Source organism: Saccharothrix carnea, assembly GCF_003014735.1.
Taxonomy (GTDB): domain Bacteria; phylum Actinomycetota; class Actinomycetes; order Mycobacteriales; family Pseudonocardiaceae; genus Actinosynnema; species Actinosynnema carneum.
Genome location: NZ_PYAX01000014.1, coordinates 1 through 57,364, shown reverse-complemented (window position 1 = coordinate 57,364; position 57,364 = coordinate 1). Strand labels below are relative to the sequence as shown.

General features: G+C 71.8%; 56 protein-coding genes (1 of these 56 cut by a window edge). 49 read left to right on the top strand and 7 right to left on the bottom strand.

Annotated features, from left to right (window positions below):
* The 27 genes from B0I31_RS32000 to B0I31_RS31865 all read left to right on the top strand — a co-directional run.
* On the top strand, nt 1–1,539 hold the 3' portion of the coding sequence (locus B0I31_RS32000) for an ATP-binding protein (RefSeq protein WP_106619127.1). It extends 588 nt beyond the left edge of the window; 1,539 of the gene's 2,127 nt are visible here — the last part of the coding sequence; its start codon lies off the left edge, out of view; the stop codon is at nt 1,537–1,539.
* 97 nt (nt 1,540–1,636) lie between these two features.
* Complete coding sequence (locus B0I31_RS31995) at nt 1,637–2,863, top strand: cyclase family protein (protein WP_106619126.1); 1,227 nt, start codon at nt 1,637–1,639, stop codon at nt 2,861–2,863.
* A gap of 64 nt (nt 2,864–2,927) precedes the next feature.
* On the top strand, nt 2,928–3,407 hold the full coding sequence (locus B0I31_RS31990) for a DUF2975 domain-containing protein (RefSeq protein WP_106619125.1): 480 nt from the start codon (nt 2,928–2,930) through the stop codon (nt 3,405–3,407).
* Nucleotides 3,407–3,667, top strand: coding sequence for a helix-turn-helix domain-containing protein (locus B0I31_RS31985; RefSeq protein WP_106619124.1), 261 nt, complete (start codon nt 3,407–3,409; stop codon nt 3,665–3,667). Before B0I31_RS31990 ends, B0I31_RS31985 begins: the two co-directional genes overlap by 1 nt.
* Complete coding sequence (locus B0I31_RS31980) at nt 3,664–4,596, top strand: ABC transporter ATP-binding protein (RefSeq protein WP_106619123.1); 933 nt, start codon at nt 3,664–3,666, stop codon at nt 4,594–4,596. Before B0I31_RS31985 ends, B0I31_RS31980 begins: the two co-directional genes overlap by 4 nt.
* Complete coding sequence (locus B0I31_RS31975; protein ID WP_106619122.1) at nt 4,593–5,369, top strand: hypothetical protein; 777 nt, start codon at nt 4,593–4,595, stop codon at nt 5,367–5,369. Before B0I31_RS31980 ends, B0I31_RS31975 begins: the two co-directional genes overlap by 4 nt.
* 250 nt (nt 5,370–5,619) lie before the next feature.
* On the top strand, nt 5,620–5,970 hold the full coding sequence (locus B0I31_RS31970) for a YegP family protein (RefSeq protein WP_106619121.1): 351 nt from the start codon (nt 5,620–5,622) through the stop codon (nt 5,968–5,970).
* 163 nt (nt 5,971–6,133) lie between these two features.
* Complete coding sequence (gene pstC / locus B0I31_RS31965; RefSeq protein ID WP_106619120.1) at nt 6,134–7,144, top strand: phosphate ABC transporter permease subunit PstC; 1,011 nt, start codon at nt 6,134–6,136, stop codon at nt 7,142–7,144.
* A 1-nt stretch (nt 7,145) separates the two neighbouring features.
* Nucleotides 7,146–8,204, top strand: coding sequence for a phosphate ABC transporter permease PstA (pstA, locus tag B0I31_RS31960; protein WP_106619119.1), 1,059 nt, complete (start codon nt 7,146–7,148; stop codon nt 8,202–8,204).
* Nucleotides 8,205–8,212: 8 nt separating this feature from the next.
* Nucleotides 8,213–9,763 (top strand): phosphate ABC transporter substrate-binding protein PstS, encoded by a 1,551-nt coding sequence (gene pstS, locus B0I31_RS31955; RefSeq protein ID WP_219910893.1) that lies wholly within the window; start codon nt 8,213–8,215, stop codon nt 9,761–9,763.
* Nucleotides 9,760–12,126: a hypothetical protein gene (locus tag B0I31_RS31950; protein WP_106619117.1), complete on the top strand. Its 2,367-nt coding sequence runs from the start codon at nt 9,760–9,762 to the stop codon at nt 12,124–12,126. Before pstS ends, B0I31_RS31950 begins: the two co-directional genes overlap by 4 nt.
* A 237-nt stretch (nt 12,127–12,363) precedes the next feature.
* Nucleotides 12,364–13,347 carry a substrate-binding domain-containing protein gene (locus B0I31_RS31945; protein ID WP_245950588.1) on the top strand — a complete coding sequence of 328 codons (984 nt, stop codon included), beginning with the start codon at nt 12,364–12,366 and terminating at the stop codon, nt 13,345–13,347.
* Between the two features lie 33 nt (nt 13,348–13,380).
* Nucleotides 13,381–14,955: an Ig-like domain-containing protein gene (locus B0I31_RS31940; protein WP_106619116.1), complete on the top strand. Its 1,575-nt coding sequence runs from the start codon at nt 13,381–13,383 to the stop codon at nt 14,953–14,955.
* Nucleotides 14,956–15,011: 56 nt separating this feature from the next.
* Nucleotides 15,012–16,001 carry a WxL protein peptidoglycan domain-containing protein gene (locus B0I31_RS31935; protein WP_106619115.1) on the top strand — a complete coding sequence of 330 codons (990 nt, stop codon included), beginning with the start codon at nt 15,012–15,014 and terminating at the stop codon, nt 15,999–16,001.
* Entirely contained in the window at nt 15,988–16,683 is a 696-nt protein-coding gene (locus B0I31_RS31930) for a hypothetical protein (protein ID WP_106619114.1), read from the top strand. Before B0I31_RS31935 ends, B0I31_RS31930 begins: the two co-directional genes overlap by 14 nt.
* A gap of 29 nt (nt 16,684–16,712) precedes the next feature.
* A complete protein-coding gene (locus B0I31_RS41340; RefSeq protein ID WP_219910892.1) occupies nt 16,713–18,212 on the top strand; it encodes a hypothetical protein in 1,500 nt (499 codons plus the stop codon).
* Nucleotides 18,209–19,138 (top strand): sortase, encoded by a 930-nt coding sequence (locus B0I31_RS31915; protein ID WP_245950587.1) that lies wholly within the window; start codon nt 18,209–18,211, stop codon nt 19,136–19,138. The genes B0I31_RS41340 and B0I31_RS31915 overlap by 4 nt, the downstream gene beginning before the upstream one ends.
* 12 nt (nt 19,139–19,150) lie before the next feature.
* Nucleotides 19,151–19,948, top strand: coding sequence for a phosphate ABC transporter ATP-binding protein PstB (gene pstB / locus B0I31_RS31910; protein WP_106619112.1), 798 nt, complete (start codon nt 19,151–19,153; stop codon nt 19,946–19,948).
* Nucleotides 19,949–20,046: 98 nt separating this feature from the next.
* Nucleotides 20,047–20,874: an isocitrate lyase/PEP mutase family protein gene (locus tag B0I31_RS31905; protein ID WP_073891134.1), complete on the top strand. Its 828-nt coding sequence runs from the start codon at nt 20,047–20,049 to the stop codon at nt 20,872–20,874.
* 155 nt (nt 20,875–21,029) lie between these two features.
* Nucleotides 21,030–22,262: an MFS transporter gene (locus B0I31_RS31900; protein WP_106619111.1), complete on the top strand. Its 1,233-nt coding sequence runs from the start codon at nt 21,030–21,032 to the stop codon at nt 22,260–22,262.
* 311 nt (nt 22,263–22,573) lie between these two features.
* Nucleotides 22,574–23,920 carry an ATP-binding protein gene (locus B0I31_RS31895; RefSeq protein ID WP_146174026.1) on the top strand — a complete coding sequence of 449 codons (1,347 nt, stop codon included), beginning with the start codon at nt 22,574–22,576 and terminating at the stop codon, nt 23,918–23,920.
* A 309-nt stretch (nt 23,921–24,229) separates the two neighbouring features.
* Complete coding sequence (locus tag B0I31_RS31890) at nt 24,230–25,594, top strand: FAD-binding oxidoreductase (protein WP_106619109.1); 1,365 nt, start codon at nt 24,230–24,232, stop codon at nt 25,592–25,594.
* Between the two features lie 57 nt (nt 25,595–25,651).
* Nucleotides 25,652–26,803, top strand: a complete 1,152-nt coding sequence (locus tag B0I31_RS31885) for an acyl-CoA dehydrogenase family protein (RefSeq protein WP_106619108.1) — start codon at nt 25,652–25,654, stop codon at nt 26,801–26,803.
* A gap of 26 nt (nt 26,804–26,829) precedes the next feature.
* Entirely contained in the window at nt 26,830–28,080 is a 1,251-nt protein-coding gene (locus B0I31_RS31880; RefSeq protein ID WP_106619107.1) for an ATP-grasp domain-containing protein, read from the top strand.
* Nucleotides 28,081–28,085: 5 nt separating this feature from the next.
* The gene (locus B0I31_RS31875) at nt 28,086–28,580 is read left to right on the top strand and encodes a methylated-DNA--[protein]-cysteine S-methyltransferase (protein ID WP_219910891.1); all 495 of its coding nucleotides are present in this window, start codon (nt 28,086–28,088) and stop codon (nt 28,578–28,580) included.
* A 42-nt stretch (nt 28,581–28,622) separates the two neighbouring features.
* On the top strand, nt 28,623–29,096 hold the full coding sequence (locus B0I31_RS31870) for a YcxB family protein (RefSeq protein WP_146174025.1): 474 nt from the start codon (nt 28,623–28,625) through the stop codon (nt 29,094–29,096).
* An 86-nt stretch (nt 29,097–29,182) separates the two neighbouring features.
* A complete protein-coding gene (locus B0I31_RS31865) occupies nt 29,183–29,713 on the top strand; it encodes a serine hydrolase domain-containing protein (protein ID WP_219910890.1) in 531 nt (176 codons plus the stop codon).
* Nucleotides 29,714–29,909: 196 nt separating this feature from the next.
* On the opposite strand, the gene B0I31_RS42760 is transcribed toward B0I31_RS31865, so the two are convergent.
* From B0I31_RS42760 to B0I31_RS31840, 5 genes are all read right to left on the bottom strand, one after another.
* Complete coding sequence (locus B0I31_RS42760; protein WP_281262334.1) at nt 29,910–30,827, bottom strand: glycoside hydrolase family 11 protein; 918 nt, start codon at nt 30,825–30,827, stop codon at nt 29,910–29,912.
* A gap of 216 nt (nt 30,828–31,043) precedes the next feature.
* A complete protein-coding gene (locus B0I31_RS31855) occupies nt 31,044–33,101 on the bottom strand; it encodes a CotH kinase family protein (protein ID WP_245950586.1) in 2,058 nt (685 codons plus the stop codon).
* Complete coding sequence (locus B0I31_RS31850; protein WP_106619102.1) at nt 33,092–33,928, bottom strand: polyphosphate polymerase domain-containing protein; 837 nt, start codon at nt 33,926–33,928, stop codon at nt 33,092–33,094. Before B0I31_RS31850 ends, B0I31_RS31855 begins: the two co-directional genes overlap by 10 nt.
* Nucleotides 33,925–34,518: a DUF4956 domain-containing protein gene (locus B0I31_RS31845; protein WP_106619101.1), complete on the bottom strand. Its 594-nt coding sequence runs from the start codon at nt 34,516–34,518 to the stop codon at nt 33,925–33,927. Before B0I31_RS31845 ends, B0I31_RS31850 begins: the two co-directional genes overlap by 4 nt.
* A gap of 330 nt (nt 34,519–34,848) precedes the next feature.
* A complete protein-coding gene (locus tag B0I31_RS31840) occupies nt 34,849–35,415 on the bottom strand; it encodes a TetR/AcrR family transcriptional regulator (protein WP_106619100.1) in 567 nt (188 codons plus the stop codon).
* A gap of 82 nt (nt 35,416–35,497) precedes the next feature.
* On the opposite strand from B0I31_RS31840, the gene B0I31_RS31835 reads away from it, so the two are divergent.
* The 10 genes from B0I31_RS31835 (at nt 35,498) to B0I31_RS31790 (ending at nt 44,790) form a co-directional block, all read left to right on the top strand.
* On the top strand, nt 35,498–35,992 hold the full coding sequence (locus tag B0I31_RS31835; protein ID WP_106619099.1) for an FBP domain-containing protein: 495 nt from the start codon (nt 35,498–35,500) through the stop codon (nt 35,990–35,992).
* A gap of 101 nt (nt 35,993–36,093) precedes the next feature.
* Complete coding sequence (locus tag B0I31_RS31830; protein ID WP_106619216.1) at nt 36,094–36,795, top strand: dual OB domain-containing protein; 702 nt, start codon at nt 36,094–36,096, stop codon at nt 36,793–36,795.
* Nucleotides 36,792–37,406 carry a DUF488 domain-containing protein gene (locus tag B0I31_RS31825; RefSeq protein WP_106619098.1) on the top strand — a complete coding sequence of 205 codons (615 nt, stop codon included), beginning with the start codon at nt 36,792–36,794 and terminating at the stop codon, nt 37,404–37,406. Before B0I31_RS31830 ends, B0I31_RS31825 begins: the two co-directional genes overlap by 4 nt.
* Nucleotides 37,403–37,840: a DUF488 domain-containing protein gene (locus B0I31_RS31820; RefSeq protein ID WP_106619097.1), complete on the top strand. Its 438-nt coding sequence runs from the start codon at nt 37,403–37,405 to the stop codon at nt 37,838–37,840. The genes B0I31_RS31825 and B0I31_RS31820 overlap by 4 nt, the downstream gene beginning before the upstream one ends.
* Before the next feature lie 137 nt (nt 37,841–37,977).
* On the top strand, nt 37,978–39,426 hold the full coding sequence (locus tag B0I31_RS31815) for a DHA2 family efflux MFS transporter permease subunit (RefSeq protein ID WP_106619096.1): 1,449 nt from the start codon (nt 37,978–37,980) through the stop codon (nt 39,424–39,426).
* Between the two features lie 210 nt (nt 39,427–39,636).
* On the top strand, nt 39,637–41,208 hold the full coding sequence (locus B0I31_RS31810; RefSeq protein WP_106619095.1) for a right-handed parallel beta-helix repeat-containing protein: 1,572 nt from the start codon (nt 39,637–39,639) through the stop codon (nt 41,206–41,208).
* Between the two features lie 140 nt (nt 41,209–41,348).
* Nucleotides 41,349–41,741, top strand: a complete 393-nt coding sequence (locus B0I31_RS31805; protein ID WP_219910889.1) for a GntR family transcriptional regulator — start codon at nt 41,349–41,351, stop codon at nt 41,739–41,741.
* The gene (locus B0I31_RS31800) at nt 41,738–42,619 is read left to right on the top strand and encodes an ABC transporter ATP-binding protein (RefSeq protein WP_106619093.1); all 882 of its coding nucleotides are present in this window, start codon (nt 41,738–41,740) and stop codon (nt 42,617–42,619) included. Before B0I31_RS31805 ends, B0I31_RS31800 begins: the two co-directional genes overlap by 4 nt.
* Nucleotides 42,616–43,605, top strand: a complete 990-nt coding sequence (locus tag B0I31_RS31795; RefSeq protein ID WP_106619092.1) for an ABC transporter permease subunit — start codon at nt 42,616–42,618, stop codon at nt 43,603–43,605. The genes B0I31_RS31800 and B0I31_RS31795 overlap by 4 nt, the downstream gene beginning before the upstream one ends.
* 48 nt (nt 43,606–43,653) lie before the next feature.
* On the top strand, nt 43,654–44,790 hold the full coding sequence (locus B0I31_RS31790; protein ID WP_106619091.1) for an alpha/beta hydrolase family protein: 1,137 nt from the start codon (nt 43,654–43,656) through the stop codon (nt 44,788–44,790).
* Here the strand turns inward: B0I31_RS31790 and B0I31_RS31785 are convergent.
* Nucleotides 44,754–45,431: a GntR family transcriptional regulator gene (locus B0I31_RS31785; RefSeq protein ID WP_219910888.1), complete on the bottom strand. Its 678-nt coding sequence runs from the start codon at nt 45,429–45,431 to the stop codon at nt 44,754–44,756. The genes B0I31_RS31790 and B0I31_RS31785 overlap by 37 nt on opposite strands.
* A 46-nt stretch (nt 45,432–45,477) precedes the next feature.
* Between B0I31_RS31785 and B0I31_RS31780 the strand changes: the two genes are divergently transcribed.
* Genes B0I31_RS31780 through B0I31_RS31770 form a run of 3 tightly spaced genes read left to right on the top strand, consistent with a single transcriptional unit; the run spans nt 45,478 to nt 47,535 of the window.
* Nucleotides 45,478–45,894 carry a VOC family protein gene (locus tag B0I31_RS31780; protein WP_106619089.1) on the top strand — a complete coding sequence of 139 codons (417 nt, stop codon included), beginning with the start codon at nt 45,478–45,480 and terminating at the stop codon, nt 45,892–45,894.
* Nucleotides 45,891–46,568: an SDR family NAD(P)-dependent oxidoreductase gene (locus B0I31_RS31775; RefSeq protein ID WP_106619088.1), complete on the top strand. Its 678-nt coding sequence runs from the start codon at nt 45,891–45,893 to the stop codon at nt 46,566–46,568. The genes B0I31_RS31780 and B0I31_RS31775 overlap by 4 nt, the downstream gene beginning before the upstream one ends.
* A 10-nt stretch (nt 46,569–46,578) precedes the next feature.
* Complete coding sequence (locus B0I31_RS31770; protein ID WP_245950585.1) at nt 46,579–47,535, top strand: LLM class flavin-dependent oxidoreductase; 957 nt, start codon at nt 46,579–46,581, stop codon at nt 47,533–47,535.
* 3 nt (nt 47,536–47,538) lie between these two features.
* Here the strand turns inward: B0I31_RS31770 and B0I31_RS31765 are convergent, their stop codons facing one another.
* Entirely contained in the window at nt 47,539–48,351 is an 813-nt protein-coding gene (locus B0I31_RS31765; protein WP_106619086.1) for a helix-turn-helix domain-containing protein, read from the bottom strand.
* 127 nt (nt 48,352–48,478) lie between these two features.
* On the opposite strand from B0I31_RS31765, the gene B0I31_RS31760 reads away from it, so the two are divergent.
* From B0I31_RS31760 to B0I31_RS40900, 9 genes are all read left to right on the top strand, one after another.
* The gene (locus B0I31_RS31760) at nt 48,479–49,453 is read left to right on the top strand and encodes an aldo/keto reductase (protein ID WP_219910887.1); all 975 of its coding nucleotides are present in this window, start codon (nt 48,479–48,481) and stop codon (nt 49,451–49,453) included.
* A gap of 53 nt (nt 49,454–49,506) precedes the next feature.
* On the top strand, nt 49,507–50,793 hold the full coding sequence (locus tag B0I31_RS31755) for a sensor histidine kinase (RefSeq protein WP_106619085.1): 1,287 nt from the start codon (nt 49,507–49,509) through the stop codon (nt 50,791–50,793).
* Entirely contained in the window at nt 50,790–51,464 is a 675-nt protein-coding gene (locus B0I31_RS31750) for a response regulator (protein WP_106619084.1), read from the top strand. Before B0I31_RS31755 ends, B0I31_RS31750 begins: the two co-directional genes overlap by 4 nt.
* A gap of 173 nt (nt 51,465–51,637) precedes the next feature.
* A complete protein-coding gene (locus tag B0I31_RS31745; RefSeq protein WP_106619083.1) occupies nt 51,638–52,522 on the top strand; it encodes an ABC transporter ATP-binding protein in 885 nt (294 codons plus the stop codon).
* Nucleotides 52,522–53,631, top strand: a complete 1,110-nt coding sequence (locus tag B0I31_RS31740; protein ID WP_106619082.1) for an ABC transporter permease — start codon at nt 52,522–52,524, stop codon at nt 53,629–53,631. The genes B0I31_RS31745 and B0I31_RS31740 overlap by 1 nt, the downstream gene beginning before the upstream one ends.
* Before the next feature lie 59 nt (nt 53,632–53,690).
* Entirely contained in the window at nt 53,691–54,284 is a 594-nt protein-coding gene (locus tag B0I31_RS31735) for an RNA polymerase sigma factor (protein WP_106619081.1), read from the top strand.
* Nucleotides 54,277–55,347 carry a CU044_5270 family protein gene (locus B0I31_RS31730; protein WP_106619080.1) on the top strand — a complete coding sequence of 357 codons (1,071 nt, stop codon included), beginning with the start codon at nt 54,277–54,279 and terminating at the stop codon, nt 55,345–55,347. Before B0I31_RS31735 ends, B0I31_RS31730 begins: the two co-directional genes overlap by 8 nt.
* A gap of 129 nt (nt 55,348–55,476) precedes the next feature.
* Nucleotides 55,477–55,983, top strand: coding sequence for a SigE family RNA polymerase sigma factor (locus tag B0I31_RS31725; protein ID WP_106619079.1), 507 nt, complete (start codon nt 55,477–55,479; stop codon nt 55,981–55,983).
* Nucleotides 55,980–57,221: a hypothetical protein gene (locus tag B0I31_RS40900; RefSeq protein ID WP_181320605.1), complete on the top strand. Its 1,242-nt coding sequence runs from the start codon at nt 55,980–55,982 to the stop codon at nt 57,219–57,221. The genes B0I31_RS31725 and B0I31_RS40900 overlap by 4 nt, the downstream gene beginning before the upstream one ends.
* Nucleotides 57,222–57,364: the final 143 nt, after the last annotated feature.

Sequence of the window (57,364 nt, the reverse complement as noted above, 5' to 3'; positions counted from 1 at the left end):
GGGCTCCACGTCTCACCGGGTGCGACGCCGCTGACCGTGGACGTGATGACCGAGCGCGAGTCCGTCGACCTGATCCGCCGGATGATCGGACCGCGCCGCGCCGGGGACGAACCGGACGGGGTGGTTCGGCTGGCGCGCGTCTGCGCGGGCCTGCCCCTGGCGTTGCGGATCACCGGGAGTCGGCTCACGTCGCGCCCCGACCTGGGCGTCGGCGACGTCGTGGCCGAGATGACCGACGACCGGCTGGAGGTGTTGAGCGCGGCGGGGATCGGAACCTTCGGTGTGACGCACGTGTTCGACCGGTCCTTCCGCGTGCTCACGGCCGAGCAGGCCCGGCTGTTCCGACGCCTCGGCCTGCACCCGGGACTGGACATCGGGGTCCAGGCCGTCGCCGCGGTCGCCGGTGTGCCGGTCGACCTCGCCCGCCGCCTGCTCGACGACCTCGCCGAGGTCCACCTCGTCGAGCCGGTGGCTCGGGGCCGCTTCCGGTGCCACGACCTGCTGCGCGATTACGCCCTCGACCGCGCTCGGCGCCTCGACCCCGTCGCCGTCCGCGCCCACGCATCGGCGGCGTTGTTCGAGTGGTACGCCCACAACGCGGCGGCGGCGGATCGATTGGCGTTCCCGGCCTACGTGCACCGCGTCCCGGCTTTCGCCGGACCACCGGCCGCACGACCGGTCCCGACCACCCGGACCGACTCGCTGGAGTGGTTCGAGGCGGAGTCCGCGAACCTGGTCGCGTTGATCCGATCCGCGGCGACGACGCACAGCCGCTGGGTGGTTCGCCTGGTCCACGCCACCGAGACGTTCCTGTACCACCACGCGCGGTGGGACGAGTTGTTCGACGTCTGCGTGCGCGGGATCACCGCGGCGCGCCAGGACGGGGACCGTGCCGGCGAGGCGTGGTTCCTGATCCGGTCGGGCTGGGCGCGGCTCCAGGTCTCCGGCTGGGAGCGGGCCGCCGTCGACCTCCGCGCCGCGCTCGCCTTGGCCCGTGAGGTGGACGACCCGTACCTGATCGCCTACGCGCTCAACGACCTCGGCGACATCAGCCTGCGTCGGGGCCGGTACGCGGAGGCGCTGGCGCACCTGGGCCAGGCGCTGCCGTTGAGCCGGGGCACGGACGACGGGCGGCAGGAGGCGTTCGTCCGGACGAACTGCAGCAGGGCCCTCGCCGGGTTGGGCCGGTACGACCAAGCCCTCGACCACGCCGAGCGCGCCTTGGAGCTGCGCCGGCGAGCCGATGACCGGGAAGGGGCGGTCTTCACGCTGAACCAGCTGGCTCGCGTGTGGCAGGCGCTCGGTGACCACCGCAGAGCGATCGCCCTGTGCGACCAGGCGATCGGCATCGGGCCCGAGCACGCCTACCACCCGGACATCGCCGCCGCGCTCGACACCTCGGGTACGTCGGCGATGTACCTCGGCGACGTGGACCGGGCGAGGAAGTGCTGGTCCGCGGCACTGGGGATCCTGAGCGACTTCGGCGATCACCGGGCGGCCGAGCTGCGGACGAGACTCCGGGGCGTGGGTCACGCCTGATCGTCCTTTCGGGGCATTGAGGTGACACCCATTGCGGCGGGTGTCGGGGATCCGGTACTGGTCGGGGGTTGTCCCGTCGTGCCGAAGGAGCCGCCGCGTGCACCCCGACCTGCTGCGCAACTACCTCGTCCGGCACCGCCTCGGGCGGCGGGACGTGTTCAAGCTCGCCGGCGCGGCCGGTGCGGTCGGCCTGGTGGGGACGGCGAACGCGACGGCTCGGGCCGACGGCGGGCCGGACGACACGCCGTTCGACTACGCCGACCCGGCGAACCTGGCCGACTGGGCGCCCAGCCGGTACGGGGCCGACGACCAGCGCGGCGCGTTCAACGAGGTCACGCCGGTCAAGACCGCCGCCGCGCTCGGCCTGCTGCGCCGCCACCGCGAGGTGACCACGTACAACCTCGGCGAGCTGATGTGGAACGGCTTCCCGGCGTTCCGCACCGACCCGCGCCGCACCTACGAGCAGCGGCTCACCATCTGGGGCTACCCGCCGCCGCCGGGGTTCGCCGAGCAGGGCGGCATCCTGGTCGCGCTGGAACCGCTGGGCGCCAACCGGGTGAGCGTGCACGAGGAGCGGTTCGAGGCGGAGGTCTCGCCACGGCACCCCGAACCGCTCGCCGCGACCTACCAGATCGGCAGCCAGCTGGACAACCTCAACCACATCGGCGCGGCCGACCTGTTCTACAACGGGCTGCGCGGACCGGACATCGCCCGCGGCCACGGCACCGTCCGGCTCGGCGCCGAGCACATGGGCCCGCTGGTGACGCGGGGCGTGCTGCTGGACGTGCTGGGCGTGAAGCTCGCCCGCGACCGCGTCGAGGACCTGGCGGAGCCGGCGGGCAACGGACGGCCGCTGCTGCGCGAGAACTACCGCATCACCGTCGAGGACATCCGCGACGCCCTGGCGTTCGGCGGTGTCGACCGGATCGAACCCGGCGACGTCGTGCTGTTCCGCACCGGCTGGAACCAGCTGCTGGCCCGCCGCGACGCGGCCGACATCGCCCGCTGGGAGGGCGCCCGCGGGCTGCCCGGCATCTACCTGCGCGAGGCCCGGTGGCTGGCGCGGTTCCGGCCCGCGATCGTCGGCAGCGACACGTGGGCGCTGGAAGTGCTGGGCAACCCGGTCAACGACGACGGCACGGCGTTCCCCGTGCACCAGGAACTGCTGATGCGGCACGGCATCCGCATCGGCGAGTCCTACGTGGTCGACCGGCTCGCCGCCGACCGCGTGCACGAGTTCGTGTTCATCGTGACCCCGCAGTACGCCGAGGGCGCCACGGCGGGCAACACGCCACCGGCCGCGCTCGGCCACCCTCGTCGGTGAGAGGAGTGTCGCAAAACGACAGCTACCGATTGACTTTCGATAGGTAACACGTGAGACTCGATGCATGGTCACAACGCATCGAGCGGTCGCGGCGCTCCGGGTGTTCCTCGTGTTGATGTTCGGCGTCCTCGTCCTGTTCCAGGTCATGTCGTTGCCGGGGCAGTTCCGGCACATGGCCCAGGAGTCCCCGGACATGGCGTACCTGCGGTGGCCGCTGACCGCCGTGACGGTGTTCTGGGTGCTGTGCGTGCAGGTGGTGATCGTGTGCATCTGGAAGCTGCTCACCCTGGTCGAGAAGGACCGCATCTTCAGCGAGGCGTCCCTGAGGTGGGTGGACGCGATCGTGTGGGCCATCGGCGCGGGGTGGGTGGTGTTCGTGGTCGTGTTCCTCTTCGTCGGCTTCAACGCGGACGACCCCGGTGTGCCGCTGGAGATGTCCCTGATGGCGATCGGCATCGCCGTCGTGGGCCTGCTGATCGTGGTGATGCGCGCGTTGCTGCGCCAGGCCACCGCGCTGCGCTCCGACATGGAATCGGTGATCTGATGTCGATCATCGTGCGGATCGACGTCGAGCTGGCCAAGCGCAAGATGAGCGTCGGCGAGTTCGCCGAACGGGTCGGGCTCACGCCGTCGAACGTGGCGGTGCTGAAGAACGGCCGCGCCAAGGCCGTGCGGTTCAGCACGCTCGAGGCCATGTGCCGGGTGCTGGAGTGCCAGCCGGGCGACTTGCTCGAGTGGGTGGACGACGACCAGGACGGCACGGTCGTCACCTCGTCCAACGGCGACGGCGAGGTCGCCCGGTGATCGAGGTGCGCGGGCTGACCAGGAGATACGGTGACGTCCTGGCGGTAGACGACCTGAGCTTCACCGTCGAGCCGGGCAAGGTCACCGGTTTCCTCGGGCCGAACGGCGCGGGCAAGTCCACCACGATGCGGGTGGTGCTCGGCCTCGACCGGGCCACCTCGGGCACGGCGCTGGTCAACGGGCGGCCGTACGCGTCGTTCGGTGAACCGCTGCGGGAGGTCGGCGCGCTGCTCGACCCCGGCGCGGCGCACCCCGGCCGCACCGGGCGCAGCCACCTGCGCGTCGCCGCCCGCGCCAACGGCATCCCCCGCCGCCGGGTGGACGAGGTGATCGAGCGGGTCGGCCTCGGTCGCGCGGCCAGTCGGCGGATCAAGGGCTACTCGCTCGGCATGCGGCAACGGCTGGGCATCGCGACGGCGCTGATCGGCGACCCCGGCGTGCTGATGTTCGACGAGCCGATCAACGGGCTCGACCTCGACGGTGTCCGGTGGATCCGCGGCCTCCTGCGCCAACTCGCCGACGAGGGCCGCACCGTGCTGATCTCCAGCCACCTGCTCGGCGAGATGGAGCAGATCGCCGACCGGCTCGTCGTCATCGGCCGCGGCAGGCTGATCGCGGACGCGACGACCGAGCAGATCGTGAGCGGACTCGGGCAGGTCCGGGTGCGCGTCCGCAGCCCGCGGCCCGACGTGCTGCGGGCCCGGCTCCGCGAGCGCGGGTTCGAGGTGGAGCGCGTGGACGACCACGAGCTGCGGGTCGAGGGCAGCACGGCCGAGGAGGTCGGTGGGCTGGCCCACGCCCTGGACGTGCCGCTGCACCACCTCTCCGAGGTGCGCCAGTCGCTGGAGGACGCCTACGTGGAGCTGACCACCGGCAGTGTCGAGTACCAGGGCCGCGAGCCCGTGCTCACGGCGGAGGAGGCGCGATGAGGGCGGTGACCCGGGACGTCCCGGTCGTCCGCGTGTTCGCCCGCGCGTGCGCCGCCGAGTGGACGCGGCTGTGGACGGTGAAGGCGACGTGGTGGTTCCTGGCCGCCGCGACCGTGACGATGGTGGGCATCGCGACCATCGCGGGCCTGGAAGCGGCGGCGGACCCCGATCCGCCGCGCGGCCGGTCGGCCTGGGCGGCGGCGGCCGTGACCGGGCTGCCGGGCCAGTTCGCGCTCCTGGCGCTCGCGCTCACCGCCGTGACGTCCGACTACGCGACCGGCGGCATCGTGCCGAGCCTGCAGTGGACGCCGCGGCGCGCTGTCCTGTTCCTGTCCCGGACGGCAGTGGTGGTGGTCGTGGCCACGGTGCTCGGCGTGCTGCTGGCGTCGGCCGCGACGGTGGCGTCGTTCGTCACGGCGCAGCCCCTGCTGACCCTGGCGGGCGCCTCGGACGTGCTGCCGGACGTCGCGTTCGTCTTCGCCGCCGGGTCGGCCTTCGCGCTCGGCCTGGGCTTCCTGCTGCGCAACACCGCGGCCACGTTGGTCACCGTGTTCCTGCTGATGCTCGTCCTGCCGCTGATGCTGCCGAACTTCGGCCACGAGTGGCTGTCCTGGGTGGCCGATCGCCTGCCCGGCTCCGGCGCGGCATTCCTGCTGATCGGGGAGGTGCCCGGGATGAGCCGGACGTCCTCGGTGGTCACCCTGCTCTGCTGGGCCGCGGCCACCCTGCTGCTGGGTTGGCTGCGCCTGTCCCGCGACGACGCCAACCGGTGACCTCGACCCGGTGCCCGCGATAGGCGCGGGCACCGGGTCGTGTCGTTTTCGCATTTGCCCGATCATTGTCCGTGACCGGCCTGGGGTGGAATTGTGACCGGACAATTTCCGTGGGTGACCGGGTGGCGGTTGGCCGTCCGGCGTGAGGGTGATGGTCACCCGCCGGCCGCCGGTTCTTGACCTGTTGTCAACCTGGGAAACCAAGCATTCGAAGTGGCGTCGGGGCCGTAAGAATGATGGGGGAAACCCGGTGGCCGCTGCTCGCTTCCAGCTCTACAGACCCGCCGGTTCCGGTGTGAGGTGGCGGTTCCTCTCCGCCAACAACCGGAGCCTCGGCCAGTCCGCGCTGGTCTTCCCGACCGTCGAAGCGTGCCTCAAGTCGGTCGATGACCTGCGTGAACACCTCATCGACAGCACCACGGCGATGTCCCGCGACGAGAAGCTGTGGTCGTGGCGACTGCGGCTGGAGGGCTGCGTGCTCGCGGTGTCCAGCCGCAGTTATCACCGGCGCGTCCAAGCGCAGTACGCGTGCCGCAGTTTCGTCGAACTCGTCGCGCACGCGCCGACTGTCGGTCGCTATCCGGTGGAGCAGATGTGGTGACGGAATCCGGGTGTTCACCGCGCTGCCGTTCGGCCTATTCGCCCCCTGATCGTTTCCCGCGTTCGTCCGTTGTTAATGCCGACATCCGGGCCGCGAAAACTCGACGGGTTGTGCTTGCGCGGACTCGGGCGAGCACGGCCCGCGGACCCCGGAGCTCCCGAAGATGACCGCAACGCTCAGCGCACCACCCGCGGAACGCGCCGACGGCCCACGTCGGCGCGTCGGGCCGCCCGGCGGGATCGACCGGCTGTTCCGGCTGGTCCTGCGGTTCGCCGGGCTCGCGGTGCTGGTCGTGATGGCCACCGTCGGCTTGTTCCTGGCCACGCGTGGCGCGGCGGCGATCTCCGAGGCGGGCCTGGACTTCTTCACCACGCAGACGTGGGAGCCGGACTCGCTGGACTTCGGCATCGCCGCGGTCCTCGTCGGCACGGTGCTGATCGCGTCCGTGGCGCTGGTGATCGCGTTCCCGCTGGCGCTCGGCGTGGCGCTCTACATCTCCGAGTACGCGCCGCCGCGGCTCCGGCGGGCGCTGACGAGCATGGTCGACCTGATGGCCGCGGTGCCCAGCGTGGTCTACGGGCTGTTCGGCTCGACGTTCCTGCAGTGGCAGGGCGTGGACGTGCCGCGGTGGCTGTCGATCCAGTTCGGCTGGATCCCGTTCCTCGACGTCGAGGGCGCCGACCCGGACAACCCGCTGTCCACCGACGCCGCCTACGTCACCTCGACGTTCTGGGCGGGACTGGTGGTCGGGTTCATGGTGATGCCGTTCATCTGCTCGGTGATGCGCGAGTCGTTCACCCAGGCGCCGCAAGGGGAACGCGAGGGCGCCCACGCGCTCGGCGCCACCAAGTGGGGCGTGATCCGCAGCGTGGTGCTGCCGTTCGGTCGCAGCGGCATGATCGGCGGCACGATGCTCGGCCTCGGCCGGGCGCTCGGCGAGACCATCGCGGTGGCCATGATCATCGCGCCGGTCTTCGCCATCCACACCCAGATCCTCGGCAGCGGCGGCAACTCCGTGTCCGCGCTCATCGCCCAGCGGTGGGGCGCGGCCAGCCCGTTCGGCCTGTCCGCGCTGATGGCGGCGGGCCTGGCGCTGTTCGTGCTGACGCTGCTGGTCAACTTCGCCGCCTCCGCGGTCATCGCGCGCAGCCGGTCCGGCCAGGGGAGCGACTGAGATGACCGCACCGGAAGTGCGCCGGGTGACCGGCGGCGCGCGGCGCACCGACCTGGCGTCGGCGCTGGGCGCGGCGTCGGCCGCGATCGCGTTGACGGGCCTGCTGTTCGACCAGATCGCGCCGTTCAGCGGCGCGGTCGCGTTCGTCGCGATCGCGTTCCCCCTGTTCCTCGGCCTGTACGCGCTGCTGATCTCGCTGCACGACGACGCGCTGGCCGTGCGCGACCGGCTCGCCTCCGCGGTCGTGCACAGCCTGGCGCTGGTGGCGCTCGGCGCGCTGGTGTTCATCGTGGCGTACCCGATCGTCATGGGCGCGGAAGCGCTGGGGCACCTCAACTTCTTCACCGACGACATGGCGGCGGCGGGCACGCTCGACCCGTTGGAGCTCGGCGGGGTGCTGCACGCCGCGGTCGGCACGCTGGAGCAGATCACCATCGCGCTGGTCATCACCGTGCCGCTGGGCCTGGCCTGCGCCGTGTTCCTCAACGAGACCAGGGGTTTGTTCACCCGGCTCGTCCGCACGGTGGTCGAGGCGATGACCGCGCTGCCGTCCATCGTGGCGGGCCTGTTCATCTACGCCTCGCTGATCCTCGTGCTCGGCTTCGAGCGCTCCGGCTTCGCCGCGGGCTGCGCGATCAGCGTGATGATGCTGCCGATCATGATCCGGGCGGCGGACGTGGTGCTGCGGCTGGTGCCCAGCTCGCTCAAGGAAGCTTCGCTGGCGCTGGGCTCGGGCCAGCTGCGCACGGTGTGGCACGTGGTGCTGCCGACCGCGCGGTCCGGCCTGACCACCAGCGTGCTGCTGGCCACCGCGCGCGGTGTCGGCGAGACCTCGCCCGTGCTGATCACCGCCGGCTTCACCCCCTACCTGAACTGGAACCCGTTCGTGGACTCCCAGGTGTCGCTGCCGCTGGCGACCTTCCAGATGGTCATGTCTTCGGAGGAAACCATGAAGCAGCGCGGTTTCGGCGCCGCCGCCGTGCTGATGGCCCTGGTGCTGGTGCTGTTCGTGCTCGCCCGAGTGGTCGGTGGCCGCGGCCCCGGCGGGCGGTCGAGATGAGGAGAGTCATGATCACCCGGCCTTTGAGCCTCGTGGCCGTCGTCGGCCTGGTGCTGGCCCTCGCCGCGCCCGCGCGGGCGGCGCAGGCGTACACGCCGATCAGCGGCAGCGGCTCCACGTGGAGCAGCAACGCGCTCGACCAGTGGAAGACCAACGTCGCCCAGTACGGCATGCGGATCAGCTTCAGCGGCACCGGCTCCAGCGACGGCCGCAACCAGTTCAAGGCGGGCCAGGTCGACTTCGCCGTGTCGGAGATCCCGTACGGCCTGACCGACGGCGGGGTGCGCGACGTGCCGCCGAAGGAGGGCACGTACGCCTACATGCCGATCGTCGCCGGTGGCACGTCGTTGATGTACAACCTCAAGATCGGCGGCAAGCGGGTCACCAACCTGCGGCTGTCCGGCGAGGTCGTGACCAAGATCTTCACCGGGGTGATCACGTCCTGGGCCGACCCGGCGATCGCCCGCGACAACCCCGGCCTCAAGCTGCCCGACCGCAAGGTCACCCCGGTGGTCCGCGCCGATGGCTCCGGCACGACCGCCCAGTTCACGTCGTGGATGGCGAGTCAGCACCCCGGGCTGTGGGACGACTTCTGCCGCCGCGCCAAGCGCGCCACGCCGTGCGGCTTCACGTCCAACTACCCGACGATCCCTCCGGTGGTCGGCCAGCACTACTCGACCGGCGTGGCGAACTACGTGCGGCAGGAGGGCACCGAGGGCTCGATCACCTACGTCGAGTACTCCTACGCCCGCGCCGCGCAGTTCCCGGTGGCCAAGCTGCTCAACGCCAAGGGCTACTACGTCGAGCCGAAGGCCTCGGCGGTGGCGGTGGCGTTGCTGGCGGCGAAGGTCAACCCGGACCTGACCCAGGACCTCAGCCAGGTCTACGGCAACCAGGACGCGCGCAGCTACCCGATGTCCAGCTACAGCTACATGATCCTGCCGACCGTGACGACCGGGAAGTTCACCGAGGACAAGGGTCGGACGCTGTCCGACTTCGCCTACTACTTCCTGTGCGAGGGGCAGAAGCAGGCCGACCTGCTCGGGTACTCGCCGCTGCCGATCAACCTGGTGCGGGCCGGGATGGACCAGGTGGCGAAGATCCCCGGCACGACCAAGCAGAGCAAGGACCTCGGCAAGTGCAACAACCCGACCTTCTCCGCGGACGGGACGAACACCCTGGCGGTCACCGCGGAGCAGCCGAAGGACTGCGACAAGCAGGGACCGGTGCAGTGCGAGGACGCCACCGGCGGCGCCAAGGAACCGACCAAGACCACCACCGGCGGCGGTGACGCCCCGGTCGCGGAAGAGGAAGCCGCCGTGGTCGAGGAGCAGGCGCCCGGTGAGGAAGCGGCGGCCGAGGACGCGGCGGCCGACGAGTCCAGCTCCGGCGTGGCGCGGCGGGCACGGGAAGAGGCCTACGCGACGCCCGTCTCGGTGGACCTGCGTGACGACAACACCGCGCTGCTGGTCGCGGTGGCCGCGGTGCTGATCGCCGCGCTCGTGGTGGGACCGCCGCTGGTCGCCCGGCGGCTGCGCAGACGGGAAGGCGACAGATGACCACCCTCCGGTTGCTGCTGGCCGCACTGCTCGTGACCTCGGGGATCGCCCTGGTCCCGGCGGCGCCGGTCGACGCGCAGACGTCGTCGTCCGCGGTCACCAAGTCCGGGCACGGTGAGTTCGAGGACCTGCGGATCACCGTGTCGCACACGAAGGACCTGATCAACCAGACGGTCCGGTTGACCTGGACCGGTGGCCGCGAGACCGGCCCGGTCGGTCGGTTCGCCACCAACTACCTGCAGGTCATGCAGTGCTGGGGCGACGACCCGGCCGGCCCGACCCGCGAGCAGTGCCAGTTCGGCGGCCTGGAGGGGCAGAACGGCCTCGGCCTCGGCAACTTCACCAAGAGCAGGCAGATCGCCTACAGCGACCCGGCGGACCCGGACGAGACGGTGCCGGTGCCCACCAGCGGCGCGGAGTACGCCGAGTTCCACGCCTCGAACGGCAAGCGGACCAAGTCGTTCGGCACGTACTTCGACGCGGGCACCACCAACGAGGTGCCGTTCGCCAAGACCCGCCCGGACGGCACCGGCGAGTTGGACTTCGAGGTGCAGACCGCGCTGGAGGCGTTCGGCCTCGGCTGCGGCGAGGTGCGCACCTCCGGCCCGGACGCGGGCAAGCCCCGGCACTGCTGGCTGGTCGTCGTGCCGCGCGGCGACACCGAGGTCAACGGCCGCAAGCCCGGCGTGGACCACACCAGCAACAACCTGGACTCCTCGCCGCTGAGCGCCGGCAACTGGCGCGCCGCCATCCCGTTCAAGCTCGACTTCCGCGCGGTCGGCGCGGCCTGCCCGATCGGCGCGGCGGAGCGCTCGCTGGCCGGGCACGAGTTCGTGGCCGACGCGGTCGGCCGCTGGCAGCCCGCGCTGTGCGCCGACGGCGGCACGGTGTTCGGCTACACCAGGGTGTCCGACCGGATCAGCCGCGAACGGCTCGCCGCCCCGACACCGGGCATGGTGTTCCTGAGCGAGCCCCAGCCGTCCACGCCGCAGCGCCCGGTGGTCTATGCGCCGATCGCGGTGTCCGGGCTCGCGATCGCGTTCATCATGGAACGGCAGTCCCGCGGCCCCGCGGTTGAGCCGGAGGACGTCTGGCGGCTCGACGGGCAGCCCCTCACCGAGCTGAGGCTGACGCCGAGGCTCGTGGCCAAGCTGCTCACCCAGTCCTACCGCGACGCCGTGCCGGGCAACCAGCCCTACCTCGCGACCAACGCGCGCCGGCTCAACGAGGACCCGGAGTTCCTCGCGCTGAACGAGCAGTTCCAGACCTACGGCGCGCTGATGAACACGCTGGACGTGCTCGTACCGTCAGTCGACTTCGACCTGACCGCCGCGCTGTGGACGTGGATCGACGCCGACCCGGACGCCCGCGCGTTCCTCGACGGCGAGCCGGACCCGGCGGGCATGGTGGTCAACCAGCACTACCGCGGGCTGGACCTGCCGGTGCAGAACTTCCCCAAGCAGGACCTGAGCTGCAAGCCGCTGCCGTTCCCGCTCGGGCCGGACTGCGCGCTCACCGCCCGGCCGCTGGCCGCCGACCTGCACGAGGCCGGCCGGGCGATCAGCCGCGGCGACACCCTCGGCCGGTCGCCGAGCGGCCTGCCCGACCAGGCGGACCCGACCAAGCCGGGCTACACCCGCGTGCCGCGCCAGCCCGCCGGCGAACGCAGCCTGCTGGCCGTGGTCGACACCGCGACCGCCGCCCGGTACGGCCTGCCGACCGCCAAGCTGCGCAACGCCGCCGGCAACTTCGTCGCGCCAGACGACGCGGGCCTGCGCGCGGCGGTGGGCCAGTTGACCCCCACCGACGTTCAGGGCGTCGGCCGGACCAACCCGACCACGAAGGCCGCCGACGCGTACCCGCTGCCCGCCGTCACCTACGCGGCCGCCGTGCCTTCGGAGATGACCGCGGCCGAGGGCGCCGAGTACGCCGGGTTCCTCCGGTACGCCACCGGGACGGGCCAGCAGCGCGGCGAGGGCGTCGGCCGGCTGCCGCTGGGCTACCTGCCGCTGCCGGACGGGATGCGCCGGCAGGCCGCCGACGCGGCCGGGGTGGTCGAGCGCGACGCGGGCAAGCCGATCGTGCTGCCGACGCCGGGTGGGGAAACCGCCGCCGCACCGCCCGCGGCGAACCGTCCCCGTGCGACGACCCGCGCGGTCGCGCCGCCCGCGCCCGCGAAGCCACCTGTCGAGGCGGCCGTGCCGTCCACGAAGTCCACCCCGGTCGCGCAGGTCGAGGACACGCCCGCGAACCCGGTCGGCTGGTGGTTGCGGCACCTGCTCGCGGGACTGCTCGTGGCGGGCGGCCTGGCCACCGGCGCGGGACCGCTGGTGCAGCGGTTCGGCGGCCGGGGCGGCTCGTGACGGGCGGCGTTCGTCCGCAGTTCACCGCGGGGTGAGCGGGCGGACACCCGCCGACCGACACACCTGACGAGGGCCTCGGGCCACGAGGAGGAGGTGAGGCCGACCGCCCGGCCGTGCCGGAGTTGCCGCTCCAGCACGAACCGGACGGACGAGAACAGACACCGGTGCGCGTGACCGCACCGATCGACGAGTGGACACGCAGTCCGCTCGACCTCTGCGCAGAAAAGGATAACCGCAGTGAGCAAGCGCATGCTCGGCGCGGCGGCTGCCGCCGTCGCCGCCGTCGCCCTCGTGGCGTCCCCGGCCCAGGCCGACCCGGTCGGCACGCCGGCCTACCGCGACATCGCCATCGTCGGCTCGGACACCACCCAGACGGTGATGAACGGCCTGTCCGACGCGGTGCTCGTCAACGGCACCAAGGTCATGGGCTCCTACGACGCCCGCGGCTCGGACAACATCACCACCAAGGCGACCGGCTGCACCATCCCGAGACCGGCCTCCTCCGGTGCCGGCGTGACCGCGCTGGTCACGTCGGTCGAGGCGGGCGACAACTGCGTGCAGGCCGCGCGTTCGTCGTCGAACAACGCCTCGTCCTACGCGGGCAAGAACCTGACCTACATCCCGTTCGCGGTGGACGCCATGACCTACGCCGTCCGCAGCGACAGCACGGTCAGCAAGAAGCTCACCACGGCGCAGCTGAAGTCGATCTACAACTGCACCGCGCCGGGCGTCGGCACCAACTTCAAGCCGCTGCTGCCGCAGTTCGGCTCGGGCAGCCGCGACTTCTTCCTCAAGCAGCTGGGCCTCACCAACACGGCCAACTACACCACGCAGTTCCCGTGCGTGGTCGACGTGGACGTCAACGGCCAGCCGATCCAGGAGCACGTCGGCACCTACCTGACCGACACCAAGCACATCCTGCCGTACTCGATCGCCGTGTACGTCTCGCAGATCTACGGCAACGCGCCGGCCGCGCAGGGCAAGGCCGTGCTGGCCACGTTCAACGGCGTGCCGCCGTCGGTGCTCAACACCGCGTCGACGTTCAAGCGCGACGTCTACAACGTGGTGCCCACCACCAAGCTCGGCGAGGCGCTCTACGACCAGGTCTTCACCGGCGGTGACTCGCTCATCTGCGCGAAGACCGACGTCATCACGCAGTACGGCTTCGGCGTCAACCCGAACTGCGGCAGCACCCAGCTCGTCACCCCGCCCGCGCCGTAGTCGGCCGGCACCACCATCTCCGGAAGGTCAACTGTGCGCGGAAACACCGTCATCCGTCGCCTCGCAGGCGGCGCCATCGCGCTCGCGGCCCTGGCCGCGGCCACCCTCGGCACGGCGGGCGTCGCCCTGGCCGCCCCTCCCACGGGCGACCTGGGCACGCTCACCGTCAGCAAGCAGTCCGGCTCCGACGTCGAGGCGCCGTCCTACACCACGTCGGCGGGCTGCACCTCCGACTCGGACGGCTACAACCTGTTCGTCTACGGCCCCGGCGGCTTCGAGAACGGCCTGATCGGCACCACGCCGACCGACGTCGGCTTCTCCAGCTCCGCCCCGATCACCGTGCTGCAGGGCCTGTCCTTCAAGGACATCGCGGTCGACAACAGCACCACGGTCGTGCCCGGCACGTACACCATCGCGGTGAACTGCGTCGACCTGTTCACCGGCGAGACCAAGGGCACCTTCACCCGTGAGCTGTACTTCACCAGCGCGACCGCGTGGAGCACCACGGACCCGAACGCGCCGGTGACGACCAGCACCGCGCTGGCCGTGTCGCCGAACGCCCCGGTCACCGCGGGCACCCCGGTCACGCTCACCGCCACCGTGTCCCCGGCCTCGGCCACCGGCACGGTGCAGTTCAAGGACGGCGCGGCCGACCTCGGCGCGGCCGTCGCGGTGAACAACGGCGTCGCCTCCCTGACCACCTCGGACCTCCCGGCGGGCACCCGCTCGCTGACCGCGGTGTTCACCGGTTCCGCCGCGAACATCTCCGGCTCCACCTCGCCGGCGGTGTCCTACCAGGTCAACGCCCCGGTGGCGACGCCGACCACGACCGCCCTCGCGGTCACCCCGAGCGGCACGGCGGCGCAGTACTCGTCCGTGACGCTGAGCGCCACCGTGGCCCCGGCCACCGCGGCGGGCACCGTGCAGTTCCTCGACGGTGCGAACAACCTGGGCAACCCGGTCGCGGTCTCCGGCGGCACCGCCACCCTGACCGCGGCGACGCTGGCCGTGGGCGCGCACAGCTTCTCCGCGCGCTTCGTGCCCGCCAACGCCGCCGCGTTCGAGACCTCGGTCTCGGCCGGTGTGGCGCTGGAGATCACGCCGTTCGCGGGTGTCTCGGCCTCGGAGACCATCACCACCGAGGTGCTCGCCGGTGAGCTGCTGATCAGCGTGGCGAACCAGAACGTGGTCCTGCCCTCGCCGGTCATGGCCGCCGATGGCTCGCTGCTGACCACGGCCGGTGCGCTCAACCCGATCACGGTCACCGACACCCGTGCCGGCAACCCGGGCTGGAACGTCTCCGGCCAGGTGACGGACTTCGCCAGCGGCACCAACGCCATCAACGGCGCCAACCTCGGTTGGTCGCCGAAGGTCGTCGACAAGTCGCCGGTGCAGAACATCACCGCCGGCCCGACGGTCGAGCCGGCCGACGCCGTCGTGCCGGGTCAGGGTGCGGGCCTCGGCCTGTCCACCGCCCGGACGCTGGCCACGGCCGCCGCCCTGGGCGGCAACGGCACCGCGAACCTCGGCGCCGACCTGGCGCTGAAGGTGCCGACCTCGACGCTCGCGGGCACCTACACCGCGACGCTGACCCTCACCGCCATCTGATCGACGGGGCAGGCCGTCACGCACGGCCTGCCCCACCCTCCACTAAGGACTTCGCTATGACGCGGACCTGGCGTCGTGTGGCGCTTTCGGGCTTGCTGGCCCTGGTCTTCTCGGGCTTGGCCACGCCCGCGGCCTCGGCCGCGCCCGCCACGTTCGGCGTGCGGCCGGCGACCGCGCAGGCGCCGGACACGCGCAGCGCGTTCACCTACAGCGCCACGCCCGGAGCCGTGGTGCGCGACCACGTGGCCGTGTCGAACGTGGCCAACGACCCGGTGACGCTGCGGGTGTACGCCAGCGACGCGTTCAACACCCCTGACGGGGGCTTCGACCTGCTCGCCGCCGGCCGGGAGCCGGTCGACGTGGGCAAGTGGTCGGTGCTGGAGCGCGGGGAGGTGCTGGTGGCGCCCCGGTCCACGGTGATCGTGCCGTTCACGCTGACCGTGCCCGCCAACGCCACGCCCGGTGACCACACCGGCGGCATCGTCGCGTCCCTGACCACCGAGGCGTCCGGCGCGGACGGCCAGCGCGTGGCCGTGGAGCAGCGCGTGGGCGCCCGCGTGCACCTGCGGGTGTCCGGCGACCTGCGGCCCTCGTTGAGCATCGAGGACCTCACCGCGTCCTACGACGGGTCGTTCTTCGGGCGCGGCGACACGACGGTCGGCTACGTCGTGCGCAACACCGGGAACGTGCGGCTGGGCGGCAAGCAGAGCGTGCGCGTGGAGACGCCGTGGGGTGCCGGCACCGACGCGCCCGGCCTGGCCGACCTGCCGGAGCTGTTGCCCGGCAACACGTTCCGCGTGACGACCACCGTGCCGGGCGTGCTGCCCGCCGGGTGGCTGGACGCGCTGGTGCGCGTGGAGCCGGTCGCGCCGCAGGGCACCGAGGCGCCCGCCGCCGTGGACGCGAGCGTGACGACCGCCGCCGTGCCGTGGCTGCTGGTGGTCGTGCTGCTGCTGGTGCTCGCCTACGTCGTGTTCCGCCGCGTCCGCCGGGCCCGCCGCCCGGTCGGGCAGCCACAGCCGGAGGTCGAACGTGTCCCCGCTTAGAGTCTTCGCGCTCCTAGCGCTGCTGCTGGCGTTCGCGCCGGGCACCGCGCACGCCGCGCCGCTCGGCGGCCTGGTCGTGACGCCGGGGGAGAGCCGTGACGCGGCGCCGGTCCGGCTGGCCACGTCGGCGGGCTGCCCCCGTGAGGCGACCGGGTACGCGGCGACCATGCACGGTGCCGGGCTGCCCGCCGAAGGGCTGGTGATCGTGGCCAACGGTGACGTGGGGCTGACGCACGACCGGCCGTTCGAGGTGCCGGTGGCGTTGACGTTCCAGGACCTGGCGGCGGACCACGACGTCACCTTCAGCGGGCCGTACGAGCTGCGGCTGCACTGCATCGACGCGTTCACCCAGCAGGTGTACGGCGACTTCACCGGCACGGTGGACTTCGTCGAGCCCGCCCGGTACGTGGCGGTCGGTGCGGCGAAGGGCCCGCAGCAGCCGACCGCACCGCTGATCGTGCCCGCGCCCGACCCGGGGCTCGCGCCGCCGCCGTCCTCGGACGTGCCCGCGGAGCAGCCGACCGGCCAACCCGCCGACCAGCCCGCCGCCGAGGCCGCCGCCCAAGGCACACCCACCGGTTCCGGTGGCGGGCAACCACTCCTGTACGTCGCGATCGGCGTCGTCGGCGCGCTCGCGCTGGTCGGGGCGGGGTCCTACCTCCGCCGCCGCAGGACCCGCTGACCCACCCAACACAACGGAGGAACCCGCTCATGCGCAAGCGCCAACTGGTGGCGGCAGCCGCGGCCGTGCTCGCCGCGGTCAGCGCCGCGGTGATCGTCACCGCGACGACCGGACAGGCCGAGCCCCCGGTCGCGACGCTGGGCACCCTGGCCGTCGACCCGGAGACCGGCCGCGACACCACCGCCCCGGTGTTCACCACGTCCGCCGGCTGCCCGACCGACTCCGACGGCTACAACCTGTTCGTCTACGGACCGGGCGGCTTCGAGAACGGCCTGATCGGCACCACGCCGACCGACGTCGGCTTCTCCACCGTCGCCGGGTTCCCGGTCCTGCAAGGCCTGTCGTTCAAGGACATCGCGGTCGACAACAGCACGACGGTCGCTCCCGGCGAGTACACCGTCGTGGTGAACTGCGTGGACCTGTTCACCACCGAGAGCAAGGGCACGTTCACCCGGAAGCTGTTCTTCACCGACGCCACGACGTACCGGTCGACGGACCCGAACGCCACCACGACGACCGAACCGACGACGACCACCACGACCACGACGACGACGACGACCGAGCCGACCACCACCACGACGGAGCCGACCACTACAACGGATCCGACGACCACGACCGAGCCCACCACGACGACCACGGATCCGACGACCACCACCACGGATCCGACGACCACCACCACGGATCCCACGACCACGACGGATCCGACGACCACGACTGAGCCGACGACGACCACCACGGATCCGACGACTACGACGGAGCCGACGACCACCACGACGACGGAGCCGACCACCACGACGGATCCGACGACGACCACGACCGACTCCACCACCACGACGACGACCACGACGACCACCGAGCCGACCACGACGACGACCACCACGAGCCCCGGTGGCGACTTCACCCTCACGGTCAGCCCGAGCAGCGGTTCGGACCTCGACGCCCCCACCTACACCACCTCGACCGGCTGCGGTGAGAACGACTCCAGCGAGATCCGGATGACGATCTCCGGGCCGGGCGTGTTCCAGGCCGGCCTGACCGCCGCGCCGCCGACCGCGGTCGGCTTCTCCAAGGTCAGCCCGATCGCGGTGCTGCAGTACCTGTCGTTCAAGGACATCGCGGAGGAGCAGCCGGGCGGCGCGGTCCTCGCGGGCGACTACCGGGTCGAGGCCTACTGCGTGGACGCGTTCGGCCAGGTCCTGCGCACCTTCGCCACCGGGTTGCGGTTCACCGGTCCGACCGCGTGGGAGGCCGTGGGCGGCGTCGGCCCCACCACGACCACCACGACCACGACCGACGCCACGACCACCACGACCGGCAGCGGCACGGTGACCGACACGAGCACCACCACGGCCACCGACACCACGACCGGCACGACCACCGAAACCACGACCCCGGCCGCCGGCGCGCAGAACACCGGTCTGGCGAGCACCGGCGCCTCGACCGGCCTGCCGCTGTTCCTGGGCGGGCTGCTGGTGCTGGCGGGTGGCCTGGCCCTGGTCGTGGCGCGCAAGCGGCGGGTCCGGCGGTGACCGCCCCACCGGCGCCACCGGCGTCGAAGTCGGTGCCGCGGCCGTCCGCACCGGAGGCGCCGGTGGCGCCGGTGGTGGCACCACCGTCGACCCCGGACCTGATCGCCCAGATGCTGGTCATCCTCGGCGCCCTGCTGCTGTGCTTCGTGCTGCAGTTCGCCGCGATCGGCATCCTCAAGCACGACCGCGACCAGAGCCGCGCGTACGACGAGCTGCGCGGCCTGCTGGCCAACGCCACCGCGCCGGTCGCGGCGGTGGACGAGGGCGGCAGGCTGATCGGGACCGGCACGCCCGTCGCCCTGCTGGAGATCCCCCGCCTCGGCGTGCGCGAGGTGGTGGGCGAGGGCACGTCGTCGGACGCGCTGAAGTCCGGTCCCGGGCACCTGCGCGACTCGCCGCTGCCCGGCCAGGCCGGCGCGTCGGTGATCTTCGGCAGGCGCGCGGGCTACGGCGGCCCGTTCGCGCACATCGGCGAGCTCGGCCAGGGCGACCGGATCACCGTCACCACGGGCCAGGGCGTGCACGTCTACCAGGTGCAGGGCGTGCGCCGGGCCGGTGACCCCTACCGGCACAAGCCCGCCGCGGGCAAGGGCGGGCTGACGCTGGTCACCGCGGACGGCTCGTTCTTCCTGCCGTCCGACGTGCTGCGCGTGGACGCCAAGCTGGTCAGCGACGTGCGCCCCACGTCGGGCGCCTTGCCCTCGTTCGCGGTGCCCGAGCACGAGCGGCCCATGGCCGGTGACGCGGGCGCGCTCGTGCCGGTGGCGCTGTGGGCGCTGATCGTGGTCGTGGCCGCGTTCGGCGTCGTGTACCTGTACCAGCGGCTCGGCCGCTGGCACGCGTGGGTGGTCGGGGTGCCGCTGCTCGGCGCGCTGGGCGTGACCCTCGCCGACCAGACCGCCGCCCTGCTGCCCAACCTGATCTGAACGGAGACGGTGATGACGCTCACGATGCCCCCGGCCCTGGCCGACCTGGAGGCGCGGTCGATCTCGGCCTGGTTCGGCGAGCGCAAGGTGCTCGACCGGGTGTCGCTGGTGATGCCCGCGGGCACGGTCACCGCGCTGATCGGCCCGTCCGGCTGCGGCAAGTCGACGTTCCTGCGCATCCTCAACCGGATGCACGAGCTGATCCCCGGCGCGTCGCTGGCGGGCGAGGTGCTGCTGTCCGGGCAGGACGTTTACGACCCGGCGCGCAAGCTCACCGACGCGCGCAAGCGGATCGGCATGGTGTTCCAGAAGCCGAACCCGTTCCCCGCGATGTCGATCTACGACAACGTGGTGGCCGGCCTGAAGCTGACCGGCGTGCGCGCCCGGCGGGCGGAGAAGGACGCGCTGGTCGAGGAGTGCCTGACCAAGGCGGGCCTGTGGCCGGAGGTGCGCGACCGGCTCAAGCAGCCCGGTGGCGCGCTGTCCGGCGGCCAGCAGCAGCGGCTGTGCATCGCGCGGTCGCTGGCGGTGCGGCCGGACGTGCTGCTCATGGACGAGCCGTGCTCGGCGCTGGACCCGACGTCGACCCGGCGGATCGAGCAGACCATCGCCGAACTGGCCCACGAGGTGACGATCGTGATCGTCACGCACAACATGCAGCAGGCGGCACGGGTGTCGCAGCAGTGCGCGTTCTTCCTGGCCGAGCAGGGTACGCCGGGGGTGATCGTGGAGGCCGGGCCGACCAAGAGGATCTTCGAATCCCCCTCGGACACCCGCACGTCGGACTACGTCCACGGCCGGTTCGGCTGACGTCCGCCGGGGCGGCTCGACCCGCACCGGATCGCCACCCGGCGCTGTTACGATTCGCCGCCCCAGACACTCGCGGTCATCGGAAAGGTGACATCTGCATGCACAGCAACAAGCCCAAGGCGGACTTACTGCGCGACCTCCACGCGGACGGGGTGCTCGTGCTCCCCAACGCCTGGGACGCGGGCAGCGCCGCCCTGATCGCGCGCGCCGGAGCGAAGGCGGTCGCCACCACCAGCGGTGGTGTGTCGTGGGCGCTGGGCCGCCCGGACGGGCAGAACCTGTCCCGTGACGAGATGGTCGAGCAGGTGCGCCTGATCGCCGCCGCCGTGGACGTGCCCGTCACCGCCGACGTCGAGGGCGGCTACGGCCACGCGCCCGAGGACGTCGCGGCGACCGTCGAAGCCGTGATCGGCGCGGGCGCCGTCGGCGTGAACATCGAGGACTCCAAGGGTTTCGGCGTCCCGCTGTTCACCGCCGAGGAGCAGGCCGCCCGGTTGCGGGCGGCACGGGAGGCGGCGGAGCGCGCCGGGCTGCCCGAGCTGGTGGTCAACATCCGCACCGACGTGTTCCTGTTCCAGGTCGGCGAGCCCGAGGGCCGGCTGGACGACGTGCTGGCCCGTGCCGCGGTCTACGCCGAGGCGGGCGCGGACGTGCTGTTCGTGCCCGGCCTGGTCGACCTCGACGTGCTGAAGGCGCTGGTCGCGGCCTCGCCGCTGCCGGTCAACGTGATGGCGGGCCCCGGCGCGCCGACCGTGGCCGAGTTCGAGGCGGTCGGCGTCCGGCGGGTCAGCCTCGGCACCGCGGTCACCCAGGCCGCGTACTCGGTCGCGCACCGCGCCGCCGAGGAGGCCCTGACCAAGGGCACGTACACCGAGCTGGACGGCGCGCTGGACTTCGGCGCCGTCAACGGTGTGTTCACCCGCTGAGTGGTTCCCGCCGACCTCGATTGATCGTGAGGTCAGATCAACCCTGTCGGACAACGTCCGGCTCCGGTGGACTGGACCTCGGCCGGGGCGCCCGTGACGGGTGCCCCGGCCGAGGACGATTCGTAATCGGTTGGCGACGGACGGGGAAAATCGCAGTGACCACGAAGGAAGCGGGTGCGGCGGGCGGCGTTCTCGCGAGCGTCCGCGCGACGCCACGGCCGGTCCGCTACCTGCTCGCCGGCGTGCTCGTCAACCAGCTCGGCGCGTTCGCGCAGACGTTCCTGGTGCTGTACCTGACGGCGCGCCAGTTCTCCATCGGCCAGGCCGGTATCGCGCTCACCTGCTACAGCGCGGGCGCGGTGCTCGGCACGCTGCTCGGCGGGGAGCTGACCCACCGGCTCGGGCCGCGCGCCACGATCGTCAGCGCCATGACGGCGTCGGCGGCGGTGCTGGCGGTCATGCCGATGCTGAGCACGCCGGGGCTGTTCGGCGTGCTGCTGGTCGCCATCGGCGCGGCGGGCCTGGCCACCCAGTGCTACCGGCCCGCGGCGGCCGTGCTGCTCAGCGAGCTGATGCCGGCCGAGCACCGGGTCATGGCGTTCTCCATGATGCGCATCGCGCTCAACGGCGGCGCGGCCCTCGCGCCGCTCATCGCGGCGGGCCTGATCCTGGTCGACTGGGACCTGCTGTTCTACTTCGACGCCGTGTCGGCGCTGGCGTACGCGGTGGTGGCGCGGCTGACCCTGCCCGCCATGGCCGCGCCGCGCGACGACGACGAGGCCGAGTCGGGCGACCAGAAGCGGTCGGCGTACGCGGTGATGCTGCGCGACGGCCGGTACCTGGCGTTCCTCGCGTCGGTGCTGCTCGGCACGCTCATCTACGTGCAGTACGTGGTGGCGTTGCCGCTGAAGATCACCAGCGAGGGCCACCCGGCCGCGCTGTACAGCATCGTGCTCACCACGGCGTCGATCATCCTGGTCGTGTCCGAGTTGAAGATCACCTCGTACGTGAAGAACTGGGTGCCGTGGGCGGCCGGCGCGGTCGGCACGGCGGTGATGGGCCTGGGCGCGGCGGGGTACGGGCTCGGCTCGCACGCGGTGGTGATCGTGGTCAGCACGGCGGTGTTCGTGCTCGGCGTGATGATCAGCGGGCCGACGATGTTCGCGCACCCGGCGAAGTTCCCCGCCTCGGTGCGCGGCCGGTACGTCGGCACGCACCAGGCCACGTTCGGCCTCGGTTCGGCGTTGGGCCCCACGCTCGGCGTGCTGGCCTGGGGCGCGTTCGGCAACGGCGTGTGGCTGCTGTGCGGGGTGCTCGGGCTGATCGGCGGCTGGTTCGCGCTGGTGGGCATGAGGGAGGGCAAGAACCCGGTGACCGAAACGGTGTGACCGAAACAGTGTGATGGAATCGGTGTGACCGACCACACGCATTGCGGACGACGGCCCGGCAGGCGACGCCTGTCGGGCCGGTCGTCGTTCCGGGGTCTTTTTCCCGGATTTTCCGGGTCACCGATAATAAGGTTGCAACTCGCCGCGCACGCGTCGCGACGTTGGGTTACAAATGCCTCGTGGTCCGAACGTTACGGTTCCTCGCTTTGAGGTCATATTCAATCCCTATGGTCCTCCGATCGGCGGTAGCGGGAGGTCGACCCCTTATTCATGCTTGGCCCGCCACATGGAGAGAAAGGGATCCGCTGGGGATGGGTAGACCGGAAAAACCTGTCGACGCCTCGTCCGGAGCGGTCGCGACCTTCGCGAGCGAGTTGCGACGACTGCGCGCTCGGGCGGGCAACCCCACGTACCGGGACATGGGTCGGGCGGCCTTGTACTCCTCGTCGGTGCTGTCCAGCGCGGCCAGCGGCCACCGCATGCCGACGTTGCAGGTGACGCTGGCGTTCGTGGCCGCGTGCGGCGGCGACCGCGAGCAGTGGCGACGTCGGTGGCTGGAGGTGTCCAGCGGACTGGACCCCGAAGCCGCGGGCACGTCGGTGCGCCCGGAACCGGTGACCGCGCGGTCGTGCGTGCCGCGACCGGCGCAGCTGCCGATGAGACCGCGCCGCTTCGTCGGCCGGGCCGACGAACTGCGCCTGCTCGCCGCCGACCCGGCCACCCCCGTGGTGATCAGCGGACCGGCGGGTGTCGGCAAGACCGAGCTGGCGCTGCACCACGCCCACCGCCTGGCCGCCGACGCGGTGGACGGCGGGCTCTACGTCGACCTCGGGCCGCTGGAGCCGGGGGAGCGGGGCGCGCGGACCGTGCTGGACGGGTTCCTGCGCGCGTTGGGCGTGCCCGTCGAGAACCTGCCGGACACCGTCGACCAGCAGGCGGGCTTATACCGATCCCTGATCGCCGAACGCAGGCTCGTCGTGCTGCTGGACAACGTTCGCGACGAGCGGCAGGTCCGCCCGCTGCTGGTGGAGAGCCCGCACAGCACCACGATCGTCGTCGGCCGGTCGGCGCTGCTCGGCCTGCGCGGCGTGCGCAGGCTGCGGCTGGCCGTGCCGCCGCGGGTGGAGGCCATCGCGATGCTCGCGGGCGGAGTGCCGGACCCGGTCGCCGCCGAGCCCGAGGTGTGCGACCGGCTCGCCCGGCTGTGCGGCGACCTGCCGCTGGCGCTGGACATCGCCGCGCGCAAGCTCGCGGCCAGGCCGGACGTGCCGGTGAGCCTGGTGCTCGCGCGGCTGAGCGAGCCCGGTGCGTTGCTGGACTGGCTGCGCGTCGGCGACCTGTCGGTGCGCGACTCCTACCAGTCCACCTACCTGGGCCTCGGTGAGGCGGCGAAGGCGCTGCTGCACCAGGTGGCGCACCAGCCGGCGGCCGAGCCGGTGCTGCTCGGTGCGTTCATCGACGACGAACCGGTGTACGAGTTGGCCGACGCGGGGTTGCTGCGCGGTGCCGGCAGGCCGGGGGCGTACCGGTTGGATCCGCTGGGCCGCGCGTTCGTGCTCGACCTGCGTGCGACCGGGCACACGGTGCGCCGGTCGACCCGCCAGGAATTGATTGTCACGGCCGGACGCCACTACCGATCAACTGTGCAGTCGGCTTGACTGTGGTCGTGACGGGCTGCTGCGTTAATTCGCGCGGGAGTTCGCGGGAATAGCTGGTAAATCCGGGTCGCGTGCACGGGGGGCGCGGGGCGGGGGTTGGTGGTTCCTTCCGGCTCGATTTGACATGGGGCCCTTGCGGGCACTCCAGGCAGGCCAAAGCCGGCAGGCCCGGCGGGGAAGAGCGTCCCGCCGGGCCTGCTGGCTTCGACCAGCCTGAAGCACCCGAACCCATGTCGAATCGGGCCTCGGTGGGCGGGCGGCGGGTCCGTTGTGAGTACGAGAGTTCCGGCCTGGGGGAGGTGCGCTGAAGTGGGTGGATCGGTCGACTTCTCGACGCTCGCGGAGTTGGTGGACGGGTACGTGCGGTTGCCGGGAGATCCCGGGTTCGTGGCGGCCAGTCGTCCGTTCAACAAGCGGTTTGCCGATGTGCGGCCGTTGGCCGTGTTGTCGGTGGCTGGTGCGGATGATGTGGGGCGGGCGATCGTTTGGGCGCGGGACAACGGGGTGCCGGTGGTGGCCAGGGGTGGTGGGCACAGTTATGCGGGCTACTCGGTGAACGCCGGGCTCGTGTTGGATTTGCGGGGGTTGGACGAGGTTCGGGTGGATCCGTCCAGCGAGTTGGTGACGGTGGGTGGCGGGACGCGGATGTCGACGCTCTACGCCGGGTTGGAGCGGTACGACTTGGCGTTTCCGGCGGGTAATGCGGATGACGTGGCCATCGGTGGGTTGGTGCTGGGTGGTGGTGTGGCGGCGGTGTCGCGGTCGTTCGGCCTCACCTGTGACTCGTTGGTGGAGACCGAGGTCGTGTTGGCCGATGGGACGATGGTCACGTGCAATGAGACCAGCAACGCCGATCTGTTCTGGGCGTGTCGGGGTGGTGGCGGCGGTAACTTCGGGGTGAACACGTCGTTCACGTTCCAGGCGCGGCCGGTGTTGACCAGTTCGACGTGCCTGTTGTTGTGGCACCGCGAACACGCGCGGGACGTGTTGGGGTGCATGCAGGAGATCATGGAACGGGCGCCGGACGAGTTCGCGGCCCGCATCGGCGTCGCGCGTGCCGGTGCCGAGGAGGCGGTCGTCTCGGTCGTCGGGTGGCACCTGGGCCCGGCCGAGGAGTTGCGGGAGTTGTTGCGGCCCGCGCTGGCGGTGGCCGAGCCGTTCCGGGTCGACATCGCCGACCGGACCTACTGGGAGGCCAAGGACTACCTGCACCACAACACGGAGGGTGGCGCGTTCGCCGTGCGCACGCGGTCCACGGCCAAGCCGTTGCCGGACGCGGGGGTGGCCACCATCGTGGACGCGGTCGACGCGTGGCCGGGAAGCAGCAACGCCGACGGTGCGGGGGTCGCGCTGTTCACGTGGGGTGGTGCGATCAACCGGGTGCCGGTCACCGAGACCGCGTTCCCGCACCGCGACGTGCTCTTCCTGATCTCGATGGACACGTCGTGGCACACCGAGGACGGGCCCGCCGTGGTGCGCGCGAACCTCGACTGGCTCGCCGGGCTGCACGAGCGGATGGGCGAGTTCGCGGCGGACGCGGCGTACGTCAACTTCACCGATCCCGACCTGGACGACTGGCGGTCGGCCTACCACGGGCCGAACCACGCCCGGTTGGTCGAGGTGAAGCGCCGGTACGACCCCGACCGCGTCTTCCGCTTCCCCCAGGCGATCTAGGACCGACCGGTGTCGACAAGCAGGTCGACCACCTCGGACAACCGCTCAGGAGTGACCATGGCCGTGCCCGAGACGGGCGAGGAGATCCTCGCCCGCGCCCAGGAGCTGGCACCGAGGCTGCGCGAGCGGTCCGAGGAGATCGAGAGCCTGCGGCGCCTGCCCGAGGACGTCGTGGCGCTGATGCGTGACGCGGGCGTGTTCCGGATGGGCTTCGGCCGTGACCGGGGTGGCCCCGAGATGACCTCGGAGCAGCAGACCAGGGTCGTCGAGGCGCTGGCGTACGGTGACGCGTCCGCCGGGTGGTGCGCCATGATCGGCATGGACACCGGCCTGTACGCCCGGTTCCTGGATCCGGCCGTGGCCAAGGGGATGTTCCCCAGCATCGACATGGTGACCGCGGGCCTGCTGTTCCCGACCGGCCGGGCGGAGATCGTGCCCGGCGGCTACCGGCTGACCGGCCGCTGGCAGTTCGGCAGCGGCATCACGCACGCCGACTGGGTGGTGTCCGGCGCGATGCTGTTCCGCGACGGCGAGCCGGACGGCGTGCCGCAGAACTCGATGCTGATGATGGTGCCGCGGGAGCGGGTCGAGGTGGTCGACACCTGGCACACCACGGGCCTGGCGGGCAGCGGCAGCTGCGACTACACGATCACCGACGTGTTCGTGCCCGCGGAGCACACGTTGCTGTTCAGCGAGGTGCACGGACCCGCCGGGCCGCTGGCGCAGGCCGAGGTGCACAGGCGCAACATGCCGGGTGTGCCGCTCGGGGTGGCCCGCGCCGCGCTGGACTTCGTCCGCGAGACCGCCGTCGCCAAGGGGCGGGTGGACGACTACCGCACCCAGGTCGCCCTGGCCGAGTGCGAGGCGGACTTCACCGCCACCCGCGCGGGCGTGTACGAGAGCCTGCGGCGCCAGTGGGACGTGCTGTCGGCCGGCGGCACCATGAACGACCTCACGCCGCACGAGCGGGCCGCGCTGCCGCTGTCCCGGCTGCACGCGTTCCGCACCGCCCGGTCCATCGTGACCAGGCTGTACGACCTGGTGCAGACCGCGTCGATCTACCGGCCGTCACCGCTGGACCGGTGGCTGCGCGACACTACGACCATGTGCCAGCACGTCGTCGCCCAGGACCGGATCCTGCAGACCGCCGGCGCGTACCTGCTCGGCGGCGCGCCCGCTTTCCCGCTCGCGCTCGGCATCACCCGATGAGCACGACCAACCTTGGAGAGGACACCATGACCGCGCGACCGGTGATCATCGTCGGCTTCCTGGCGCCGCTGCCCACCCGCCCCGAGTTCGAGGACGCCTCGATGGTGCTCGTCGACGAGCCGGACGTCATCCGCAACCGGGACGTGGCCGGGAAGATGGCGGGCGCGCCCATGCTGCGCGAACTCGTGCCGTGGGAGTACCAGGTGGCGGGCGCGGCGGACGAGTTCTACAACACCTACCCCGACCTCGACCCGGCCTACGTCGTGCCGCTGGTCGAGTACGCCACGCCGTTCGCGGCCCGGCTCGCCGAGCGCTACGGGCTGCCCGGCGCGACCAGCGGTGCGGCGCAGCTGTTGCGGGACAAGGAGTTGCTGCGCCGCGTCACCCGGGCCGCGGGTGTCGACAACCCCGCGTCGACGGCGGTGGACACGCCGGACGACGTGCGCGCGTTCATGGCCGCCAACCCCGGCCGCGTCGTGCTCAAGCCCGCGAACCGGCAGGCGTCGCTGGGCACGAAGGTGCTGCACGACGTGGCCGAGGTCGACCAGGCGTGGCAGGAGTGCCTGGCCGGCCAGGACGAGGGCATCCTGGTGCCCGAGCGGGAGATCCCGCTGCGGATGCTGGTCGAGACGTTCGTCAGCGGCGCGGAGTACAGCGTCGAGATGCTGGTCCGCGACGGCGTGCCGCTGTTCACCAACGTCACCGGCAAGACCCTGTTCCCCGGTCCGCGCCCGATCGAGCTGGGCCACCTCGTGCCCGCCGACCTGCCCGAGGACACGTCCGCGCTGCTCGCCGAACGCACCGGGGCGGTGTTGCGGGCGGTCGGCTTCGGCACCGGCATCGTGCACTGCGAGTGGATCCTGGCGGACGGCACGCCTTACCTGGTCGAGTGCGCGGGCCGGTTCCCCGGCGACGGCATCACGTGGCTGATCGACGAGGCCTACGGGTTCCCGCTGGCCGAGCGCTACTACACGATCATGCGCGGCGAGGAGCCGCCCGCACTGCCCGGCAAGGCCGAACGCGCGGCGGCCGTGCGGTTCCTGCGGGCCGAGCCGGGCGAGGTCGTGGCGGTCGAGGGCCTGGAGGAGGCCAAGGCCATGCCCGGCGTGCTTTCCGCGTCGGTGTCGGCGGCACCCGGCGAGGAGGTGCGGGAGCTGCGCAGCTCGTGGGACCGGGCCGGTTCGGTGACGGTCGTGGCGGACACCCCGGCCGAGGCGGCGGTGCTCGCGGAGAAGGCAGCCGGGGCGATCAAGGTGCAGGTGCGCGCGGCAGAATGACCGGCATGCCAACCCCAGTCGCCGTGCACACGGTGATCGACAGCCCGATCGGTGAGATCACGCTGGTCGCGCGAGACGGCGTGCTCGCGGGCCTGTACATGGCCGAACACCGCCACCGACCGGCGCTGTCGACCTTCGGCGCGCGCGACGCGGCGCCGTTCGGCGAGGTGGTCGCCCAGCTGGAGGAGTACTTCGCGGGCAAGCGGACGGAGTTCGACCTGCCGCTGTCGATGGCGGGCACCCCGTTCCAGCGGACCGTGTGGGACGCCCTGAAGGACATCCCGCACGGCGAGACGGTGTCGTACGGCGAGCTGGCGGCCCAGATCGGCCGGCCCACCGCGTCCCGCGCGGTCGGGCTGGCCAACGGGAAGAACCCGATCAGCATCATCGTGCCGTGCCACCGGGTCGTCGGCTCGACCGGCAGCCTCACCGGGTACGGCGGCGGGATCGAGCGCAAGCGGATGCTGCTGGGCTTCGAACGCGGTGACCTGCTCTGGTGAAACTCGTCCACCCGTGTCGGTGCGTCCGACTACCATCCGCGCGTGGAAATCTCGATGGCGGTTCCCTATGACGAGCAGCGCCTGCGTCGCTCGCTCAAGTTCGTGCTGCGCCGCAACGTCAAGAGGCTGCGCGTCATCGGCCTGATCATGGCGGCTCTCGGCGCGGTGCTGATGCTCGTGACCGGACCCACGATCACGACGATCCTCCTGGTCGTCCTCGGCCTGGTCTACGCCGTCGCGATGGAGCCGTTGCTGCTGTGGCAGAGCCTGCGCGCGCTGAACCCGGCCACCCGGCAGGACTACCGGCTGACCGTGGACGAGGCCGGGATCACCATGAAGGCGGACGCGTACGAGCAGCGGTTGGCGTGGTCGACGATCCAACGGGTCGACGAACAGCCCGACGCGTGGTTCCTCATGATCACCAAGGCGCAGGCCCTCGGCATCTACAAGAATCTGATGACCGCGGAGCAGCGGTCGCAGTTCGTCGCCATCCTCGCCCAGCGCCAACCCGCCTGACCTGGACCGGGTCCGTCCCGGTCGAGGAGTTCCGCCGCGGCCGTGCGCACGGCTTCGTCCTCGGTGAACGTCCGCCGGCCGCCGTTGTGGGCCAGCCTGCGGGGGTTGTCCAGCACCGCACGCGCGAGAGCGGGCGGTCCTACGGCGATGCGATCACGCACCGCGTCCTGCGCCCGCTCGGGCTGCGGGGAACGTCACTGCCGGGCACGCGGGTGGAGATCCCCGGTCCGCACGCCCGCGCCTACCTCAGGTTCGAGGACGAGGTCTTCGACGTCACCGAGTACGACCCGTCCTTCATCGGGGCGGCCGGCGAGATGATCTCCACCACGGCGGACCTGAACCGCTTCGTGGACGCGCTGCTGGACGGCCGCCTGCTGCACCCGGCCCAACTGCGGGAGATGCTGGGCACGGTCGATGGAAGAGGGCTGGGGCTGGTCACCTACGAGGTGTCGTGCGGAGCACGGGTGTGGGGCCACAACGGGCGTCTCACGGGCTACTCCAGCACGGTGGTGAGCAGCGAGGACACCCGCACGAGGATGACCTTCGCGGTGAGCTGGGCCTGGGACTTCGGGTCGGTCACCGGCCGCGAGGCGCTGCTTGAGGAGGTCTACTGCTGACTCGGTGACCGGACGAGGGACCCCGTCTGAACCGGAGCGCCTGCGCCACCATCACGAGGCCGTGGTCCGGTGGTCGATGATCCGCATCACCGGCCGCCGGTTCACCCAACCCCGGTAGCTCGGAAACGGTCACCGAGGGCGGGCAGCGGGACGGCGCGGCGGCGAGGGGTGCCGCCGCGCCGGTTCGCCGGGTGGGTCAGCTCGCCGCGCAGGAGACGGAGGGCCAGGTCCAGTTGCCGTTGGCCTGGATGGTCGCGCCCCAGTTGTTGCCGCTGCCGTTCGGTCGTGCGGTCAGGGTTTGGGCGTTCGGGTAGCTCGCGCTGATGTTCCAGGTGGACAGGACCTTCGCGGGCGACGGGACGTTCATCGTCACGGTCCAGTTGGACGAGCCGCTGACCGAGACGTTGAGGTTGTAGCGGTCGCTCCACCGGTCACCCGCGGACAGGGTGGCGGTGCAGCCGCCGGTGCCCGGGTTGGGCGGGTTGCCGGTGGAGGTGCCGTCGACGGTGATGTTGGAGCTGCCGCTGCTCTGGTAGCCCTCGGTCGCCATGATCATGTAGTAGTGGCTGCCCAGGTTCATCCCCTGGCGGGCCCACGCGTCGAAGTGGTTGCCGGACGTGATGCTGCCGCCCGTCTTCTTCGACTGCCGAACGCTCCAGTACTGGTCGAAAGTGCGCGTGCCGTCGATGGACGGCGCATTGGTCCGGGTGGTCTTGTAGATGTCGTAAGTACCGCCGTCGGTGGTGACCGTGCCCTTGTACTGGCCGGTCGGCCGGTAAGTGCCCCAGTTGTCGACGATGTAGTACTCGACCAGCGGGTTGCGGGTCCAGCCGTAAAGCGTCAGATAGGCGTTGCCGGACGGGTTGAAGCTGCCCGAGTAGTTCACCGTCCGGCGCCCGCCGGTGGCCCAGCCCTTGCCCGCGACGAAGTTGCCGGTGTTGCGCCACGACGTGCTGTAATTGCCGCCGGACCCGAGCTCCATGGAGACCGTGCCCTGGCTGTCGGTCCAGAACGAGTAGAAGTACCCGTTGTTGGTGCCTTCTTGATTGGTGGTCACGGCCGCGTGCGCGTTCGACGCCACGATCGCCATGAGCAGGAAAGTGATCGCCGTCAACGGGAGCAATCTCCCGCCTCTGATCTTGCCGGCCATCGGCGAATTCCTTTCAGCAGCGTTGCTGATCGACGGGAAATAGCATCAAGTCGACTGTCTGAACCTGTCAACAGGTTGCGAAACTTTCCGGTCGAATACGCCGGGCCGGAACGGGTTCACCGAAACGGCCGCGTGCCCGGCACCGCGGGGGTGGTGCCGGGCACGCGCGTCCGCCGGGCCTCAGCCCGCGGTGCAGGTGAGCACCGGCGCGCCGGGCGACCCGGTGGACGACCCGAGGAACCCGAACGTGGCACTGGCGCCCGCGCCGACCGAGCCGTTGTGCGCGGCGTTGCGGGCGGTGACCGTGGAGCCCTGGCTGGTGACGGTCGCGTTCCACGCCTGCGTGACCGTCTCACCGTTGGCGTAGGTCCACGACACGGTCCAGTTGCTGATGGCCGACGTGCCGGCGGTGACGCGGACCTCGCCCTGGAACCCGCCCTGCCACTGGTTGACCACCGTGTACGTCGCCGAACACCGTGCCCCGACAGGCGGAGTGGTGGTGGTTGTTGTTGTCGTCGTGGTGGACGTCGGTGTGGTCGAACCTCCCCAGCCGGAGGCGGAGTCGAGCCACGTGATGCGGCGCTGCATCCAGTCCCGCATCGCCTGCACCTGGCCCTGCCACGTGGGCGCGGTCGGGGTGCGGAAGAAGCCGACTGTGGCCGAGCTCAGGTTCGGCCAGCGCTGGAAGTTGCGTTGAGCGCCGTTGGTCAGCGGCCGGGACAGCGCGTCGATCCGACCGGCCAGCGCGGAATCGGAGAGCAGGCCGCGCCGCAACGACTGCCAGCGCGACTTGGTCTGGTTGACGAACGCCGGGTCGCGCAGGAGCTGGGTGTACCAGTCGTTGGCCAGCGGCTGCCGGGTCTGCTGGTGCTGCCAGCCGGAGACCTGGTCGTTCTGGAAGTACCCGCCAACGCCGAACGTGAGGTCGAAGTCCCACAGCGGCCCGGCGAAGATCTTGCTGTCCCGGTCCTTGTAGAAGTGCGCGCTGCGGATGTAGGCGTCCATGCCGCGGCTCAACTCGTTGAGGATCATGTGGTCGATGAACGACGGCACGTCGACGTACTTCTGGTACCCGGTGGTCGGGTCGGCGAAGTTCGGTGCCCGCAGCACGTCGTGGAACTCCTGGACGTGCCCGCGCAACCAGTCGCGCTGCTGGGTGTTCAGCGGGTCGGGGTCGGCCACCTCCAGGTAGTTCCAGCAGGTGTTCGCCGGCCCGGTGCACGGCAGCGTCGGCTCCTCGGCGGCCATCCACTCGAACTTGAAGATGTACCCGCCCTGGATCGTCGGCAGCGTCGTGTCGTCCTCGTCCAGGCCCTTGAGGTCGAGCCGGTTCTTCGAGTTCTTGATCGTCTCGACCATCATGTAGACGCCCATGTAGTCGGCCGAGCCGACCGCGCTCGCGTCGGTGTTGAGGTAGAACTCGACGAACTTGTAGCGCGGCGCCTTGAGCCCCATCTCGCGGCCGAGGTCGTAGATGAACGCCTCGCGGATCAGGGACTTGTCGGTGAACGGGCCGCGCAGCACCCAGTCGGAGTCGGCGGGCATGCCGAGCACCGGGTAGTCGGCGTCGTCGCCCCCGTTGTCCCAGAACTCCAGGCGGTACGGCGTCTTCTCGAACGAGGCCGACGACTGGCCGCGCAGCCGGAACCCGGCGCGGGTGGCGACCGCGGGTGCGGCGGCCAACGAGGTCGTGCCGCCCGCCTGCGGTTCGAAGACCATGGTGGCGGCGTTGAAGTACTCGCGCTGGGGCTTGCCCGCGGCGTACGAGTCGATCATCACGACGGGTAGGTCGTGCGCCGTGGTGGTGGCTTCACGGGCGACGTACATCGCCGTTCCGGGCCGTCCGGACGCGGCCTGGTTCACGAAGGCCTGCGCGCGCAGCTGCGTGGTGCCGGTGAACCGCAGCGGTGAGCCCTGGTAGAGCGTCGACTGGGCGTTGGGCAACTGGCCGTTGGTGGTGTAGCGGATCTGGGCGCCGGCGATCGCGGTGCTCAGCGACACCGACACCTGGCCCTGGAACGTGCCGCTGGGCACGGAGAACGTGATGTCGCCGACCAGGTCTTCGGCTGCCGCCGCGGCGGCGATGGCATCGGCCGCGGCCGTGCTGCCGGGGGAGGAGGGTTCGGCGCCGGCCGACAACGGGACGAGCAGTCCGGTGAGGAGCACGGCGGAGACGGCGAGCACGTGGGACCGGTGGGTTTTCGCCGCGGCGCCGTTGCTGCGGGGGGTCAAACGCACGATGCCTCCTGTTCGGGTCGGTGGGACGGGGTGGTCGGTACCGGGCCCACCGACGACGTGGTGCCGCGGAAGTGACGGCGCAGGGTCCGTCGCCAGGGCGCGTCGGGCAGGTCCACGCGGAGCGCGGCCAACCCCGTGGCGTACTTGGAGATCCGGGCGGGCCGCACCCCCCGCTGCCACAGCACGCGGTCGACCGGTGAGGCGGCCGACGCGGTCTTGGTCTCGATCACGGCCAGGCCGGACAGCCGCAGCGCGGCGTCGTCGTGCCGCCAGGACAGCGCGGTGTCGATGGTGACCCGGCTCGCGGACTCCGGAAGCAGCAACGTGGTCCGCTGGTAGTCGGTGACCAGGACGGGGTCGAAGGAGCCGTCGGTGTCGGGCGCGATCGACTCGCGGGCGAGCGCCTCGTCGACGAACCGGCGTCCCGGGCGGACGGTGTCGCGGTCGTCCGGGTGGTACGGCAGGCGGTGCTTGGTGATGCTGCCCCGCGCGCCGCTGATCTTGACCTCCAGCCAGCACTCGGCGGAGTCGAGGTAGGTGCGGGTGCGCACCTTGAACCGACGACGCCTGCGGTAGGCCGCGGAGTGGTAGCTGACCAGCCGCGGGGTGTCGAAGTAGACCGATCGGTAGCGGAACGTCCGCTCGCCGTCGATGTCCAGCACCCGTGCGTGCGGCGCGAGCTGCTCCAGCAGGAGCGGCAGCGCCTCGGCCGGTACCAGGTACTTGCGGTCCACCCTGGTCTGCAGCGCGGCCCGGTCGACCAGTTCCGCCAGCCCGACCGGTGCCATCCGGGCCAGGGCGGGCACGTGCACCGTCGTCGCGGTCATCGGCGCGCCCCGGAGTGCGCGGGCGCGGCGGTCAGGGCGCGTTCGGTCACCGCGTACCGCACGTCGACGACCGTGGTCTCGTTGACCAGGTCGAGCCGCTGCACAGTGACCGCGTGGACCCTGGCGTCGAGCAGCTGTTCCAGGTGCGCGACGAGCGCGACGTGGTCGGTGACGGCCGAGTCGAGCACCAGGACCTGGTGCCGGTAGTGCCGGAACAGCTTCCGGTTGTCGCCCAGGAACATCACCACGACGATGAGGCCCATCAGGCCGCCGTTGAGCCACAGCGAGGTCGTGCTCAACGCGCCGAGCAGGCCCAGCGCGAGGGCCGAGAAGTAGTACGCGACCTCGTGCTGGTCCAGTTCCGTCGAGCGCAGGCGGATGATCGACAGCACGCCGAACAGCGCCATGCCGAGCCCGATGCCGGCGCCGGTGTTGCTGGTGCTCAACGCGCTCGCGACGGCGAGCACGCCGACGTTGACCCCCAGGTAGGCGACGACCAGGTCGCGGCGGCGGTGTCGTGGGAAGTAGAGCCCGAACACGAGCAGTACCACCGCGCAGATGTCTATCGCGAACAGGACGAGTTGGGACATCTCGTTCGTTCCTCCTACAGCCGCAGGCCGAGATCGGCTGGGCACCGCCCGCTTCTTGGCGGGGGTCTGCAGGACGGTCGCCGAAACTTTCGAATACTCAGGTAAACTTTCGGGAACTGGTGCGAAACGATAGGGGGAACTCGGGTGTCGAGTCAATGAACTGCCGGTGTACTGCCGCGTAGCAAAACGTGGACACTGCGCTGGTAGAGGCCATTTGGCGGCGGACTTTGCGCCCTTCTGGCCGGACGGCGCATCCTTACGGCCCGTAATCTGCCCATGTCACGACGTGTCGAAAGTTTCGGCTTGATCTTCTCGGGTGGAGCTATGGCGTCACGCCGGCCAGTGGCCGAGCAGGACGTGGAGGGCGTCCAGGGTCTTGGCCCACGAGGAGTCGGTGTCGCGCGGGTGGTGGCTGAAGCCGCCTGCCGCTTCGAGCGTCGTGAAGCCGTGGAACGTGCTGTGCAGCAGGCGCACGGCGTCGGTCTCGGCCGGCTCGGGCAGGTGGTAGCCGCGCAGGATCGCCCTGGTCAGCTCGGAGTGCCGGTCCGCCCGGCTCGCGGCGGCGATCTCCGGCGTCAGGTCGACCCGCAGCGCGGCGTACCGGCCGGGGTGCTCCCGGGCGTAGTCGCGGTAGGCGTTGGCGAAGGCGACCAGGGCGTCCTTGCCCGCGCGCCCGGCCAGGGCGGAGGCGGCGCGGTCGGCGAGTTCGGCCAACGCCAGGACGGCCACCCGCTCCCGCAGGTCCTGGGCGCTCTTCAGGTGCGAGTACAGGCTCGCGTCCTTGACCCCGAACCGCCGCGCGAGCGCCGAGACGGTCACGTTGTCGAAGCCGACCTCGTCGGCCAACTCGGCCGCCGCGCGGACCAGGCGTTCGACGGTCAGCCCCGCACGTGCCATGTTGTCCCTCCCTGAACCTAGACCCCCTAGGCTAACACTTAATGGTTTGTCGCTTCTGGCTAGCTGACGTAGCTTGGCCCTCGTGGAACCCGTAACCGAGCGCGAGATCCGCGCGTCGTTCGTCAACTGCACCAAGGGCGAGGCCAAGCGCCTGCCGGTGCCGGGTGACCTGGCCGACCGACCGTGGGACGACCTGGACTTCCTCGGCTGGCGCGACCCGTCCGCACCGCAGCGGGCCTACCTGGTGACGCCGACCGGCGACGGCCTGGTGGGCCTGGCGCTGCGCCTGGCGACACCGCACGCCGGTCAACCGCGACGCACCATGTGCTCGCTGTGCCTGACCACGCAGCCGGGCGACGGCATCTCCCTGATGACCGCGCGCAAGGCGGGGCGCGGCGGTCAGCAGGGCAACTCCGTGGGCATCTACCTCTGCGCCGACCTGGCCTGCTCGCTCTACCTGCGCGGCAAGAAGGACGCCGGCCCCGGCTCGCGGCTGCACGAATCGCTCACCCCGGAGGAGAAGGCCGCCCGGACCGCGTCGAAGCTCGCCGCGTTCCTCGCCCGGGTGCTCGGGTGAGCATTCCTCGTTGCCCATTCCGCAAGTCCGAACCGCCAATTCGGGTGACCGGCCCCGCGCTACCATCGACGGCGGCTGATCCGTGGTTTCGGAGGGTGCGCGTGGCGTCGACCAAGCTGATGGTGTGTTTAGCCAATTCCCGCAAGCACCAGGGCCGGTGTGTCGCGGGGATCGTGATCGGCGGTGGCGGTCCGGAGTGGGTCCGTCCCGTCGGCGCCCGGCCCGGCCACGGGGTGCTGGCCCGGGAACGGCACTACGGGGGCGGGGTGGAACCGCAGGTCGGAGACCTGATCTCGGTGCCGCTGGTGAAGTCGAGGCCGTTCGGCGTGCACCGCGAGAACTGGCTGTTCGACCCCGCGGTCCGGTGGCGGCGCGTCGGTCGGATCGGGTGGAACGAGTTATCCGGTTTCGTGGAACATCCCGCGAGCTTATGGGTCAACGGTGACCACACGGTGGTCGGCGCCAATGACCGCGTGCCGGTCGAACTGCAAGACCGCGTGGTAGACTCCCTCAAATTCATCCGAGTCGCCGGGGTGACAATAGAGGTGAGCCCCGCCTATTCGAACGGCAAGAGTCAACTGCCCGCCGTCCGGGCCCGGTTCGGCCACGGGGGCTCCGGGTACGCGCTGAAGGTGACCGATCCGGTGTACGAAGAGGAATTCCGGGCCAGAGGGCTCGGCAAGTACCGGCTGGGCGAGTCGTTGCTGACGGTGAGTCTCGGCGAGGAGTACAAGGGCCACTTCTACAAGCTGGTCGCGGCGATCGTCGAGCGCCCCGGCGGCGGGCCCGGTGGCAGGCGATGACGACCGGTCCGGTGCTCACGATCGGTCACTCCGTGCACGACTTCCCGAACCTGGTGCGGCTGCTGCGCCGGCACAAGGTCACGGCCGTCGCCGACGTGCGCTCGATCCCGCACAGCCGGTTCACCCCGCAGTTCAACCGCGGCGCGATCGAACGCGGCCTGCGCGACGCCGGGATCAAGTACGCCTTCCTCGGCAGGGAACTCGGGGCGCGCACCGACGATCCGAGCTGCTACGTCGATGGCCGGGTCCAGTACGAGCGGCTGGCCAAGACGCCGGACTTCGTCAGCGGGATCGACCGGGTCCTGCGTGGTGCGCGGGTCGAGCGGATCGCGGTCATGTGCACCGAGGGCGAACCACTGGACTGCCACCGCACGGTTCTCGTCGCCCGGGTGCTCACCGAGCACGGCGTCACGGTCGGCCACATCCACGCGGACGGGCGGGTCGAGGGCCACGAGGAGGCGATGGAACGCCTCATGGCCGCGTTCGGCCTGCTGGAGGACGACCTGTTCCGCACGCGGGCCGAACGGCTCGACGAGGCGCTGAACAGGCAGGAGTCCCGGATCGCGTACGTCAACGACGAGCTTCGCGAGGACGGGGCGGCAGAGGTGTGAGGATCTACACCATCGGGTTCACGAAGAAGACCGCGCAGCGGTTCTTCAGCCTGTTGCGCGGGTCGGGCGCGACCACCCTGGTCGACGTGCGCCTCAACAACGTGTCGCAATTGGCCGGTTTCGCCAAGCGGGACGACTTGGCCTACTTCGTCCGCGAGCTGTGCGGCATGTCCTATGCGCACCGGCCCGAGCTGGCGCCGACGCAGCCCATGCTGGACGACTACAAGAAGCACGGCAGCGACTGGGCGGCCTACGAGGGCCGGTTCCTGGACCTGATGCGGCAGCGCGGCGTCGAGGACACCGTCCCACGTGACCTGGTCGACAACGCGGTCCTGCTGTGCAGTGAGGACAAACCGCACCACTGCCACCGCAGGCTGGTCGCCGAGTACCTCGCGCAGCGCTGGGGTGACGTCACGGTCGAGCACCTGACCTGAGCCTGACCGGCGTCCACCCGGGTTCGCCCGCAGGGAAAAGGTGAGGTGACCTCGCCGCCTCCGGAGGTAGGGTTGAGGTGCTCGGGGCGCCGTTGCCTCTTTGGCGCGCCCATCTTTTTCCTCTGGGGGATCCACGCATGACTTCCGCAGGTGTGTCCGACGCCGTGACGTCGCCGCCCGCGCTCACCCGCGCCGACCGCGCCGTGATCGGCGTGCTGCTCGTGGCCACGTTCGTGGTCATCCTGAACGAGACCATCATGGGCGTCGCACTGCCCGTGCTGCTGACCGAACTCAACGTGACCGCCGCCGTGGGCCAGTGGCTCACGGCGGGCTTCCTGCTGACCATGTCGGTGGTCATCCCGATCACCGGCTACCTCATCCAACGGGTGTCGACGCGCGTGCTCTACGGCGTGGCGATGGGCCTGTTCAGCGCGGGGACCCTGATCGCCGCGCTGGCCCCTGGCTTCCCGGTGCTCCTCGCCGCGCGCGTGGTGCAGGCCAGCGGCACGGCGATCATGCTGCCGCTGCTGATGACGACCGTGATGACGCTCGTGCCGCCGGCCCGCCGCGGCGCGGTGATGGGCAACATCTCCATCGTCATCTCCGTCGCGCCCGCCATCGGGCCCACGGTGTCGGGTGTGCTGCTGGACCTGTTCAGCTGGCGCGCCATGTTCTGGGTCGTGCTGCCGATCTCGCTCACCACGCTGGTGCTGGGCCTGCGCTGGGTGACTCGCATCGGCGAGGCGAGCAGCGCGCCGATCGACGTGCTGTCGGTCGTGCTGTCGGTGTTCGGCTTCGGCGGCCTGGTCTACGGCCTGTCGAGCATCGGGCACAGCGGCGGCGGGTCGTCCGCCACGCTGTGGGCGTCGCTCGCGGTGGGTGTGCTGGGCATCACGGCGTTCGTGCTGCGGCAGATCCAGCTGCAGCGCCACGAACGCGCCCTGCTGGACCTGCGCACGTTCGCCTTCCGCACGTTCACCCTGGCCAGCGCCCTGATGATGGTGATGATGGGCCTGCTGCTCGGCGTGGTGACGATCCTGCCGATCTACATGCAGAACGTCCTCGCGCTCGACCCGCTGGCCACCGGCCTGCTCCTGCTGCCCGGTGGCCTGCTGATGGGCCTGCTGTCGCCGTTCGTCGGCCGCCTGTACGACCGGGTGGGACCGCGCGTCCTGCTCATCGTCGGCACCATCGCCACCAGCGGCTCGCTGTGGTTCGCCACGACGTTCGACGCGACCACGCCCGCCACGCTCGTGCTGGTGTTCCACCTCGTGCTGAGCCTGGGCCTGGCGTTCTCGTTCACGCCGCTGTTCTCGTCGGGCCTGGGCGCGCTGCCCGCGCGGCTGTACTCCCACGGCAGCGCGATCTTCAGCACGACCCAGCAGCTCGCCGCCGCGGCGGGCGTGGCGTTGCTGGTCAGCGTGATGAGCGCGCGGGCCGCCGAGCTGGCCGGTGCCGGTGAGGCGACGACCGGCGCCGAGATGGGCGGCATGCACGCGGCGATCCTGCTGGCGGCGGTCCTGTCGCTGGTGGCCGTGGCCGGTTCGTTCATGGTCAAGGCGGGCAAGGCGGAGTCACCGCACTAGTCCGCGACACTCCGCACGACGGCGGGCGCGGGGACGACGGTGAATCGTCCCCGCGCCCGCCGCCATTTGTTCATAATCGTGAATCCGCATTCGGCTCATTGCCTCGTCCCGACGGTGTGCGTTAGCGTGCCCGAGATCGCTCCCGATACTGTTTTCGCAGTTCAGAAGCGTGAACATCGGCCGCCGCCGCGTAACGCAAAGGGAGAAACAATGAGGTTGACCCCCCTTGTCGCCGCCACCGCGGTGGCCGTCGCCTTGGGATTACCGGGAGCCGCGGCCTCCGCCGCGACCACGCACCACGAAGCGGAAACCGCACCCGCGGTGTGCCAGGGCGCCATCGAGTCGAACTGGTCCGGCTACTCCGGCACCGGGTTCTGCAACGCGACCAACGCCGTGGGCGCCCACGCGCAGTTCACCGTCACCGCGCCGACCGCGGGCGCCGCGACGGTGCTGGTCCGGTTCGCCAACGGCGGCACGTCCGCCCGCGCCGCGAACCTCCTCGTCAACGGCTCCACCGGGCAGTCGGTCTCGTTCGAGGCGACCGGCGCGTGGTCGACGTGGGCCTCGAAGACCCTGTCCGTCACGGTGCCCGCGGGCACCAGCACGATCCGGCTCAGCCCCACCACCTCGGCGGGCCTGCCGAACGTCGATTACCTGGACTTCACCCAGGACAGCACGCCACCGCCCGCCGACGCGCTGTACGTGGCACCGGACGGCGACGACGGCAACCCCGGCACGCTCGCCGCACCGCTGCGCACCATCCAACGCGGCGTCGACCTGGCCCAGCCGGGCTACACGATCCACCTGCGTGGCGGCACGTACGCACCCGCCACCAACATCCAGCTGCTCAAGAACGGCACCGAGAGCCAGCCGATCACGTTGCGCAACTACGGCACCGAGCGCGTGGTCATCGACGGCGAGAACATGCCGCACACGCCGGGCGCGGTGGGTTCCAGCATCCCGCGTGCCGAACGCGGCGCCGTGCACATCGAGGGCGACCACTGGCGGCTGATCGGGCTGGAGATCGTCCACGGCCCGTACGGCGTGTTCGGCCTGGACGTCAACAACACCGTGTTCGACCGGCTCGTGACCCGGGACAACTACGAGTCCGGCCTGCACCTGCAAGGCGCGTCGGGCAACAACCAGATCATCAACCTGGACGCCCACGGCAACCGCGACCCGCGCAAGAACGGCGAGAGCGCCGATGGCCTGGCCATCAAGGAGGGCTCCGGCACCGGCAACGTGGTGCGCGGCGCGCGGCTGTGGCACAACTCCGACGACGGCCTGGACTACTGGATGTTCTCCTCGCCGATCCTGCTGGAGAACAGCCTGGCCTGGGGCAACGGCTTCAACCGCTGGAACCTGCCCGACTTCACCGGTGACGGCAACGGGTTCAAGCTCGGCGGCAACGGCGTCGCCGCCAACCACACCGTGCGCAACACGATGGCGTGGGACAACGCGGCCGGCGGTTTCGTGGACAACAACAACCCCGGCCAACACCGGGTCGAGCGCAGCACCGCGTGGGACAACCCGAAGACCGGGTTCCAGTTCGACCGCTCCGACAGCACGCTGACCAAGAACCTGGCGGCGGGCAACGGTGCGGACGTGTCGCTCGGCTCGAACTCCAGCGGCAGCGGCAACTCGTGGGACCTCGGCGGCTCGTGGTCGTTCGCGAGCACGAACCCGGGCACGATCACGGGACCGCGCAACGCCGACGGCTCGATCCCGTCGTCCACCTTCCTGCGCCCGAGCAACGGCGCGGACGTGGGCGCGCGCTTCTAGCAGACCTGCGGATCGACGGCGGGGCCGGGCTGATTGCCCGGCCCCGCCGCTTTGTGCCCGCCAAGCCCGCCGAGCGCGACCTCGACGTGCATCCTCCTATGTGCCTATAGTGCTAGGTAGCTAGTTAAATGGAGGAAGCCGTGATCGAGTTCCACTTGGACGGCAAGTCGGGCCTGTCGCCCTACCAGCAGCTGGTCCGGCAGGTGCGGCACGCGCTGCGGCTCGGCCTGCTGCGCGAAGGCGACCAGCTGCCGAAGGTGAAGGACGTGGTCGCCGACCTGGCGATCAACCCCAACACGGTGCTCAAGGCCTACCGCGAACTCGAGCACGACGGCCTGGTCGCGGCCCGTCCCGGGGTGGGCACGTTCGTGACGGGCACGCTGTCGGGCACCTCGCTCGCCGCGCTCGCGCCGCTGCGCCAGGACCTGCGGCGCTGGCTGGCCAAGGCCCGCCGCGCCGGACTGGACGAGGAGAGCATCGAGGCGTTGTTCCTCACCACGTTTCGCTCCGCGTCCAGGGAGGACATAGCGTGACCGTGCTGCGTGCCCGCGGCCTGGGCAAGAAGTACCGGCGGCGCTGGGCGTTGACCGGCTGCGACCTCGACCTCCCGGCCGGGCACGTGACCGGGCTGGTCGGCCCGAACGGCGCGGGCAAGTCCACGCTGCTCGGCCTCGCGGCGGGCATGGTCGAGCCGTCCAGCGGCACCATCGAGGTCTGCGGCGACGTGCCGGGCAGCGGTCCGGCCCAGCTGGCGAAGGTCGGCTTCGTCGCCCAGCACACGCCCGTCTACGCGAACCTGACCGTCGCGGAGCACCTGCGCCTGGGCGCCCACCTCAACCCCGGCTGGGACGACGCCCTGGCCCGCGACCGGATCGCCCGGATCGGACTGGACCCGGCACTGCCCGCCGGCAAGTTGTCCGGCGGCCAGCGGGCGCAGCTCGCGCTCACGCTCGGCATCGCGAAACGCCCCGAACTGCTGCTGCTGGACGAGCCGGTCGCCTCGCTCGACCCGGTGGCACGGCGCGAGTTCCTGCGGGACCTGATGGAGTCCGTGGCCGAGCACGGGCTGAGCGTGGTGATGTCCTCGCACCTGATCGGCGACCTGGAACGCGTCTGCGACCACCTCGTCGTGCTGGTGGACGCCCGGGTCCGGATCACCGGCGAGGTCGAGCACCTGCTGGCCACCCACCGCAGGCTGACCGGGCCGCGGCGGGACGTCGACACCCTGCCCGCGGACCAGCACGTGGTCTCGGTGAGCCACACCGACCGCCAGACCACCGTCCTGGTGCGCACCGAGGCACCGGTCCTCGACCCGTCCTGGGACGTCGGCGAGCTCGACCTGGAGGACCTCCTGCTGGCCTACATGAGCAACCCCGGCACCGGCCGTCCGCCGCTGGAGGTGGTCCGATGACGTGGTTGACGTGGCGGCAGCTGCGCTTCCCGTTGGTGTCGGTGTACGCGGCCCTGGCGGTGGTCACCGCGCTCCTCGCGGGCACCCGCCTCGTCGGCGGGCAGGACCCCGGCGACGGGGAGTTCTGGTACTCCGCCGGCCTGTTCGCGGTGAACGGGCTGCCCGCGCTCCTCGCCGTGTTCTGGGGCGTGCCGATGATCACCCGGGAACTGGAGGCGGGCACGCACAACCTGGTGTGGAACCAGAGCGTCACCCGCACCCGGTGGCTCGCGGTCAAGCTCGGCATCGGCGTGCCTGCCGCCGCGCTCACGGCGGGACTGCTGAGCCTGGTCGTCACCTGGTGGGCCGACCCCGTCGACACCTCGGCCGTGCCGGAGCGCGTGGGCAACTTCGGGCGGCTCATGACGCCGGTGGTGTTCGCCGCACGGGGGATCGCGCCCGTCGGTTACGCCGCGTTCGCGTTCGTGCTGGGGATCGCGGTCGCGATCCTGTTGCGCCGCACCGTGACCGCGATGGCCGTGACCCTCGTCGTGTACGCCGCCGTGCAGCTCGCGGTGCCGCTCGCGGTGCGCCCGCACCTCCTGCCGCCGGTCGGCGAGACGGTCGCGATCACGGAGGCGAACATCGCCGGCATCCGTGCCGAGGAGGGCGGCCGGGGTGCGCCCGAGGCGCTGACCGTGCTCGCACCGGCGGGCGCGTGGGTGCTGACCAACGAGACCGTGGACGCGAACGGCGCCGTGGTCCGGCCGCTGCCCGCCGTGGTGGGTGACTGCCTGCCGCCGGCGGCGGAGGACCCGCGCGACCTGGACCTCGACCGGATCCACGCGTGCTTCGCCCGGCTGTCCGACCACGGCTACCGGCAGCACCTGACCTACCAGCCGGCGAGCCGGTTCTGGCCGTTGCAGTGGGTGGAACTGGCGTTGTTCCTCGTCCTGTCCGCGCCGGTGACCTGGTTCTGCTTCGGCCGGCTGCGCCGGCTGTCCTGACTCCCCAGCCGCTGTGACCGGCTGGGCCGACCTCGAAAGGGGACCGCCATGCGCGGCATCACGTTCCTCATCGCCTCGGCACTCCTGCTCTCCACCGCTCCCGCCTCGGCCACTCCCGCCCCGGACGACCGAACGCCACACCTGCCCGCGCCGACCGGCCGCCACGCGGTCGGCGTCACGTCGCTGCACCTGGTCGACGCGTCCCGCCCGGATCCGTGGGTGCCCGCTGTGAAACGGGAGCTGATGGTCTCGCTCTTCTACCCGGCCGCGTCGGCGCGCGGGCCGAAGAAGCAGTACCTGACGCCCGCCGAGTCGGCCGCGGTGCTCGAGGAAGGCGGCATCACCACCGTGCCGCCCGACACGTTGAGCACCCTGCGGACCAACGCCGTCGTGGACGCGCCACCGGTCGGCCGGCGGCACGGCCTGCCGCTGGTCGTGCTGTCGCCGGGCTACAAACGGCCCCGCGCCACGCTCACCACGCTGGCGGAGGACCTGGCGAGCCACGGTTACGTCGTCGCGGTGGTGGGCCACACCTACGAGAACGTCGGCACCGCGTTCCCGGACGGGCGGTTCGCCCCCTGCGCCTCCTGCGAGGTCCTCCACGACCACGAGTTCTGGTTGAAGCTGGACGCGGGCCGGGCGGTGGACGTGTCGTTCGTGCTGGACCAGCTGACCGGGCCGCTGCGCGACCACCGCGGCGCGAACCTGGTGGACGCCTCGCGGATCGCCATGGGCGGCCACTCGGCGGGCGGTGCGAGCAGCCTCGGCGCCGCGCGTGCCGACGCCCGCATCCGCGCCGCGATCGACGTGGACGGCGTCCTCTCCACGCCCGTGCCGCCGGAGGGGATGTCGCAGCCGGTCATGTTCCTGGGTCGGCAGGACAACTTCGCGCCCGGCGCTCCCAGCGTCAAGAGCTGGGCGGACGCCTGGCCGTTGCTGACCGGGTGGAAGCGCTGGCTGGTGGTGGCGGGCATGTCGCACCCGTCGTTCACCGACATCGGGGTGCTGGCACCGCAGCTGGGCCTCGACCCGAGCGCGGAGGTGCCCGGCGAGCGCGGCGCGGCGATCACCCGCGCCTACGTGCGGGCGTTCTTCGACCTGCACCTGCGCGGTGTGCCGCAGCCGCTGCTGGACCGGGCGTCGGCCGGCTACCCGGAGGTCTCGGTGGTCGAGCCGTCGAGCTGACCCACGAGCACCCGCAGCGCCGAGTGGACGTGCTCCTCGGCGCGGCGGGTGACCTCGGCGGCGTCACCGGCGTCGAGGAGCCGCACGATCTCGCGGTGCTCGTCCACGACCACGGCGCGGTAGTCGTGGTGGCCGAGCCGGATCCGGGTGAGCTGGAACAGGTGCACCTGGGACCGCACCGCGTGCCAGGCCTCCAGCAGCCGCCGGTTGCCGGTGGCCCGGTAGATCGTGTCGTGGAACTCCATGTCGAGGGCCAGCAGCCGGTCGCTCGGCGCGCCCTCGGCCAGCCGTGCCGCCATGGCGTCCACGAGCCGGTCGAGGGCGGCCAGGTCGACGCGGCCGATCGCGCCGCGCCCGGCGAGGCCTTCCAGGGCGGCCCGGACCGAGTACACCTCTTCGGCGTCCTGGACGGTCAGGTCGATGACCCTGGTGCCGCGGTGCCAGGCGCTGCGCACCAGCCCTTCCCGGGCCAGCACGGCGAGGCCTTCGCGCACCGAGCCGCGGCTGACGTCCAGTGACGCGGCCAGTTCCACCTCGCGCACCGGCGCGCCCGGCGGGAACACCCCCGCGAAGATCGCTTCCCGGATCCGGTCGGCGGCCTCGTCCGCCAGACCCCGCCGGTCGGCCCTGCGCAGCTGCATAATGTCGAATGTTGACATTAGCCGGACCGGTGGTCAAGGTGGAGGCATGAGACCTGGTTTCCACCTCGCTGTCCCCGTCGACGACCTGGCCAGGGCCCGCGCGTTCTACGGCGGCGTGCTCGGGCTCGAAGAGGGGCGCTCGGCCGAGAAGTGGGTGGACTGGAACTTCTACGGCCACCAGTTCGTCACGCACGTCGTGCCCGGTCCGCGCGGCGACTCCGGTCGCAACCCGGTCGACGGCCACGACGTGCCCGTGCCGCACTTCGGCCTCCTCCTGCCGGTCGACGAGTTCCACGCGCTGGCCGAGCGGCTGCGCGCGGCCGGGACGGAGTTCGTGATCGAGCCGTACCTGCGGTTCGCCGGTGAGCCGGGTGAGCAGTGGACGATGTTCTTCCGCGACCCGGCGGGCAACGCGCTGGAGTTCAAGGCGTTCAAGGACGAGTCGCAGGTGTTCGCCAAGTGAGCCGGGGTGTCGTGGTCACCGGCGGCAGTCGCGGTATCGGCGCGGCGATCGCCGACGCGTTCCGGGAACTGGGCGACGAGGTGGTCGCACTGTCCTCCGCGGACGTCGACCTGGCCGACCCGGACGCGATCGAGCGGGTGGTCGGGTCGGCCGCCGACACGCTCGGCGGGATCGACGTCCTGGTCAACAACGCGGGCTTGGTGGAACTCGGCTCGGTGGACCTGCCGTACGCGCAGTGGCAGGCGTTGTGGCGGCGCACGTTCGCGGTCAACGTGTTCGGTGCCGCGGACATGTCGTACTGCGTGGCCCGGCACATGATCTCGCGCGGTGTCCGCGGGCGGATCGTCAACGTCGGCTCGCGCGGCGCGTTCCGCGGCGAGCCCGCGATGCCCGCGTACGGCGCGAGCAAGGCGGCGTTGCACTCGATGGGGCAGTCGCTGGCGGTCGCGTTGGCGCCGCACGGCATCGCGGTGGCGTCGGTGGCGCCCGGTTTCGTCGGCACCGACCGGGTGGCGGACATGGTGACCGACGAGGTGCTGGCGCAGAGCCCGTTCGGCCGGGTGGCGAAGCCGGAGGAGGTCGCCGCCGCGGTGGTCTACCTGGCATCGTCGGAGGCCGAGTGGGCGTCCGGTGCCGTGCTCGACCTCAACGGCGCCTCGTACTTGCGAACCTAGGAGCGCTGTCTTGAGCACATCCGGATCGGTCGGGGTCATGCTGCCCCGCGACCTGGCGCCCGCGCGGGTGCTGCCGTTCGCCCGGCGTGCGGACGAGCTGGGGTTCGACGAGCTGTGGGTGGTGGAGGACCTGGGTTTCCGCGGCGGGATCGGCCAGGCCGCGGCGGTGCTGGCGGCGACCGGGCGGATCCGGGTCGGCATCGGGTTGCTGCCGGTCGGCGCGCGCAACGCCGCGTTCGCCGCGATGGAGGCGGCGACGCTGGCCCAGCTGTTCCCCGGCCGGATCGACATCGGCATCGGGCACGGCATGCCGGGCTGGATGAAGTCGGTCGGTGAGTGGCCCGCCAGCCCGCTGACGATGCTGGAGGAGTACCTGGGCGCGGTGACGGCCCTGGTGCGCGGGAAGTCGGTGGAGCGGGGCGAGTACGTCGAGCTGGACGGCGTGCGCCTGGAAGACTCGTCCGTGCCCGACCACCCGCCTCTCGTGCTGGCGGGAGTGCGCGGGCCGCGTTCGCTGGCCGTGTCGGGGCGGGTGGCGGACGGCACGATCCTGGCCGAGCCGACGACGCCGGAGTACGCGCGGGCGGCGTTGGCGCACATCGACGCGGACCGGCCGCACCGCCTCGTCGGCTACAACGTGGCCGCCGTGCACCCCGACGCGTCGGTGGCGATCGACGCCGTGCGGACCGGCCTGGAGTGGATCGGCGAGCCGGACTGGGCACCACACCTGGCACCGCTGCCGTTCGCCGCGGAGTTCGCCGCCCTGCGCCGGTCGTGCGACAGCCGGGAGGAGTTCGCGCGCCGCCTGCCGGAGGAGTGGGTGCGCCGACTGGCCGTGACCGGCACGGCCGCCGACGCGAGGTCCCGCCTGGCCGAACTCTTCGCCGCCGGGGTGGACAGCGCCGTGCTGGTCCCGGTCGGGCCGGACCCGCTGGAGGCGGTGGAACAGCTCGCCGCGGTGCTGTGAGGACTACGACGCGTAGGCGTGGGCGGCGTCGAGGGCCCGCGCCGTCGCCGGGTCGGCCGGGAGGTAGGCGACGAGGCGGTGGTCCTCGTCGCCGGGCACGGTCAGGGTTTCGTAGGCCAGCCGCAGCTCACCGTGCTCGGGGTGCCGCCAGCGCTCCACGCCCGTCCCGCCGGGCACCGACCCGCCGGTGAAGCGGCGGCCGAAGTCGGTGCCCGCGGTGATGGAGAGCTCTTCGGCCAGGGCCGCCGCCGAGCCGTCACCGAGGTCTGCGGCGGCACGGAGCGCAGCCGCACGGTCGTCGGCCACCCGGTCCCAGTCCGGGAACGACGTGCGCGCCCTGGCGTCACCGAACACGAACCGCGCGAAGTTGGGCCGCTCGACGTCCAGCAGACCGGACGGTGCGGCCAGCAGGCGGAACCCGGCGGTCCACGCGAGCAGGTCGCCCTGGGCGTCCGCGACGAACGCGGGCGTCGGCTCCAGCCGGTCGAGCAGCGCCAGCACGGTGGGCCGCACGGGACGTGGCTCGGCCACCACCGAGCACACCGCGCCGCCCGCCTTCACCAGGCGGTGCAGGTGGACGCGTTCGTGCGACGACAGCCGCAACGCGTCCGCCAACGCCCCGATCACCTGCGCGGACGGGTGGCGGTCGCGCCCGCGTTCCAGCCGGGTCAGGTACTCGACGCTGACACCGGCCAGCGCGGCCAACTCGGCCCGGCGCAGCCCCGGTGTGCGGCGGCGCGGACCGGACGGGAGACCCACCTCGGCCGGGGTGATTGCCTCCCGGCGCGCTCGCAGGAACCCGCCCAACGCGTTCATGGTGGCCGAGTCTAGTGCGGTGGGCCGCCTCGCTGAGCGGCCGGAAGACGCGGTGGAGGCTGTCGGTCGCGAGGGGGTCCCTGTGGGGGCCTCCCTCCGGCCGGCCCGCCGTCCCAGGCTGTGGGGCATGACCATGAAGTACCGGCTCTTCGGCCAGACCGGTTTGCGCGTGTCGGAACTCCTGCTCGGCACCATGACCCTCGACGACCCCGCCGAGTCCCGCCGCATCGTCGACGCCTACGCCGACGCGGGCGGCAACGTGCTCGACACCGCGTCGGCCTACGGCGCCGGCGAGGAACTGCTCGGCTCGATCGTCCGGCGGCGCGACCGGTTCGTCATCGGCACGAAGTACACGCTGTCCCGCGACGCCGCCGACCCCAACGCCTCCGGCAACCACCGCAAGAACCTGGCCGCCTCGCTGGACCGGAGCCTGCGCCGGCTGCGCACCGACTACGTCGACGTGTACTGGGTGCACATCTGGGACCGGCACACCCCGGTCGAGGAGACCATGCGCGCGTTGGACGACGCCGTGCGCGCGGGCAAGGTCCTCTACACCGGCATCTCGGACGCGCCGGCCTGGGTCGTCGCCCGCGCCAACACCCTCGCGCAGTGGCGTGACTGGACACCGTTCGCCGGGCTCCAGGTGCCCTACAACCTGCTCACCCGCGACGTCGAGCGCGAACTGCTGCCGATGGCCGAGGCGCTGGGCCTGAGCGTGACCGCCTGGGCACCGCTGGCGGCGGGCAAGCTGACCGGTGCCGCGGGCAGGCGCGCGGACCCGGCTTCGCTCACCGAACGGGAACGCGCGGCCGCCCGTGCCGTCCGGGAGGTGGCGGACGAGCTGGGCGCACGGCCCGCGCAGGTGGCGTTGGCGTGGACGCGCGCCAAGTCACGCGCCGTGCTGCCGCTGGTCGGCGTGAGCAGCGTCGCGCAGCTCACCGAGAACCTGGAAGCGCTGGACCTGACCCTGCCCGACGACGCCGTGCGCCGGCTGGAGGCGGCGGTGGCGTTCGAGCTCGGCTTCCCCGGCGACTTCATCGCCGAGTGCGAGCCGTCCCCGTTCGTGTTCGGCGACACGGCCACCAGGGTCGAGCCGCGCTGAGGGTCGAGGCCGCGGGCGGCGGCTGCGGACGTGGCCGCGTTACGTTCTCGGGCATGACGGACGGACAGTCCCACGAGAGCGAGCCCGAGTGGGCGAGGTGGCGGCGGCCCGCGCCGGCCACGGGCCAGTGGCGGCGCGACGTCTCGCTGGCGCTCGCGGTGCTGGCGGGTGCCGTGGTGATGACGGTGCTGGTGAACAGCATGGGCGCGAGCCCTTGGGACAGCGGACCGCCGCTGGCCGAGCAGCTCGCCTGGGGCGTGGCGCTGGCCCTGCCGCTGGTGGCGCGGCGGCGCTTCCCGGTGACCGTGCTGTTCGTGGTCGGCGCGGTGTTCATCGCGGTGCAGACGCGTCGCGTCGGCGACAACCTCGTGCCGTCCGTCGCGTTGTTCCTGGCCATCTTCAGCGCGGGCGCGTGGGGCCCGGACCGGACGCGGGCGCGGTGGGCCCGGATCGCGGTGATGGCGGTGATGTTCGGCTGGCTCGGCTACGGGCTGGTGAAGTTCTTGGTGGCGCCGACACCGCAGTTCGAGGACGCGGCCGGGCCGCTCGACCCGGTGCTCGCGACCGTGCTCTACGGCATCGGGCTCAACATGCTGTTCTTCCTGTCCGCACACTTCTTCGGCGACATGGCGTGGGTCTCGGCCCGCCGCCAGGCCGAGCTGGAGCACCGGGCCGAGCAGTTGCGCCGGTCGCAGGAGCAGAACACGCGGGGCGCGATCGTCGCCGAACGCGTGCGCATCGCCCGTGACCTGCACGACGTCGTGGCGCACCACGTGTCGGTGATGGGCGTGCAGGCGGGCGCGGCACGGCGGGTGCTCGACCGCGACCACGAGCTGGCCCGCGAGGCGTTGCGGACTGTCGAGGAGACCGCGCGCACGGCCATCGGCGAACTGCGCGGCCTGCTGGGCGTGCTGCGCGCCGACCCGGAGGAGGAGGTCCGGGAGGGTGCGGGCGCGACGTCGTCGCCCGGCTTGGACCAGCTGGCCGACCTGGCGGAACAGGCCCGGTCGGCGGGGCTCGACGTGGTGCACGGGGTGTACGGGGAGCCGCGGCCGGTGCCGGAGGGTGTCGCCCTGTCGGTGTACCGGATCGTGCAGGAGGCGTTGACGAACGTGGTGAAGCACGCGGACGCGCGCCGGGCCGACGTGCGGGTGCGGTTCCTGGAGAAGTCGCTGGAGGTCGAGGTCACCGACGACGGCCGGGGGCGGAACGGGTTGTCGGGCGGTGCCGGGTTCGGCCTGGTGGGCATGCGGGAGCGGGTCGCGGTGCACGGCGGTGAGCTGGAAGCCGGACCCCGCCGTGACGTCGGGTACCGGGTCTGTGCGAGGTTCCCCGCATGACGGACCCCTTGCGCGTGGTGCTCGCCGACGACCAGGACCTGGTCCGGGCGGGCTTCCGGGTGATCCTCGGCACCGAGGACGACATCGAGGTCGTCGGCGAGGCGCGCGACGGCGTCGAGGCGGTGGAGGTGGTCGGCCGGCTCCAGCCGGACGTCGTGCTGATGGACGTGCAGATGCCGGGCGTGGACGGGCTGGAGGCCACCCGGCGCATCCTCGGCCCGGCGGGTGCGGGCAACCCGATCAAGGTCGTCATCCTCACCACGTTCGACCGCGAGGACTACCTGTTCGAGGCGCTGCGGGCGGGTGCGAGCGGTTTCCTGCTCAAGAACGCCTCGCCGGAGGACCTGGTCGACTCGGTGCGGGTCGTGGCGCGGGGTGACGCCCTGCTGTCACCGGAGGTCACCCGCCGGGTCATCGCCCGGTTCACCGAACCCGTGCCGCCCGCCACGACGACGCGCCGCCCGCCGGAACTCACCGACCGCGAGTTCGAGGTGCTGGTCCACCTCGCGCGTGGCGCGAGCAACGCGGAGATCGCCGGTGCGCTGTTCCTGGGTGAGACGACGGTGAAGACGCACGTGTCGCGCATCCTGGCCAAGCTGGGCCTGCGCGACCGCACGCACGCCGTCGTGTTCGCCTACGAGCACGGGATCGTGGAGCCGGGCCGGGCCTGACGCCGAACCTCCCGTGGTCGACGCCCGCGGACCTGAGCGTGGAACTCGGGGGTCCCGAGCGTTCGACACGCCCGACCCGGGTGTTCGACACGCGGGGTCCTCCGCGAGGAGGACCCGCGAAGTCGATCCGGCGCCGGACGTGCCGCGACCGTCCACGACCTAGCGTTGAGGTCATGTTGACAGTGACGTCGGTCAGCCGGAGTTTCGGCGACCACCAGGTCCTGGACGGCGTGTCGTTCGAGGTCCGACCCGGCCGCATGACCGGGTTCCTGGGCGCGAACGGGTCCGGCAAGACCACCACCATGCGCATCGTCCTCGGCGTCCTCGCCGCGCACGGCGGCACGGTGTCCTGGCAGGGTTCGCCGGTGACCGGCGCGGTGCGGCAGCGGTTCGGGTACATGCCCGAGGAACGCGGCCTCTACCCGAAGATGGGCGTCGCCGAGCAGATCAGCTGGCTCGGCCAGCTGCACGGCCTCGACCGGGACGTGGCGCGGCGCAACACCGACCGCCTGCTCGACCAGCTCGAACTCGGCCACCGGGCCAAGGACAAGCTCGAGGAGCTGTCGCTGGGCAACCAGCAGCGCGCCCAGGTGGCCGCCGCGCTGGTGCACGACCCGGTCATGCTGATCCTGGACGAGCCGTTCTCCGGGCTGGACCCGATCGCGGTCGAGACGGTGCTCGGCGTGCTGCGCGAGCGTGCCGCGAACGGCGTGCCCGTGCTGTTCTCCAGCCACCAGCTGTCGGTGGTGGAACGGCTGTGCGACGACGTGGTGATCATCTCCGGTGGCCGGATCGCGGCAGACGGCGCGCGCGACGAGCTGCGTACCCGGTACGGCACCACGCGGTTCGAGCTGGTCGTGGCCTCCGACGCGGGGTGGGTGCGGGACGTGCCGGGTGTCCGGGTGGTCGACGTCGACGGCCCGCGCGTGGTGTTCGAACCGGACGGTGACCCGGACGTGGACCAGGTCGTCCTGGCCGCGGCCCTGCGCCGCGGGCCCGTGCGCGGCTTCACCCCCGTCGTCCCGACGCTCGACGAGATCTTCAAGGAGGTCATCTGATGACCGGCGTGACGGAGCAGGACGGCGGGTCGCGCGGTTTCGTCGCGGCCACCCGGTTGGTCGCCGAGCGCGAGATGAAGGTGTTCCTGCGGTCCAAGGGCTTCTGGATCGGGCTCGCCGTAATCGTGGTCGGCCTGTTCGCGATCTCGATCCTGCCGACCGTCTTCGGCGGCGGTGAGACCAAGGTCGCGGCGGTCGGTTCGGAGGCCGCGGAGGCGTTGGCCGACACCGGTCTGGAGGTGCGCGAGGTCGCCGACGTGGCCGCCGCCGAGGCGCTCATCCGGGCGGACGAGGTGAAGGCGGCGGTCGTGCCGGACACGACGGGCGAGTCCGCCACCGGCATCCGCGTGCTGGCGCTCGACGACCCGCCGAACAGCGTGGTGGCCGCGTTGCGCACCGCGCCACCGGTCGACCTGCTCGACCCGGCCGAGGTCGGCCAGGACCAGCGGCAGCTGGCGATCATGGTGTTCGCCATGGTGTTCCTCATCGTCGGCATGAGCGGGACGGCGATCGCGCAGAGCACGGTCACCGAGAAGCAGACCCGGATCGTGGAGATCCTGGTGTCGACGGTCCCGGTGCGGGCGCTGCTGGCGGGCAAGATCGCGGGGCACTCCCTGCTCACGATCGGCCAGGTGCTGGTGATCGCGGTGGCCGGGCCGATCGCGTTGCGGCTGGGCGGGCACCAGGAGCTGCTGGCCCTGGTCGCGCCCGCGCTGGGCTGGTTCGTGCCGTTCCTGGTGTTCGGGTTCGTGCTGCTGGCCTCGATGTGGGCGGTCGCCGGTTCGCTGGTCAGCAGGCAGGAGGACCTGGGTTCGAGCATGGGCCTGGTGATGATGCTGGTGATGGGCCCGTACTTCGGCGTGATGTTCTTCTCCGACAACGCCACCGTGCTCACCGTGCTGTCGTTCCTGCCGTTCTCGTCGGCGATCGCGATGCCGGTGCGGCTGTTCGCCGGTGACGCGGCGGTGTGGGAACCGCTGCTGGCGCTGGGGCTGCTGGCCGGGACGGTCGTGCTGACCGTGCTGCTGGCGAGCCGGATCTACTCGGGGTCGCTGCTGCACACCGGTGGCAAGCTCGCCCTGTCCAAGGCGTGGGCCCGGGAGGAGTAGCCCACCCGCGCCGGCGTGAACGTGGCGGCGCCCTGCGGGCAACACCTGGTGTGAGGATGATGACCGAGCACGCGGACGGCGGTGGTGCGTCGGACGCCGACGACCGGCCGGACCTGTCGGGACCGCACCCGGCGCGGATCTTCGGGCACCTGTTCGACCGGCACTCCGGGCCGCTGCACCGGTACCTGGCGCGCCGGGTCGGCGACCTGGCCGACGACCTGGTCGGCGAGACGTTCCTGATCGCGTTCCAGAGCCGTGCCGGGTACGACCCCGGCCGCGGCACGGCGCGGTCCTGGCTCTACGGCATCGCCACCAACCTGCTGCGCCGACACGTGCGGCAGGAGGTGCGCGGCCTGCGGGCGGCGGCACGGGCGGCCGGGTCCGCGGCGGGCGCCGAGGACCACGACAACCGGGTGGCCGACCAGGTCGACGCCTCGGCGCGGGCCCGGTTGCTGGCCGACGCGCTGGTCGAGCTGGAACCGGGCGACCGGGACGTGCTGCTGCTGACCGGGTGGGCCGGGCTGGACTCGAACGAGGTCGCCGAAGCGCTCGGCATCCCGGTCGGCACGGTCCGCTCCCGGTTGCACCGCGTGCGGCGGCGGCTGCGGACCCACGCGTCGAACACCGAGCACCCGAGGAGCGGCGATGAGTGACCACGACATCCGCCGCGTCTGGACCGACGACGAGCTGGACTCCGCGCTGGCCACCCTGCGGGCCGACGTCCGCACGGCCGCGCCGGTGCTCGCCGAGGCCAGGGCGGCCCTGATCACGACGATCGAGCAGGCCGAGCCGGCACGCGGGAAGCGACCGCGCCGGTCCACCCGGCGGTGGCTGGCCGGTGCGGCGGCCGTGGCCGTGCTGGTCGCCGGCACGCTGCTGGTGCAGACCGTGTCGTTCGGCGGTCCCGCACCGGCGACCGCCGAGGCCGTGCAGACCCTGGACCGCGCTGCCGCGCAGGCGATCGGGGCGGTGGACGGGCCGGTCGGTCCCGGCCGGTACCGCTACGTCGCCACGCACGCCTGGTGGATGGGGTCGACGACGTCGATGGACGGCCGGGAGTTCGCCTGGCTCTCCGAGCACCTGCAGGAGACGTGGGCACCCGCGAACCCGGAGGACGAGTGGCTGCTGCGCCAGGAGATCACCGGCAACGTGCAGTGGGTGAACAGCACGGCGGAGGAGGCGGACGCGGCCGGCGTGCGTACCGACAGCCGCTGGCCGGAGGGTGAGTGGCGCGCACCGTGCGGCGACTTCTTCGGCGGGTCCGACTGCGAGGACCCCGGCTCCTGGCAGAAGCCGACCGCGCAGTGGCAGGCGGGCCTGCCGACCGACCCGGCCGCGCTGTACGAGCGGTTGCGGGCCGACGCGCCGGACGACCGGGGTGACGCCGCGCTGCTGACCTACGCCGCCGACGCGCTGCGCAGCGGGCTGATCGGCGCGGACCTGCGCGCCGCCCTCTACCGGGCGCTGACCAGGCTGCCCGGCCTGGAGGTGACCGAGCGGCAGGCGAACCTGGACGGGCGCGTCGGCATCGCGCTCGGCGTCGACGACGGCGACCGGCGCCACGACATCATCATCGACCCGGAGACCGGGCTGTTCCTCGGCGAGCGCCAGGTCGTGACCGACTGGCTCGGCGAGTTCGACACCGGCACCGTGGTGTCGTTCACCTCGGTGACGACGGGGGTCGTGGACACCATCGGCACCCAGCCCGCCGGCTGACCGGGGGAGCGGAGGAGGGCCCGTGCGCCAGGGGTGCGCACGGGCCCTTCGCCGTGATCACCCAAAGTTACGGGCAACGGGGTGCGGTCGGCCGCCGTATAGGGGGTGACCGAGTGGAGGAGGTGTCACGTGCAGGATCGGGACCGCGAGTTCCGGGCCTACTTCGAGGCACGGGCGGCCGTCGTGCGGCGGACCGCCTTCTTGTTGTGCGGTGACTGGCACCGGGCCGAGGACCTGGCTCAGACGGCGTTGGCCAAGGTGTACGTGCACTGGGGGCGGTTGGACCGGTCCGGACGGGTCGACGCGTACGTGCGCAAGGTGCTGGTGAGGGCCGTCATCGACGAGTCGCGGTGGCGGGGACGGCGGCCGGAGACGGTGGTCGAGGCGGTGCCGGAGCCGGCCGAGGCGGCGACAGGGGTCGAGGAGGCCATGGACGTGCGGCGCGCGTTGGCCGCGCTGCCGCCCAGGCAACGTGCCGCGGTCGTGCTGCGCTACTGGGAGGACCTGCCGGTCGCCGAGACGGCGGCGGCGCTGGGCTGTAGCGAGGGAACGGTGAAGAGCCAGGTGTCCAAGGGTCTCGGCGCCCTGCGGCGTGCGCTGGCGACCAATCGGACCGTGCTGTGGGAGGGCTCGTGAGCGACGAGGTTCGGGACATGATCAAGGCGGCGCTGGCGGACGAGCCCGCGTCGGGCCTGGAGTTCGAGCGGGTCGTCCAGGACGGGCGCAAGCGGCGGGCACGGCGGCGGTTCGGCGTGCTGACCACGGCGGCGGTGGGGGTGGTCGCGGTGGCCGCGGTCGCGGTGAGCGGGACGGTCGCGTCGTCGTCCGCCCCGCCCGCCTCGGTGCTGTCGACGTCGCCGACGAGCGTGACGTCGTCCGTCGCGCCGGCGCCTGGCTGCGCGGCGCCGGCGGGGATGGGCGGCTTCCCCGACCAGCCACGCGGGTCCGCGACGCCGGAGGAACTGGCCGAGTCCGCCCGGCTCACCGAGGCGTTCGCGGGGTTCGCGCTGCCGTTGCCCGCGGGGGTCGAGGCCACACCGCTGCGGTTGTGCGCCATCGACGCGAGCTGGGGCGGCGACTTCGGGCTCACCGGTGACCGGACGGTCATCGTCTACGTCAGGCCGCTCGGCCGGCAGCCGCCCGGCGAGTGCCGGTGGTTCACGCCGGAGACGCAGTGCTCGGTCAGGGCGCTGCCGGACGGGTCGACGGCACGCGTCACCGTCGAGCCCGGCAGTGAGGCGACGTTGGCCACCGCGGACGTGTGGCGCGGCGACGGCACGTACGTGAGCGTCATGGAGACCGGTGGCACAGGCTCCAAGAACCGGGTCCTCACCGACGACCAGCTGGTCGCCGTCGCCACCGCGCCGCAGCTGAAGGTGCAGTGGGTGGGCCGTGCGGTGCCCGCGGACCCGTCGAACCGCCGTGCGGCCGAGCTCGACCAGGTGCTGGCGGGCGCGCTCCCGCCCGGGTTGACGGTCGAACGGCACCTCCCCTCGGACGAGGCGGCGCTGAGGTTCCGCGTCAGCCAGGGCGGCTACCGCGCGGCGGCCACCGTGACCGACGCGGAGGGTCGCGGCTCGGTGATGGTGACGGTGGACGTTCCCCGTGACGGTGAGCCGACCTGCCGGGACCGGTCCGCGTGCCGCGTGGTCGAGCTGGCCGGTGGCCGCAAGGCGACCGTGGAGACGACGACGGAAGACGGTCTGATCAGGCGCCACCTCTACGGGCAGGCGGCGGACGGCAGCCGGCTGACCGTCCAGAGCTCCAACGTCGCCGACATGGGCCCCGCGGCCGACCGCCCGACCCGGCCGACCCCGCCCCTGACCGAGGCGGACCTGATCCGGATCGCGGAACTGCCTGGCCTGCACTGGTGATCGTGGTGCGGGCGCGAGGACTTCATCGCGCCCGCACCACCGCTCTCGCTACCGCCAGGTGATGTCGGACGGTGAGTAGAAGCAGTTCCTGCCGTCCGCGCCCTCACCGATCTTCTTCGGCTCGGAACCCTTCGGCACACCCT

Bases quoted from the DNA above. Each gene is read 5' to 3' on its own strand.
- B0I31_RS31990 (WP_106619125.1), top strand. From the start codon at position 2,928: ATGGTCACAACGCATCGAGCGGTCGCGGCGCTCCGGGTGTTCCTCGTG.
- B0I31_RS31985 (WP_106619124.1), top strand. From the start codon at position 3,407: ATGTCGATCATCGTGCGGATCGACGTCGAGCTGGCCAAGCGCAAGATG.
- B0I31_RS31975 (WP_106619122.1), top strand. From the start codon at position 4,593: ATGAGGGCGGTGACCCGGGACGTCCCGGTCGTCCGCGTGTTCGCCCGC.
- pstC (WP_106619120.1), top strand. From the start codon at position 6,134: ATGACCGCAACGCTCAGCGCACCACCCGCGGAACGCGCCGACGGCCCA.
- pstA (WP_106619119.1), top strand. From the start codon at position 7,146: ATGACCGCACCGGAAGTGCGCCGGGTGACCGGCGGCGCGCGGCGCACC.
- pstS (WP_219910893.1), top strand. From the start codon at position 8,213: ATGATCACCCGGCCTTTGAGCCTCGTGGCCGTCGTCGGCCTGGTGCTG.
- B0I31_RS31950 (WP_106619117.1), top strand. From the start codon at position 9,760: ATGACCACCCTCCGGTTGCTGCTGGCCGCACTGCTCGTGACCTCGGGG.
- B0I31_RS31935 (WP_106619115.1), top strand. From the start codon at position 15,012: ATGACGCGGACCTGGCGTCGTGTGGCGCTTTCGGGCTTGCTGGCCCTG.
- B0I31_RS41340 (WP_219910892.1), top strand. From the start codon at position 16,713: ATGCGCAAGCGCCAACTGGTGGCGGCAGCCGCGGCCGTGCTCGCCGCG.
- pstB (WP_106619112.1), top strand. From the start codon at position 19,151: ATGACGCTCACGATGCCCCCGGCCCTGGCCGACCTGGAGGCGCGGTCG.
- B0I31_RS31905 (WP_073891134.1), top strand. From the start codon at position 20,047: ATGCACAGCAACAAGCCCAAGGCGGACTTACTGCGCGACCTCCACGCG.
- B0I31_RS31895 (WP_146174026.1), top strand. From the start codon at position 22,574: ATGGGTAGACCGGAAAAACCTGTCGACGCCTCGTCCGGAGCGGTCGCG.
- B0I31_RS31885 (WP_106619108.1), top strand. From the start codon at position 25,652: ATGGCCGTGCCCGAGACGGGCGAGGAGATCCTCGCCCGCGCCCAGGAG.
- B0I31_RS31880 (WP_106619107.1), top strand. From the start codon at position 26,830: ATGACCGCGCGACCGGTGATCATCGTCGGCTTCCTGGCGCCGCTGCCC.
- B0I31_RS31875 (WP_219910891.1), top strand. From the start codon at position 28,086: ATGCCAACCCCAGTCGCCGTGCACACGGTGATCGACAGCCCGATCGGT.
- B0I31_RS31850 (WP_106619102.1), bottom strand. From the start codon at position 33,928: ATGACCGCGACGACGGTGCACGTGCCCGCCCTGGCCCGGATGGCACCG.
- B0I31_RS31845 (WP_106619101.1), bottom strand. From the start codon at position 34,518: ATGTCCCAACTCGTCCTGTTCGCGATAGACATCTGCGCGGTGGTACTG.
- B0I31_RS31840 (WP_106619100.1), bottom strand. From the start codon at position 35,415: ATGGCACGTGCGGGGCTGACCGTCGAACGCCTGGTCCGCGCGGCGGCC.
- B0I31_RS31825 (WP_106619098.1), top strand. From the start codon at position 36,792: ATGACGACCGGTCCGGTGCTCACGATCGGTCACTCCGTGCACGACTTC.
- B0I31_RS31815 (WP_106619096.1), top strand. From the start codon at position 37,978: ATGACTTCCGCAGGTGTGTCCGACGCCGTGACGTCGCCGCCCGCGCTC.
- B0I31_RS31810 (WP_106619095.1), top strand. From the start codon at position 39,637: ATGAGGTTGACCCCCCTTGTCGCCGCCACCGCGGTGGCCGTCGCCTTG.
- B0I31_RS31795 (WP_106619092.1), top strand. From the start codon at position 42,616: ATGACGTGGTTGACGTGGCGGCAGCTGCGCTTCCCGTTGGTGTCGGTG.
- B0I31_RS31790 (WP_106619091.1), top strand. From the start codon at position 43,654: ATGCGCGGCATCACGTTCCTCATCGCCTCGGCACTCCTGCTCTCCACC.
- B0I31_RS31785 (WP_219910888.1), bottom strand. From the start codon at position 45,431: ATGCAGCTGCGCAGGGCCGACCGGCGGGGTCTGGCGGACGAGGCCGCC.
- B0I31_RS31780 (WP_106619089.1), top strand. From the start codon at position 45,478: ATGAGACCTGGTTTCCACCTCGCTGTCCCCGTCGACGACCTGGCCAGG.
- B0I31_RS31765 (WP_106619086.1), bottom strand. From the start codon at position 48,351: ATGAACGCGTTGGGCGGGTTCCTGCGAGCGCGCCGGGAGGCAATCACC.
- B0I31_RS31760 (WP_219910887.1), top strand. From the start codon at position 48,479: ATGACCATGAAGTACCGGCTCTTCGGCCAGACCGGTTTGCGCGTGTCG.
- B0I31_RS31755 (WP_106619085.1), top strand. From the start codon at position 49,507: ATGACGGACGGACAGTCCCACGAGAGCGAGCCCGAGTGGGCGAGGTGG.
- B0I31_RS31750 (WP_106619084.1), top strand. From the start codon at position 50,790: ATGACGGACCCCTTGCGCGTGGTGCTCGCCGACGACCAGGACCTGGTC.
- B0I31_RS31745 (WP_106619083.1), top strand. From the start codon at position 51,638: ATGTTGACAGTGACGTCGGTCAGCCGGAGTTTCGGCGACCACCAGGTC.
- B0I31_RS31740 (WP_106619082.1), top strand. From the start codon at position 52,522: ATGACCGGCGTGACGGAGCAGGACGGCGGGTCGCGCGGTTTCGTCGCG.
- B0I31_RS31735 (WP_106619081.1), top strand. From the start codon at position 53,691: ATGACCGAGCACGCGGACGGCGGTGGTGCGTCGGACGCCGACGACCGG.
- B0I31_RS31730 (WP_106619080.1), top strand. From the start codon at position 54,277: ATGAGTGACCACGACATCCGCCGCGTCTGGACCGACGACGAGCTGGAC.